We start from the raw sequence: 50,672 nt of genomic DNA, 5'->3' as shown, positions 1-50,672 counted from the left end.
GCCGCCGCGGCGGCGGCAGCGGCCGCGGCGTTGCGGTGGCCGGCCCGCCGGGCCTCGATCATCGCGACGGCCCGCTCGGGCAGCCACGCCGAGGCGGTACCGCTCTCGTCTCCGCCCTCGAAGAGGTGCGGGGCGAGCTGCGCCTGCAGGTCGGCCGGGGTCGGCCGCTGCGTGGCGTCCATCTGCATGCAGGAGTCGATCAGCGGGCGGAGCTCGTCGGGGAGCCCCTCCAGGTTCGGTCCCTCGCGCAGCAGCATGAAGACCGTCTCCACCGGGTTCGCCCCGTGGTACGGCGGGTGCCCGGTGGCGGCGAAGACCAGCGTGGAGCCGAGCGAGAACACGTCGCTGGCGCCCTTGACGCTGCGCGAGTCCTTCGCCTGCTCCGGCGACATGTACGCGGGGGTGCCGACGGCGACGTTCGTCATGGTCAGGCGGGTGTTGGACACCCCGCTGGCGATGCCGAAGTCGATCACGCGCGGGCCGTCCTCGACGACGAGCACGTTGGAGGGCTTCAGGTCGCGGTGGACCAGGCCCGCCCCGTGGATGGACTGCAGCGCCTCGGCGATGCCGGCGGCGAGCCACCGTACGGCCTGGGCGGGCATGGGCCCGCACTCGTGGACGATCTCCTCCAGGGAGGGCGCCGGTACGTACGCGGTGGCCAGCCACGGCACGGCCGCGCGCGGGTCGGCGTCGACGACCGCCGCGGTGTAGAAGCCGGACACCGCACGGGCCGCCTCCACTTCACGGGTGAAGCGGACGCGGAACAGCTGGTCCTCGGCGAGCTCGGTGCGCACCGTCTTGATCGCCACCCGGCGTCCGGACGCCGACCGGGCGAGATAGACCAGCCCCATGCCGCCGGCGCCGAGCCGGCCCAGCACCTCGAAGGGGCCGATCCGTCTCGGGTCGTGCTGCGTCAGCTGCTCCACCACTCGCCTCCACACCCATCCCCGTACGGGGTCCGTCGCGGTCCCCGCTCTTCCAGCCGTCGCCGGCGCCGTCGCCTGCACGTCACCGGATGCGCGCGAGCCGCCGCGGGGCCCTGCCCCGTGCAGCGTCTCACCCCCGGGGGCCGCCCGGGTCGCGCACCCCCGATTCTGTCAGGCCCGCGCCTGGTCCGGCCCCGGCACGGCGGTCGGCTGCGCACGCGTGCGGGGAACCGCGTACCACCGCAGGGCGATTTCGTGGGTCCAGCCACCGGATCAACTCGTCGGCAGCCGGGGTAGACATGCGTCACCGCTTGACGCCGTGCACGTCTGCTCCCGCCCCTACGGAGGCCCCGCGGGCGGGGCCGACCGGTGCGTGTCGGCCGGTCGGCCCCGCCCGCGGGGGAACGCGTACAACCCCTTGGGGGTGTCGCGGGTCTAGTCCCCGTTCAGCTCGTCAAGATCCGGGGGGATCCGTGCGTCACCGTGTGACCTCAGCCGTCGTCGTCGCCACAGCAGTGCTCGGGGGCCTGGCCGTGCCGGGGTCGGTGCATGCCGCATCCGTGCCGGAGCCGGCGCAGGCCGTGTCCGGCACGTGCCCGCCGGACATGTACGCCAAGCAGGACGGATCCCTCAGCGTCCACAGCGCGCAGGACGGGACGGGTGTGCCCGAGGGCCTCGTCGTCCACCTGCGGGACAAGAAGACGGGTCTGCGCGTCGCCACCGTCGACACGTTCCGCAAGATGACCGACCCGGACGGCGTCTTCCCCGACTTCCAGCTGGTCTCGGAGCCGCTCGAGCTGGCCGCACTGGGGATGTACACGCTCGAACTCGGCTCCGACACCGCACCCGTCGCCTGCGGGGACTTCGACTACCGGCTGCGTGCGGTGGTCACCGAGGTCGACGCGGCGGACGGGGTGTCCCTCGACAACCTCAGGACCACCGTGTCGGCAAAGGTCGCCACTCTCGACCCGCGGACGGGGGCGAGCGCCCCGCTCAGGAACACCACGGTCCGCCTCTCCGGTGAGCGCACCTCGCAGGAGGCGACCACGGACGCGCGGGGCCACCTGTCCTCTCCGTTCACCTTCCGGGGGACGGAGGACCACACCGACGTGCGCGTCGACGTCCTGGACACCCCGGACATCAGCGCGGGGAGCAGCAGCGAAACCGCGCGCGCGGTCCGCCAGAAGGCCGAGATCGTCCTCGACCCCGAGTCCCGGAAGATCAAGGCCCGCTACGGATCGACGTCCAGGATCACGGGCCAGGCCGTGAGGATCGCCGCGGACGGCACGCGCAAGCCCGTCCCCGAGGGCACGCCGATGCTCGCGGATCTCACCGGCGAGCCCACGACGCGGGCGGACGGCCGGTTCGAGCGGCAGCTGCTGATGTCCCGTGGCGGCCCGGTGAAGACCACGTGGGCGGGCGGCAGGTCCCCGTGGCTCCAGTACGTGATCGCCGCCACGAAGGCCGAGGTCGTCGAGGTCAGCTACTTCACGGACGTCAAGGCCACCATCGGCGCCGCCGGCGTGACGTTCACCGGGGGCCTCGCCCACAAGCCCCTCAGCCAGACTCCCGCCCTCGTCGAGGTGCAGTACTCGGCCGACGGCAAGACGGCCTGGACGACGCGCACCGTGCTCTCCGTGGACTTCGCCACCGCCCGGTTCGACCAGACGGTGCCGGCCGAGGGGGACGGCTACTGGCGGCTCCGGTACGCCGCCGCGCCCCGCATTCAGGGCTCCGTCACCGAGCCGGTCCGGCTGACGCGGACGGCGACGGAGTTCACGAAGTTCAACGCGGCGCCGGAGCCGCTGCGCAAGGGCGAGACCTTCTTCATCAAGGGCGTCCTCCGCCACGAGACCCCGGCGAAGGCCTACGGCGGCCAGACGGTGCTGTTCTACTTCCAGCCCGCCGGCAGCCAGGACTACGTCTACAAGGGCCATTCGAAGACCACCGCGACGGGCGCCTTCGTCCACAAGTTCACGGGCGAAGGCACCGGCGCCTGGCTCGCCCGCTACCGCGACGCGGACGGCAAGCACCTCAACGCCGAGAGCCGCCGGGACGACGTCACCGTGAATCCGTAGGCCGCCGGGCCGGCAGGCCACCAGCCCGCCGGCCCGCTAGCCGCCCGTCCTCGTGCGCGGCTCCGAGAGGAGCCCGAAGACGGCGCCCTGGTTGTCCGCGACCACCGCGATGCGCCCGTACGGGGTGTCGAAGGGGTCGGCGGTGACCCGGCCGCCGAGGCGCTGCACCATCGCCACGGACTGGTCGCAGTCCGGGACGGCGAAGTACGCGAGGAAGTGCGCGGGCATGATCTCCGGGAAGGCGTCGGTGATCAGGCTGCGGCCGAGGACGGCGGTCTCCGAGCCGGGCGCCTTGCCGGGCGGGGACCAGACGCGGTACTCGATGCCCGACTCGTCGTCGTTCTGGTCCTCGGGGACGTAGCCGAAGACCTTGGCGTAGAAGACGTCCACGGCGTCGCGGGCCCGGGTGTACACCTCGGACCAGCAGTACGTGTAGGGCTCGTTCTGGGCGTCGAAGCCGTGGTGGGTGCCGGGCTGCCACAGGCCGAAGACGGCCCCGCCGGGGTCGGCGGCCATCGCGGCGGTCCCGTAGGGGCCGACCGGCATCGGATCCATCACCATCTGGCCGCCGGCGGCGCGGATGCGCTGGGCGCAGGCGTACGCGTCGGTCGTGTAGAGGTAGATCCCCCAGACGGTCGGCATCCGGCCGTCGGGCTTGGGGGCGAGGGCGGCGACGTTGCGGCCGCGGCTGTAGGCCTGGGTGTAGTGGCCGTACTCGGGTCCCGCGCCCTCGGAGAAGGTCCACCCGAAGAGCTCACCGTAGAAGCGCTTGCCGGCTTCCACGTCCGGCAGGGAGGCGTCGACCCAGCAGGGCGAGCCTTCTGCGAATGCGGCCATGAGCCCGGTTCCTTCCGTTGTGCGGGGGTGTGCAAGGGTGTGCACCCTCCGCGCACGTTCTGCCTCGCTCGCCCAGCCATGTCCTCCGGATCATGATGTGCCCGAAAACTTGTCCACAGCCTGTTGATAAGACTATTCGGGGGATACGCTTCGAACCCGGACGGCGCGCCCGGGCCGCCCGCCCGGCCGGAATCCGTCGCGACGAGGGGCCGGGAGGGGCTTACGCCCAGGCCAGGCGTCCCGTCACCCCATTTGCAGGCGGCCGAATCGCGCCCCGATCACCCCTCGGTAAGCTGACGGCATGACAGGACAAGTACGCACCGTCGACGGCCGCGTTGCCGGCCGGCGCGGTCAGGCGACGAGGCAGAAGCTGCTCGACTGCCTCAGCGAGATGCTCAGCTCCTCGCCGTACCGCGACGTCAAAGTGATCGACGTCGCCCGCAAGGCCGGCACCTCCCCCGCGACCTTCTACCAGTACTTCCCGGACGTCGAAGGCGCCGTCCTGGAGATCGCGGAGCGCATGGCCAACGAGGGTGCGCAGCTGACCTCGCTGGTCGAGGGGCGCGCGTGGGTCGGCAAGGCGGGCTGGGCTGCGGCCGAGGAACTCGTCGATGGATTCCTGGAGTTCTGGCGGCGCAACGACGCGATCCTGCGGGTCGTCGACCTCGGCGCGGCCGAGGGCGACAAGCGGTTCTACAAGATCCGCATGAAGATCCTCAACTCCGTCACCAACTCCCTCACGGAGTCGATGAAGGAGCTCCAGGCCAAGGGCAAGGTCGACAAGGACGTGAGCCCGGCGGCGATGGCCGGTTCGCTGGTCGCCATGCTCGCGGCGGTCGCCTCGCACCAGAAGGGCTTCCAGACCTGGGGCGTCAAGCAGGCGGAACTGAAGCCCAATTTGGCGCTCCTGGTCCACCTGGGCATCACGGGCAAGAAGCCCACGAAGTGAGCGGCGGACCCCCACCGGGTCCGCCGCGCCTTCGGCGGCCACCTGCGCCGCCACCCCTCCGGGACTTCCGCTACGGGACTTCCACTACGGGGACTTCCGCCGCGATCAGCGACGCTCCAGGCGGAACAACCGGATCTCGCGCTCGATGCGCGCCTGGTACGCCGCGTACGGCGGCCAGAACTTCAGCACCGCCTGCCACGCCGCCGCGCGTTCCTCACCCGCCAGCAGGCGGGCGCGTACGGCGATGTCCTGACCCTTCCAGCTCACCTCCGCGTCGGGGTTCTTGAGCAGGTTCCCGGTCCATGCCGGGTGTCCGGGGCGGCCGAAGTTCGAGCCGATCAGCACCCAGCTCGCTCCGTCCTGCTCCGGCATGCACGCGAGCGGGGTGGTGCGCGGCGCGCCGGTCTTGGCCCCCTTGGCGGTGAGGATCACGCCGGGGAGCATCTGTGCGCTGAGGATGACCTTGCCGCGGGTCAGCTTGTGCACCGCCTTGTCCATGGCGGGGATGAAGTGCGGCGCGATCTTGGCGAACAGCATGGTCGAGGAGACCTTCTGCATCAGCTTGACTCCGGGCGCCATCAGACGGCCACCTTCTCGTTCTGCGGGGCGGGGGTGGGGGCGGGCGTGGATGCGGGTGCGGATGCCGCTGCGGCCGCGGGGGTGGCGGCGCGGGCCGCGGGGGCGAACAGTCCGGCGGCTTCCGCGGCGTGGGCGCGCAGCCGGTGGACGGGGCCGAAGAGCAGTTCGTCGGCGGCCGCCCGCTTGAAGTACAGGTGCGCGTCGTGCTCCCAGGTGAAGCCGATGCCGCCGTGCAGTTGGATGGCCTCGCCGGCGGTGATCCGCAGCGCTTCCAGTGCCTGGGCCAGGGCGAGTCCGCCCTGCTGCGGGTCCCAGGCGGCGTAGTAGGCGGCGGAGCGGGCCGCCTGGACCTGTACGTAGAGGTCGGCGAGGCGGTGTTTGACCGCCTGGAACGAGCCGATGACCCGGCCGAACTGCTCGCGCTGCTGGACGTACTCCACGGTGCGGGCGAGCGCCTGCCCGGCCGCGCCGACCGCCTCGGCGGCCAGGACGGCGGCGGCGCCGCGTCCGGTGGCGGCGAGGGCTCCGGCCACGTCGGCGCCGTCGCCTCCCAGCAACTCGGCCGGTACGTCGCGCAGTTGGATCCGCCCTTGCGGGCGGGTCTCGTCCAGGGTGGTCTGCCGGGCCCGTACGAGTCCGGGTGCGTCCTCCCGTACGAGGAACAGCAGGGTGCGGCTGCGGGCGAAGCCTCCCGCGTGCGCGGCGACCAGCAGCAGCGAGGCGCCGTGCCCGTCGAGCACCTGGGCCACCTCCCCGTACAGCCGCCAGCCGCCGTCCACGGCGCGGGCCTGCACGCCGCCGGCGCGGCCGCCGCCGGCCCATTCGCCCGGGGCGTTGTCCCCGGTCAGGGCGAGGGCGGTGGCCAGGGCGGGGCCGGGTACGGCGAGTGCGGCGGTGAGTGCGCCCGCCGCGAGTGGCGGGAGCAGGGCGGAGCGCTGGGCGCCGGTCCCCAGCGCGGTGATCAGCGGCACGGCGAGTACGGCGGTGGCCAACAGCGGCGAGGGCAGCAGCACCCGCCCGGTCTCCTCGCAGGCCAGGGCCAGGTCGGCGGGGGCGCAGCCGACGCCTCCGTACTCCTCGGCCACGGCGATGCCCGGCAGTCCGAGCTGCCGGGCGAGCTGCTGCCACAGCTCGTGGTCGTATCCGGCGGCGGTGCGGACGGCGGCCTTGACCTCGTCCGGGCCGCAGCGTTTGCCCAGGATCTCGCGCAGGGTACGCCGTATCTCGTCCTGCTCCGCGGTGAAGGCGGCATCCATCGTCGGGCTCCTCCCCGTATCTGACGGGCCGTCATGTTAGGGCGGGCGGCGCCATAAGCACAGGGGGCGGACCTCCCGAAGCGGCCGAAGGGGCCCCTCTAGCATCTGACGGTACGTCAGTTGTACCGTCGCTCCATGCCTGCCACGCCTGGACCCCTCTCCGCCTCCGCCTCCGAGACCGCCGGCCCTCAGGCCCGGCCCCGCCGCCGGGTCGCCGTCGTCGGCGTCGCCCTCTCGGACTGCGGCCGGGTGGACGGCCCCACCCCGTACGCCCTGCACGCGCAGGCCGCCCGCCGGGCCCTGGCCGACTCCGGCCTCGACCGGTCGGTGATCGACGGCTTCGCCTCCGCCGGCCTCGGCATCCTGGCGCCCGTGGAGGTCGCCGAGTACCTGGGCCTGCGCCCCACCTGGGTCGACTCCACCTCGGTGGGCGGCTCCACCTGGGAGGTCATGGCCGCCCACGCCGCCGACGCCATCGCGGCCGGCCACGCCAACGCGGTCCTCCTCGTCTACGGATCCACCGCGCGCGCCGACATCAAGGCCCGCCGCCGGACCTCCAACCTCTCCTTCGGGGCGCGGGGACCGCTGCAGTTCGAGGTCCCGTACGGCCACACGCTGGTCTCCAAGTACGCGATGGCGGCACGCCGCCACATGCACGAGTACGGCACGACGCTGGAGCAGCTCGCCGAGGTGGCGGTGCAGGCGCGGACCAACGCCGCCACCAACCCGGACGCGATGTTCCGCGACCCCATCACGGTCGACGACGTGCTGTCCTCCGGGATGATCGCGGACCCCTTCACGAAGCTGAACTGCTGCATCCGCTCGGACGGCGGCTGCGCGGTCCTGCTGGCCGCGGAGGACTACGTACCGGACACGGCCAAGGAGCCCGTCTGGATCCTCGGCTCCGGCACCGCCGTCTCGCACACCACGATGTCGGAGTGGGAGGACTTCACCGTCTCCCCCGCCGCCGTCTCGGGCCGCCGGGCCTTCGACCGCGCGGGGCTCACCCCGGCGGATGTGGATCTGGCCGAAATCTACGACGCCTTCACCTACATGACACTGGTCACCCTGGAGGACCTCGGCTTCTGCGCGAAGGGCGAGGGCGGCGCATTCGTGGAGAAGGGCCGCCTGTTGAGGGACGGCGGGTTCCCGGTGAATACGGACGGCGGTGGACTCTCCGCCTGCCATCCCGGCATGCGCGGACTGTTCCTGCTGGTCGAGGCGGTGCGCCAACTCCGCGGCGAGGCAGGCGCGGGCCAAGTACGCAAACGCGGCGGAGCCCTTCCCCGGGTGGCGGTCGCCTCGGGCACCGGCGGCTGGTTCTGCTCCTCGGGGACCCTCGTTCTCGGGCGGGATTGATCTCCCCGCGGGTCCTGCTGCGTAAGCTCCCGGAGGGGCCGGCACCTCGGTGCCCACGGCCCCTACGGGGAATCTCCAGCCATCACGGGACCTGACTTGATATCGAACCTCCTGCGGCGTTCGCGCGCCGCTCTCGCCGTCACCGTCGCCACCGGCGCCCTCATCGCGGTCGGCTCGCCGGCCCAGGCCGCCGTGTCCGGACCGCCGACCACCGCCACCTCCGCCTTCCTGATGGACGGCACCACGGGGGCCACGCTCTCCAGCAAGCTCGGTGACACCAAGCGCGAGGTCGCCAGCACCACGAAGATCATGACGGCCTATGTCGTCCTCACCTCGCCGGGCCTCGACCTCAACAAGCGGGTCACGGTCCAGCAGGAGCACCTGGACTACGTCTACCGGGAGGGCGGCAGCTCGGCCGGCCTGAAGGCCGGCGCCACCCCCACCGTCCGCCGACTGCTGTACGGGATGATGCTGCCCTCGGGCTGCGACGCGGCCTACGCGCTGGCCGACACCTTCGGCTCGGGCACCACCAGGGCGGCCCGCGTCCAGTCCTTCATCGCGAAGATGAACGCCAAGGCGAAGACCCTCGGCATGACCAACACCACCTACGACAGCTTCGACGGCATCTCGCCGACCGGTGCCAACCTCACCACCGCGCGCGACCTCGCCAAGCTCACCCGCGCCGCGATGAAGGGCACCACCTTCAAGGCGATCGTGAAGACCCCCTCGTACAGCAGTGACGGAACGTCCACCTATGCCACGTGGTCGAACACCAACCTGCTGATCAAGCCCGGGAACGGCTACCAGACCCCGGGCGCCATCGGCGTCAAGACGGGGAGCGGCACCGCCGCGGGCCAGTGCCTCGTCTTCTCCGTGACCCGCAACGGCAAGACGGTCATCGGCGTCCTGCTGAAGGCCACGGACCGCTACCCGGACGCGATCAAGCTCACCGACTGGGCCCTCGGCCCGGCCGCCGGCACGACGCTCAAGCGCAGCACCACCGAGCCGATCCCGGACGTCCTCGACTGACGTCGTGACGTCGTGACGTCGTGACGTCGTGATGCCCAGACGTCCCGCCGGCACGTCCTGCTGACACATCCGGACGTCCACGGGGGCGCTCCGCCCGACCGAACAGGTCGGCCGGGGCGCCCCCGTTCGTCATCCCCCGCGGCGCGGCCGGCGGCGCGGCTCAGGTGCGCAAACGCGGCGGAACCCGCCCACAGGGAGCCATAGCCTCGGGCACGGGCGGCTGTTCCGCTCCACGGGCACCCTCATTATCGGACGGGACCGATCTCCTTGTCGGTCAGGCTGCGTAAGCTCCCGGAGGGGCCGGCACCTCGGTGCCCACACCCCCCTCGGGGAATCTCCAGCCATCACGGGAACTGACTTGATATCGAACCTGCTGCGGCGCTCCCGCGCCGCTCTCGCCATCACCGTCGCCACGGGCGCCCTCATCGCGGTCGGCGCACCGGCCGAGGCCGCCTCCGCACCCGCGACCACAGCTGCTTCGCACTTCGTCATGGACAGCGTCACGGGGAGCACGCTCTCCTCCAAGTACGGCGACACCAAGCGTCAGAGCGCCAGCACGACGAAGATCATGACGGCCTACGTCGTCCTCACCTCGTCGGGCATCGACCTGAACAAGAAGGTCACCGTCCAGCAGGCCTACCTGGACTACGTCTACCGGGAGGGCGCGAGCTCGGCCTACCTGAAGGCGGGCGCCACCCCGACCGTCCGCCAGCTGCTGTACGCGCTGATGCTGCCCTCGGGCTGCGACGCCGCCTACGCGCTGGCCGACACCTTCGGCTCGGGCACCACCAGGGCGGCCCGCGTCCAGTCCTTCATCGCCAAGATGAACGCCAAGGCGAAGGTCCTCGGCATGACCAACACCACCTACGACACCTTCGACGGCATCTCGCCGACCGGTGCCAACCTCACCACCGCGCGCGACCTCGCCAAGCTCACCCGCGCAGCGATGAAGGGCACCACCTTCAAGGCGCTCGTCAAGGCCACCTCGTACAGCAGTGGCGGTACCTCCACCGTCGCCACGTGGAAGAACACCAACCTGCTGATCCAGCCCAGCCCCACCGGGTACGGGGTCCCCGGCGCCATCGGCGTCAAGACCGGCACCGGCACGGCCGCGGGCAAGTGCATCGTCTTCTCCGCGACCCGCAACGGCAAGACGGTCATCGGCGTCCTGCTGAAGGACGAGGAGCGCTACGCGGACGCGATCAAGCTCATCGACTGGGCCGCCGGCCCGGCCACCACGTCGACGCTCCAGCGCAGCGCCACCGAGCCCATCCCGGACGTCCTCGACTGATGCCGTGACGCCCAGACGTCCTGCTGACACGTCGTACTGACTCGTCCGGACGTCCACGGGGGCGCCCCGCCCGACCGAACAGGTCGGCCGGGGCGCCCCCGTTCGTCATCCCTGAGCAGCCGCTGCCGCCGACTCGGGCGGATAGAGGTCGAGCACGATGTCGAGTCCCAGCGCCCCGACCTGCGCCAACAAGCCTGCCGGCAGGACGCAGCCTCCCTGGCCGTTCTCGCTGCCGAAGCCGAGAAGCAGCTCCAGGCAGCAGTCGGCGGACAGGCGCGCCAGCTCCTCGCGGCACCCGTCGACGAGTCCGACCAGCGCTCGGACGTGATCCGCGAGCTCGCTGGCGTCGCCCAGTCCGCTCCGTCGGATCCAGACACTGCTCTCCCGCCGCGCACCGGACGGATGACGAGGACTCATCGGGCTGCCCCGCTCGAACTGCTCGTCCGGCGCGATCCCCAGGCGCGCCGAGATCCCTCCGGCGCCGACCACTCGGCTGGTGATCCGAATCGATCCGGCCGACCACCTCGTGACCGGCCGGGCTAGCTGCATCGTCATGTCCTCTGTCACGTGGCCACGGTCGCAGGCCCGCCCTCGGTACGCGAACCCGTTCCGGGCGGACCGCTGTTCCTTCCTACGCCTCCCCGCCCTCCCCCCTCACGTGAAGCACGGAGAACGCGCACCTCGCCGTGACGGGACGGCCGTGTGGTGTTCGATGGGGCAATGACGAGCGACGTGAGCGACTTCCACACCACCTTGCACTCCCTGCGCGTCTGGGACGGCCCGCTGCCCTCCTTCGACACGTCCGCCGCACCGGCCGAGCCGCTCGAACTGTTCCGGGAGTGGTTCACGCACGCCGCCAAGGCGGGGCAGCCCGAGCCGCACACGATGAGCCTGGCGACGGTGGACGCGGACGGGCTGCCCGACGTACGGACGCTCATGCTGCACGACGCCGACGAGCGCGGCCTGCACTTCGCCTCGCACTCCACGAGCACGAAGGGCCGGCAGCTGGCCGCGCAGCCGGCGGCGGCGCTGGGCTTCTACTGGCCGGCGGTGGCGCGCCAGATCCGCATCCGGGGACGGGTCACAGCCTGCGACGCGGTGGAGAGCCGGGCCGACCTGGCGGCCCGCACGCGCGGGGCGCTGGCGGCTGCCCTGACGGGCCGGCAGAGCGAGGTGCTGACCTCCCGGGAGGAGCTGGCCGCCGCCGCGGCGGAGTCCTGGGAACGGGCCGGCGCGGAGCCGGACGCCCCGGTGCCGACGTGGACCCGGTACGTCCTGTCCCCCACGGAGATCGAGTTCTTCCAGGGAGACGCGTCCCGCCTCCACACCCGCCTCCAGTACACCCGCACCCCCACCACCCCCTGGACCCACCACCTCCTGTGGCCCTGACCAAGCCCCCCAGCCACCCGTCCCTCAAGCCGTCCGGCGCCCGGGGTCCCAAGGGCCCCGAGCACAGCCCGGCACCCCTCCCCAGCCCGTCCGGCGCTTGAGGACCGGGTCCAGGGGCGGAACCCCAGGGAGTCCGAGCACAGCCCGGCACCCCTCCCCAGCCCGTCCGGCGCTTGAGGACCGGGTCCGGGGGCGGAACCCCAGGGAGTCCGAGCACAACCCGGCACCCCTCCCCAGCCCGTCCGGCGCTTGAGGACCGGGTCCGGGCAGCGCCCGGGGAACGGGCGAAGGGCGGGTAGGGGACTCCGCCCCGCAGGGCCAAACCACCCGCAGCCGTCCCCGCCCCCGCCCCCGCCCCCGCGGGCACGGGACAGGCACGGGACGGGAACACGAGCGTGGCACTGGCACGGCACGGCAGGGCACGGCAGGGCGACGGCAGGGCCACGGCAGAAGCACCGCACAAGGCACCGCATGGCAGGCGGGCGCCCCCACCCCCACTCAGACCGCGCTGGGCGCGAAGACCGCCACCCAGACCCCCTCCGCCGCCTCCCGGAAGGCCACCACCAGGTCCATGCCCACCCGCAGCTCCGCCCCCTCCGCGCCGACGACCTCGGTCATCATCCGCGGCCCTTCCGCGAGGTCCACCACCGCCGCCACGTACGGCACCCGCTCCCCGAAGGGCGGCAGGTCGTTGCGGTGGATCACCGACCAGGTGTAGAGCGTGGCCCGCCCGCTCGCCGTCTCCCACGTCACCCGGTCCTCCCCCGCCCAGCAGGCCGGGCAGAACTCCCGCGGGTAGTGGTGCGCCTTGCCGCACTCCCCGCAGCGGCGCAGCAACAGCCGCCCCTCCGCCGCCCCGTCCCAGTAGGGCCGCGTGAAGTCGTCGATCTCCGGCAGGTCGAACCGCGCAGCCATACCGGCTCCAGTACTCACGACACCACTCCTCCGAGGCGCATCACCCATCTGACGTCCCGTCAGTTCACCGGATCCCACCCCATCCCACAAGCCCCCGCCCCCCAACGCTCCACCCACGACGCCCCGCCCACGACGCCCCGCCCGCCGCGACAGCCCACCCCACCTCCCACCACTCCCCGTAATCGATCCGCAACCGATTCCCTCCTCGTCCGAGACCCACCGCCCCCGTACGGCGATACGCTCACACCTCATGCCCGCAGTCCCCGCAGCACCCGACCTGTCCACCGAGCCCCGCCCGGTCTACGTGATCGGCGCCGGCCCCGGCGGCCTCGCCGTCGCCGCCGCGCTGCGCGCCCGCGGGGTCCGCGCGGTGGTCGTGGAGAAGTCGGAGGCGGTCGGCGCTTCGTGGCGGCGCCACTACGACCGCCTCCACCTGCACACCACGCGCCGGCTGTCCGCCCTCCCGGGGCTGGCCATGCCGCGCCGCTTCGGCCGGTGGGTGGCGCGCGAGAACGTGGTGCGCTACCTGGAGAAGTACGCCGAGTTCCACGAGCTGGAGATCGCCACCGGCATCGAGGTGACCCGCGTCGAGCCCTCCGCGGACTCCCTCCCCGACGCCCCCGGCTGGACCCTGCACGCCACCGGCGGCCGCGTGATGGCGGCCCGTGCGGTCGTGGTCGCGACCGGGTTCAACCACACTCCCCTCCTCCCCGACTGGCCGGGCCTGGACACCTATCCCAACCCCCTCGCCCACGCCGCCGAGTACCGCAACCCCGCCCCGTACGCCGGACAGGACGTCCTCGTCGTCGGCGTCGGCAACACCGGCGCCGAGATAGCGGTCGACCTCGCCGAAGGCGGCGCCGCCCGGGTCCGGCTCGCGGTGCGCACGGCCCCGCACATCCTGCGCCGCTCCACCGCCGGCTGGCCCGCGCAGCGGACCGGGATCCTGGTCCGGCGCCTGCCCGTCCGGCTCGTCGACCGGCTCGGTGCGATCGTCGGCAAGGCCTCCGTCCCGGACCTGTCCGCGTACGGACTCCCGCGCCCCACGACCGGCCTGTACAGCAGGGTCAAGCAGGGGGCGATCCCGCTCCAGGACGTCGGCCTGATCGACGCGGTCCGCACGGGCCGGGTGAAGCCCGTGGCCGCCGTCGCGTCCTTCGACGGGGCCGAGGTGGTCCTCGCGGACGGCTCGCGGATCACCCCGGACGCGGTGATCGCGGCCACCGGCTACCGCCGCGCCCTGGAGGGCCTGGTCGGCGACCTCGACGTCCTGGACGACCGGGGCCGCCCCCGTACGCACGGCGCCCACACCCCGCCCCACGCCCCGGGCCTCTATTTCACCGGGTTCACCAACCCCATCAGCGGCAACATCCGCGAACTGGCCCTGGACGCGGAGAAGATCGCCAAATCCATCGCCCGCACGGCCGGCCCGTAAGCCCCCTCCCGCCCTCTTTCCCCCCACCCCCCCACCCCCGCACCAGGCCCGTTGTCAGTGGCCTGGTGCAGCATCGGTACGTCGAACCGTCGACGGAAACCTGGGGGATCATCATGTCGATCGCGAACCGGCACGTGGCAGCCCGCTCCTTCCTGAAGCCGCTCTACGGGGACGCGTACTACCCCGATCACGTCCTCGACAAGGGCCGGGCCATCCTGCTCCGCCTGTGCGCGCGCATCGAGGCCGAGCAGCCCTCGGACCTGGCCGCGCTGTACGCGCTGACGGGGGCGGCGACCGAGGAGTTCAACCTGCTGGAGGCGGATTTCGAGGCCGCGGGGAGCGAAATCGAGACCGTGGCGCGCGAGGAAATAGCCGAGGACTTCGCGTTCGTGGCCTCGGCGTACGGATTCGCGGACGCGGACGTCGAGGCGCTCATCGCCCCCCGGGAGTGGTGAGCGGCACCTGGAGCGGCGGGGCCGGACGGCCGGCGGCGACCGCCGCCACCCGGCCACCCCAGACCCCCTGACCTCGGCCGAATACTGGTCTGGACCGGCTCCCGGCGATCTGCGACCGTTCCCTGGACGACACCGGAGCCACGCCGGACACCACGCCGGACGTCATGGCGAAAGGCCGCCCGGAACCCACCCGGGACCCTTCCGGGGTGTTCCCGGAAGCCGGGCCGCGGGCGTTCCACACATCACCTCCACCAGCTTTCCTGTGCATCCCTGTTCCTGACGGCACGTCAGTTCAGTAATCTGACTACGCGTCAGTTATTGAGATTCGTCGAGGTTCATCGAGCAGGAGCGGGCGGAACGATGCTTGGATCTACTCACGGCACCCTCACCACCGACTTCCGCGCACGTGTCGAGGCCTGCGGGGAGACCCCCAGGACGGCCGTCCACTCCACAGCGGCTCCGTCCGCCGAGGACACGGTCGCACTGGACGTCAGCGGTCGGCCCCTGCACGCCGACGCCCCCGACCTGGACCGGTTCTTCCGGCCCGAGTCCGTGGCGGTCATCGGCGCCTCGGACGCCGACGGCAGACCGAACACCGGCATCACCCGCCAGCTCATCGCCTGGGCGGAACGCGTGGGTGCCCGGCTGCACCCCGTACACCCCACCCGGGCCACGGTCTTCGGGCTGCCGTGCCACGCCTCCGTGGCCGATCTGCCCGAGCAGGTGGACCTGGCCGTCCTCCTCGTGGCCGATCCGCTGCCCGTCGTGGAGCAGCTCGCCGAGGCCAAGGTGAAGTTCGCCGTCGCCTTCGCCTCCGGCTTCGCCGAGACCGGAGACGAGGGCGCCGCCGCGCAGGCCCGCCTCGGCGCCGCCGTACGGCAGTCGGGGCTGCGCCTGCTGGGCCCCAACACGAACCTCAACGCCTTCGAGAAGTTCCGCGAGGACCTCGACGGCCCGGCCATCGCGCTGATCACCCAGTCCGGCCACCAGGGCCGGCCGGTCTACACCCTCCAGGAGCTGGGCATCCGCCTCTCCCACTGGGCGCCCACCGGCAACGAGGCCGACCTCGAAACCTCCGACTTCATCTCCTACTTCGCCGAGCAGCCCGAGGTCGGGGCCATCGCCTGCTACGTGGAGGGCCTCAAGGACGGCCGGCAGTTCCTCCTCGCCGCCGACCGGGCCGCCCGCAACGGCGTGCCCGTCGTCGCCGTCAAGGTCGGCCGCACGGAGACCGGCGCCCGCATGGCCGCCTCGCACACCGGGAAGCTGACCGGCGCGGACACCGTCGTGGACGCCGCCATGCGGCAGTTCGGCGTCATCCGGGTCGACGGACTGGACGAACTCCAGGACACCGCGGCCCTCCTCGCCCGGGCCCGCAAGCCGCTCGCCGACGGGGTCGTCGTCTACTCCATCTCCGGCGGCACCGGCGCCCACTTCTCCGACCTGGCGACCGAGGCGGGGCTCAGCATCCCCACCCTCTCCCAGGCCAAGCAGGACGAGCTGCACCAGTGGATCCCGGAGTACCTGGGCGTCTCCAACCCCGTGGACAACGGCGGCCACCCCGTCGGCGACTGGCGCGGCCGCAAGATCATCGACGCGATCCTCGCGGACCCCTCCGTAGGCGTCCTGATCTGTCCGATCACGGGCCCCTTCCCTCCCATGAGCGACAAGCTCGCGCAGGACCTGGTGGACGCGGCCGAGCAGACCGACAAGCTGGTCTGCGTGATCTGGGGCTCCCCGGTCGGCACGGAGGAGGCCTACCGCACCACGCTCCTCGGCTCCTCCCGGGTCGCGACCTTCCGCACCTTCGGCAACTGCATCACCGCCGTCCGCGCGTACCTCGGCCACCACCGCTTCACCACCGCCTACCGCTCCCCCTTCGAGGACGCCCCCCGCACCACCTCGCCCTCCTTCCGCAAAGCCCAGGCCCTCATGCGCCCGGGCCAGCAGCTCAGCGAACACGCGGCGAAGCAGCTCCTGCGCGCCTACGGGATACGGGTGCCCAGGGAGCAGCTCGTGACCAGCGCGGCCGCGGCGGTACGGGCGGCCGGGCTGGTCGGCTACCCGGTGGTCATGAAGGCCTCGGGCCCGCAGCTCGCGCACAAGACCGAGCTGGGACTGGTGAAGATCGGCCTGACCTCGGCCAGCCAGATCCGCGACGCCTACCGCGAGCTGACGGACATCGCACGCTACGAGAACGTCCCGCTGGACGGGATCCTCGTCTGCCAGATGGTGGAGCGCGGCGTCGAGATGGTCGTCGGAGTCACCCAGGACGAGCTCTTCGGCCCCACGGTGACGGTGGGGCTGGGCGGGGTCCTGGTGGAGGTGCTGCACGACGTGGCCGTACGGGTGCCGCCGTTCGGCGAGGACCAGGCGCGGGCGATGCTGGGGGAACTCCGCGGGTACGCACTGCTGGAGGGCGTACGGGGAGCGCCCCCCGCCGACGTCGACGCGCTGGTGGAGGTCATCCTCCGGGTCCAGCGGATGGCGATGGAACTGGGCGACGATCTCGCCGAGCTGGACATCAACCCGCTGATGGTCCTCCCCCGGGGCCAGGGAGCAGTGGCGCTGGATGCCCTCGCCATCTGCCGCTGACCCCGCCCACCGCGCGGGCCGTACCCGGCCCCGGGTCCCGTCCCCCGGTACACCGCTGCGCGGGCCGGAATCCCCTACCCGCCCTTCCACCGTTCCCCGGGCCGGCCCGGACCCGGTCCTCACGCCGGACCGGCTCGAAGAGGGGGCCCCGTGCCCCGCAGCCCCGCACCCCTCCCGCCCCCTCCCCTCCCACCCCACCCCACCCCACGAACGGGAGCCCCCATGCCCCTCACCCCCGAGGACGAAGTCCTCCACCGCTTCGAGAGCGGCGTCTCCTGGATCACGCTCAACCGGCCGGAGGCCATGAACGCCGTCACCTGGGACCAGCGCGAGCGCGTCATCGCACTGCTCGCCGAAGCCTCCGCCGACCCCGACGTGCGGGCCGTCGTCATCACCGCCACCGGCAAGGGCTTCTGCGCGGGCGCCGACCTGCGCGGGGCTCCGGCCGCCCCGGCGGAGCGGGTCGCCGGGGACGTGGCCCGCATGATCCGGCTCGGCGCGCAGCGCCTGATCACGGCCGTGCTCGACTGCGAGAAGCCGGTCCTCGCCGCCGTGAACGGCACCGCAGCCGGCATCGGCGCACACCTCGCGCTCGCCTGCGACCTGGTCATCGCCGCCGAACCGGCCCGTTTCATCGAGGTGTTCGTCCGGCGCGGCCTGGTCCCCGACGGCGCAGGCGCGTACCTGCTCCCCCGCCTCCTCGGTCCGCAGAAGGCGAAGGAGCTGATGTTCTTCGGGGACGCCGTCCCCGCCGCCGAGGCCGAGCGGCTCGGCCTGGTGAACAAGGTGGTGCCCGCCGAGGCCCTGGAGGAGACCGCCCGGGAGTGGGCGGAGCGCCTCGCGCAGGGCCCCACCCGCGCCCTGGCCCTGACGAAGCAGCTGGTCAACGCCTCCCTGGACAGTGACCGGGCGACGGCGCTCGCCGCCGAAGCCACCGCCCAGGAGCTCAACATGACCACGGCCGACGCGAACGAGGGGGTCGCCAGCTTCGTGGAGCGCCGCACCCCGAAGTACCTCGGCCGGTAGCCACACCACCCGCACCTACATCCGCGGGTCCGGAGTGAGCAGGGCGAACACCGCTCCCGTCGGGTCCGCGGTCCACGCCATCCGGCCGACCTCCGGGACGTCGGCGGCGGGCATGAGGACCGAGCCCCCGCCGCCCCGGACGGCGGCTACGGTCGCATCCACGTCGGCGACGTTGAAGTACGGCACCCAGCGCGGTACTTCGTTCGCCCCGGCGCCCTGGCCGGCGCCGTCGCCCTGCGGTGCGACTCCGCCGAAGGAGCCGTCCTCCTGGTCCCCGTCGGCGATGCTCAGCACCCGGTAGGTCATCCCGGGTGCTTCCATCTCGGCGGAGCGCCACCCGAAGACGCCGGCGTAGAACTCGACGGCCGCGACCGGGTCGGGGGCGTGCAGTTCCGCCCAGACCAGGCTGTTCACTGCGGAGGTCAGCCCCAGCCCCGGGGTCTTCCCCGGCTGCCAGCACGCGAACTCCGCACCCTGCGGGTCGGTGAACTGCGCCAGCCAGCCCTCGCCCATGACGTCCCCGGGCTCCATGCGCACGACTCCGCCACCCGCCTTGACGGCGGCGGTCGTCTCCTGGATGTCCGGGGTGTTGAAGTGCAGCATCCACGCCGGGGTGGCGCCCTCCTCGGTGAGCGGCCCCAGCGCGGCGACGGTCTTGCCGTCGACCTGGAAGAAGCCGTAGCCGCCCGTTTCCGGGCCGAGGGAGACGTACTCCCAGCCGAAGACGCCGGTGTAGAACGAGACGGCCCCGTCGGTGTCGGGGCTCCCGAGGTCGAGCCAGTTGGGCGATCCCTTGCGGAAATCGGTGCCGAGCATGAGGTTCCTCCTGTGCGTGCGCCGCTGCGGGGCGGTTCCTGCCTCCGGTCCCCCGCCACGATGCCGAGCCGGTCCGCGGCCCGCGCCCCAGGGGGCTCCGCACGGCGGCGGATTCACCCGTACGGCCGCGCCAGACACCACCACCGGCCACCACCGGCCACCGGCCCTACCGCGCCCGCTTCCGCAGGATGCGCACGTCCCCACCGTCCGGGTCGCCGACCAGCACGAACAGCTGCGGCTCCTCCGCCGTGCCCGCCACCCGCCAGTACAGCGAGGCGTCCTCGCACTCCGCGACGGACAGGCTCACGCCCGCCCCCTGACCACCGGCCCCCCTGGCCTCCTCCCAGGTCCCGCGCCCCGAGCAGCGCCCCGTTTCGCCGAACCCGTCGTCCACCGGCAGGTCCGCCGCCGCGGCCCCGCCGTGCGCGTCGAGTTCCAGGCGGATGCCGCTGCCGGTCCACACGCCGGCGTAGTCGGAGCTCTCCAGGACCGGAGGCTGGTACGGAGGCATGAGGAGGCCCGCGACGAAGGCGGCGGGTACCGCGATCACGGTCACCGCCAGCGTCCACAGCCGCACCCGGGTCTTCGTCCGCTGCCGCATCCGCGCGTACACCGCGACCCCTGCGGGGAGCACCCCTGTGGCCGCGATCCAGCCCCACGTGGCGGCGTACGAGCTGCGGGTCAGCAGGGCCACCGGCACTGCGTACGCGCCCGCGAGGAGGACCAGTACCGGCAGGGCCCACCGGGGCGCGGAGATCCGGGTGCGCACGCCCACGGTGTTCGAGAGCGCCATCAGGGGGGTGGTGAAGAGCGTGCCGTGCACCCAGCCCGCCGCGAACGCCAGCGGCGGGAGGAAGACGCATCCGAAGGCCACCTCGAGGATGAGGCCGAGGGCGAACGTCCCGTAGCCCACGCCGTACGCGTCGCTCTCGCCCGGAGCGACCCACCAGAACAGCACCCCGACGAGGAACTGCGCCCCGGCGACGGTTCCCGCACCGGGCGCGATGCCGCCCCAGGAGCGTCCGCTCCGCGGCGCGACGGCCACGTGGTTCGACATGCCGAGCCCCCGTCCCCACTCTATTGAACACGTTCAATTGATGTGGACCCTACACTCCCCTTCCCATCTGACGAACCGTCAGCTTCAATCGCTGATGTGATGGGACACGCAGGGATGGCGGCCACCGTCGTCCGATACCTCAGATCAGTCGGCTCCCTCCCCTCCGCCGCCGCGGAGCCCGGGACCGAGCCCGTCGAAGCACTGCCCCGCCCCGATCTGCGGGCCGTCGGCGAAGACGAGCGCGCGCCCGTCAGCCCCGCCGAATTCCGCAACGTACTGGGGAACTTCGCCAGCGGGGTCACGATCATCACGTCCCCGCCCGGCGAGGACGAGGACGGGCCGGCGGGCTTCGCCTGCCAGTCCTTCGCCTCGCTCTCCCTCGACCCGCCGCTGGTGACCTTCATGGTGGCCCGCACGTCGACCACCTGGCCCCGCATCGCGCGCACCGGGGTGTTCTGCGTGAACATCCTCGGCGCCGAACAGGGCGAGCTGTGCCGGGCCTTCGCCGTCAGCGGCGCCGACAAGTTCGCCGGGGTCGCCCACACCCCGGCCCCCGCCACGGGATCGCCGCAGCTCGACGCGGTGCCCGCCTGGATCGACTGCCGGATCCACGCCGTGCACACCGGCGGCGATCACCTCATCGTGGTGGGGAAGGTCGAGGCCATGGGCGCGGCCGGCGAGGGCGAGCCCCTCCTCTTCCACAAGGGCCGCTTCGGCCGCTTCACCGGCTGACGGCCGCCGCACCGGAGCGCACGCCCCCGCCGCTATCCTGCGGATCTCGAACGGGCGGGGGGCCATGAAAGACGTGTACGAGCCGGGTCGCAGCCGGTGGACCGGCATCACGGGCTGGCTGATGGTGGCCAGTGCGATCGGCGCGATCGCCTGCGCTCTGACCCCGGTGTCCCCGTACCCGCCGCTGACCGCCGAGCTGGCCTTCGCCGGAGCCTCCGCCGTCTTCGCGTGCTGCTGGGTCGTGGCCTCGTACCGGGCCCGGGTCGGCTGGTTGGACAAGCCGTCGCCGCCGGCCGGCCCCGAGCGCGGGGCCCGCGTCCTGCCCTGGATCTTCGCCATCGGCGTGCCGCTCGCGGTCGCGGGCGCCCTCGTGGTGCTGTGCACCGGCTCCAGCGAGTACGGCAAGAGGATCGAGCGGCTGGAGCGGGCCGGGTACGACGAGCGCACGGTGGAGATCGTCCGGCTGAACGGTGAACCGGTGCGCACGCCGCCCTCCGAGGACAGCGACGGCTGGTACGAGACGGACCTGGTCGTCCGCGTCCCCTTCGAGAGCGGGCCCCGGGACGTCGTCCTGGAGCGGTACGACACCACCCGCTTCCCGGAACCCGGAATGCGGGTGGACGCCTACTTCGCCCCCGCCCACCCCGAGGAGGGCGTGGCCGAATACACCGACATGGGCCAGGCCTGGTTCCTCGTCGGCGGCTTCGTGATGGTCTTCGCCGTGCCCTTCTTCGGCATCGCGTGCGCCGTCACCAAGTCGTACATGGACGTCTCGGACCTCCGGTACCTGCGCCGCTTCCGCCCGGGCCTCCACCTGCCGGCCCTCGCGATCCTGCTGTGCGGGCTGCTCCTGCTGCTGCCGGTCGCCCTCGAATTCGAGGTCGACGGCTACAACCGGCTGCCCGCCTTCCTCGCCGGCCTGACGCCGGTACTGGCCCTGACCTGGGTGGTGAATCGGCGGTACTGACACACACCGTGGCCGGCCCCGCTCAGGGTGAGGAGGGGCCGGCCGCGGGTGCAGCGGGTCGAGCGGGCCCAGCTGGGGCAGCACGCCCAGTGGGCCCGGCGCCTCAGAACGTGAGGACCCCGCGCGCCACCCGCCCGTGGTGGGCGTCGTCCACGGCCTTGGCGAAGTCCTCGACCGGGTAGACCTCCGTCACCAGCTCGTCGAGCAGCAGCCTGCCCTGCCGGTAGAGCTCCGCGTAGAGCGCGATGTCCCGCTGCGGGCGCGAGGACCCGTACCGGCAGCCCATGATCGTCTTGTCCAGGTACATGGACGAGACCTGGAAGGCGGCCTCCTCCGTGAAGCCGGGCACGCCGAGCAGGACCGCCTGTCCGTGCCGGTCCAGCAGGTCGATCGCCTGGCGGATCAGCTTGACGTTGCCCACGCACTCGAAGGCGTGGTCCGCGCCCGTCGGCAGGATCTCCTTCACGGCCGCCGAGGAGTCCGCCACCGCCGAGGCGTCGATGAAGTGCGTGGCGCCGAACTGCCGGGCCACCGCCTCCTTCGCCGGGTTCGCGTCGACCGCCACGATGGTGGTGGCGCCCGCGATCCGCGCGCCCTGGAGCACGTTCAGCCCGATGCCGCCGGTGCCGATGACCAGCACCGTCTCACCCCGGTCCACCTTGGCCCGGTTCAGTACGGCGCCCACGCCCGTCAGGACCCCGCAGCCGATCAGTGCGGCCGAGGTCAGCGGGATGTCCCGGGGGATCTTCACGGCCTGCACGGCCTTGACGATGGTCCGTTCCGCGAAGGCCGAGTTGGACGCGAACTGGTAGAGCGGCTTGCCGGCCCGCGAGAACGGCTGCCCCGGCATCCCGATCGCCTTGCGGCACATCGTCGGCCGGCCGCGGTCGCAGTCCGCGCACGCCCCGCAGTTGGCGAGCGTGGACAGCGAGACGTGGTCGCCGGGCACCACGTGCGTGACCCCGGACCCGACCGCCTCCACGACGCCCGCGCCCTCGTGCCCGAGGACCACCGGCGGCGGGAACGGGATGGTCCCGTCGATCACCGACAGATCGCTGTGGCACAGCCCGGCCGCCGCTATCGCGACCAGCACCTCCCCCGGCCCCGGGTCCCGGATCTCCAGATCGTCGACCACCTGGGCCTGCTTGCCGTCGAATACGACGCCTCTCACCTGGACTCCTTAGGCAGGCCGAGCACGCGCTCGGCGATGATGTTGCGCTGGATCTCGTCCGAGCCGCCGTAGATCGTGTCGGCACGGGTGAACAGGAACAGCCGCTGCTCCTCGTCGAGTCCGCGTTCGTACGGGATCCCCTGCGACCAGTGCCCCGGCCCGGCCGTGGCCACCGCGCCCCGGACCTCCACCGCCAGCTCGCCGAGCCGCCGGTGCCAGCCGCCCCACAGCAGCTTGGCCACGCTGGGCGCGCCCGGGTCCCCGCCGGCGGCGCCCAGGGTCCGCAGCGCGTTCCACCGCATCGTGCGCAGCTCGGCCCACTGCCGTACGAGGCGTTCGCGCAGGACGGGGTCGCCGGAGCCCGCGGCCACGTACGCCCGGACCACCCGCTCCAGTTCGGCCGCGAAGCCGATCTGCTGGACGAGCGTGGACACCCCGCGCTCCAGCGCGAGCAGTCCCATGGCCACGGACCAGCCGTTGCCCTCCCCGCCCACGATCTCGGCGGCGACCGCACCGTCGAAGAACACCTCGTTGAACTCGGAGGTCCCCGACATCTGCCGGATCGGGCGGACCTCGACCCTGCCCGGCTGGTCCATGCGGACCAGGAGGAAGGACAGCCCGCGGTGCCGCTCGGACCCGGCCACGGTGCGCGCCAGGACGAAGCACCAGTCGGCGTCCTGGGCGAGCGAGGTCCAGATCTTCTGCCCGGTGACCCGGTACGGCCCGGTCCCGCCTCCGCCCGCGTCCCGTACCGCCGTCGTACGGATTCCCGCGAGGTCGGAACCGGCGCCCGGTTCGGAGTACCCCTGGCACCAGAGCTCCTCGCCGCGGGCGATGCCGGGGAGGAAGCGGGCCCGCTGCTCCGGGGAGCCGTAGGCGATCAGCGTCGGCGCGAGGAGGTTCTCGCCGATGTGGCCGACCCGGGCGGGGGCGCGCGCGGCTGCGTACTCCTCGGCCCACACCACCTGCCCGGTGAGGGAGAGGCGCCGGTTGCCGTAGGCGTCGTCCTCCCCCGTCTCCCAGCCCTGGCCGATCCAGCCGGCGCGGCCCAGCTCGCGCTCCCAGGCCCGCCGGACCTCGACGCCCTCGTGCTCGCTGCCGGGGCCACCGAGGCCGATGGCCTCCTCGTACGGCCCCGTGAGGTGCTCCGCCAGCCACTCCCGGGCGTGGCCGCGCAGCGCCTCGTCCTCCTCGTCGAAGCCGAAGTCCATGGTCAGTGCCCCCTCGGGTCCTGTCCGGCCGCTGGGCCGTCTCTTCCGCCGCGGCATGCGCACACGGCGATCCACCCTGAACGCCCGGCCGCGGCCTACGCGTTGGGCCGGTCCTTGGCGGCCGCCGCCTTGGCCATGGCTTCGAGCTGGGCGAGCATCGGCATCGGGTCGGTGCCGACGGTCCCGGGCAGGAAGTCGGCGATCTTCCCGGGGGTCCAGGAGCCCTCGGCGTAGCCGGCGCGCAGTTCGCGGGGCTGGGCCCAGACGGCGATCTTCGGGCCGGCGATCGTGTAGACCTGCCCGGTGATCTTCTCGCCTCCGACGGCCACGGCCTTGTCGGAGAGCAGGTAGGTGACGAGCGCCGCCACGTCCTCGGGCTCGCCGATCTCCTTGAGCTCCATGGGCACGTTGGCGGACATCCGGGTCCGCGCGACGGGTGCGACGGCGTTGGCGGTGACCCCGTACTTGGCCAGGCCCAGCGCGGCGGAGCGGACGAGCGAGATGATCCCGCCCTTGGCGGCGCTGTAGTTGGCCTGGGCCACCGAGCCCTGGTGGTTGCCGCTGGTGAAGCCGATCAGCGTGCCGGTGCCCTGGCGGCGCATGACGGCGGAGGCGGCGCGGAAGACGGTGAAGGTGCCCTTGAGGTGGGTGGCGACCACCGGGTCCCACTCCTCCTCGGACATGTTGAACAGCATCCGCTCGCGCAGGATGCCGGCGACGCACACGACTCCGTCGATGCGTCCGTACTGGGCGAGCGCGGTGTCGACTATGCGCTGGCCGCCCGCCATGGTCGAGATGTCGTCGGCGACGGCGACGGCCTCGCCGCCCGCGGCGACGATCTCTTTCACCACCGCTTCGGCGATCTCGCTGGTGGGCTCGTTGCCCTCCATCCCCACGCCGTAGTCGTTGACGACGACCTTGGCACCCTCGGCGGCCGCGGCGAGTGCCACGGCCCGCCCGATGCCCCGGCCGGCGCCGGTGACGGCGACGACTTTGCCTGCCAAGAAGTTCCCCACGTCCGGCCCCTTCCCGCGTTTTCTGACGGTCCGTTAGATTCTATGGGCAGTCGGATGCGCCAGCACAAGCCCCAGTTCGCCACCGCAGTTCATTTCGCTACGAGGAGCTGATGAGATCCATGGCCATGCCCGCCGAGTTCCACGACATCGCCAAGCGCGTCAACAACTGGGGCCGGTGGGGCGCCGAGGACGAGATCGGCACGCTCAACCTCATCACCGACGAGGTGGTCCGCGCGGCGGCGGCCGAGATCCGCACCGGGCGCCGCATCCCGCTGGCCCTCCCCCTCAAGGAGGACGGCGTGCAGTCCGGCATGATCCCCGGCCGGATCAACCCGCTGCACACGATGGTGCAGATCAACCAGGAGCTCTTCGGGCCGGGCACGGTGGCGTGCAGCGACGACGCGGTGACCTTCGGACTCCAGGCCGGCACGCACTGGGACGCGCTCACGCACGTCTCGCACTCGGGGAAGATCTACAACGGCCGCCCGGCGGCCACCATCACGGCGCACGGCCGCGCCGAGTTCAGCGGCATCGACAAGGCCGGGCACATCGTCTCGCGCGGGGTCCTGCTGGACGTGGCCCGCGCCAAGGGCCTGGACCGGCTCCCCGGCGGCCACGCGGTCACCCCGGAGGACCTGGAGCAGGCCGAGGAGTTCGGCGGGCTCACCGTCCGCGCGGGCGACATCGTCCTGGTCCGCACCGGCCAGGTGCAGGTCTACCTGGCGGGCGACAAGCACGGCTACGGCTACCCGTCGCCCGGCCTGTCCGTCCGTACGCCCGAGTGGTTCCACGCGCGGGACGTGGCGGCCGTCGCGAACGACACCCTGACCTTCGAGATCTTCCCGCCGGAGCTGGAGAACCTGTGGCTGCCGGTGCACGCGCTGGACCTGGTCGAGATGGGCATGCACCAGGGCCAGAACTGGAACCTCGAAAAGTTGTCCACAGCCTGTGCGGAAGAATCCCGCTACTCCTTCCTCCTCTCGGCCATGCCGGAACCCTTCGTCGGCGCGGTGGGCACCCCGGTGGCCCCGATCGCCATCCTCTGACCCGCCCACCGGCCCCCCGGCCCGGGCCCTGAACCCCCGCAGGCATACGACCTTGTCCGGCTCACGGGAGGGCGAGGACCGCCTCGATCGCGGTGCGGAGTGCCTCGGCCACCGAGTTGTCCTGCGAGGTGGGCACCCCCGTGACCCACCTCGCCGACTCCGAACCGAGCCGGACCCCACCTCTCAGCGGCAGGGCTCCGGTTCGACCGCCAGCGGGCGGAAGGTGACCGCGAGGTCCGGGGCGTGGCGGACGAAGCGGGCCTCGACCGCCGAGACGAGCACCATCGTGCCCGCCGTGTACGGGTTCTCCCTGACGGCCGCGTCCAGGGCCTCCTCGGGCACCTCCGGTTCGGCGCGCCACCAGCGGCCGCCGAACTTCGTGTACCGGATCCCGCAGTGCACGTACAGCTCGTGCGGGTACGGGACCCCGAGCGCGGCGCCGGTCGGATCAGCCGGTACGGGCGGTACGGACGGCCCGCCCGTCGGGGCGGCGGACGCGGCGGGCAGCGTCCCGTCCCGGGATCCGTCGGCCGACGGCCACGGCGCGACGAGGACGGCCAGCACCGCGACGGCCGTCGCCAGCCCGGCGCCCGCCACCCGCCTGCGCCGGCGGACCCGGGCCGCCCGGACGACGGCGTGCGGTGCCGGCGCCGGGACCGGTACCGCCGGGCGGTCCGCCAGCGCGTGCAGGGCGCGGCGCAGTTCTTCTTCGGGGAACCCGTTCACCGGACCTCCGCCTCCCTCGTACCGTCGCCCGGCCAGAGGTCGGGATGGGACCGCAAGCGGGCCAGCGCCCGCGCGGCCAGGCTCGTCACCGTGCCGTTCGGGCAGCCGAGGAGCTCCGCCGTCTGCTCGACGGTGAGGTCCTGGTAGTAGCGCAGCACCAGGACGGCCCGCTGGCGTCGCGGCAGGCTGAGCAGGGCGCGTTCGAGCAGGTCGGCGGCCGCGACCGCCTCGGCCGCTTCGCCACCGGACCCACCGGATCCGCCGGGTCCGGCGGTATCGGGCAGGGTCGCGTGCGGAAGCTCGTGGTGCCAGCGTCTTCGGCGCCAGGTGCAGTAGGTCGTGACCATGACCTTGTGCGCGTAGCCGATCGGTGCGTCGTACCGGCCCGCGCGGGCCCAGCGGTCGTACACCTTGGCCAGGGTCACCTGAACCAGGTCCTGCCCCAGATGCCAGTCCCCCGTCAGCAGCCGCGCGGTGCGGAGCAACGGGAGTCCCGCCGCCGCGACGAACTCCGCAAAGGTCTCTTCGGATGGCTCCACCCGGCCACACCCCCTCACCCTCCAAGACGACCCGGCGGGCCCATCGCATTGCAGGGCGGCGGGGTCGACTCGGCCGACGTCACGGCCGGGGCGGCGAAGGGGTTCTGCGGGTGGCGGCGGCGCGTATGCACGCCCCGAGCGCGGCACGGCGGCCGCCACCCCACGACCCGCACTCGTCAAGGTAGGACAGACCCTTGGCGTCCCCTCGCGACGAATCGTTCAACACAAGAGTGATCAACAGGTGACGAACCGTCAACACCTCGTTAGAGGTACACGCGCGGTTCCCGGATCGCTCCCTGAATTTCCGGACCGTCCGCGGCGTCGTCCGCGATCCCCTCCGCGATCTTCTCCGCGCGGTCGATCTCGCACCAGATCTGCTTCCCGGCACCCTCGCGCTGCCAGCCCCAGCGGTCCGCCAGTCCGTCCACCAGCTCCAGCCCGCGGCCGCCCGTGTCGTCCCCGGCGGCCTGCCGCGGGGACGGCGCCCGGTCGCTCGCGTCCGCGACCTCCACCCGCACCCCCGGCTCCCCGAAGAGCATGCGCAGCACGGCCGGACAGCCGGTGTGCACGACGGCATTGGTGACCAGCTCGGAGATCAGCAGGATCAGCGTCTCGGCGAGCGGCTCGTCGTCCCCTATGCCGCAGCCCGCGAGCCGGGAGCGGGCCCATCGGCGGGCCCGGCCGACCTCGGCGGGGTCCGGTCCTACCTCCAGCTGAACCTGAAGCACCTGCACCGCTCACACCATCCGAACCGGCGGACACTTCGCCTCGCGACAGGACGGGGTCACCGAGTGTGACCCCCTTGCGGAGCAGCATGGTTGACATACAGTCACCACAACAAGCGCTTCGGGCATATTCCAGCGCGAAGGAGTAGGCGTGGTGCATACTGTGCGGCGCTCGCGCCGCTCAACCGCTCGCATTCCCGGGAGCGTACCGGAGCGGCCCCCCGGCTCCGGGCCGCAATGACTCGGGCGAAGGACACAAACCGATATCAACTCTCTGTAATCGGACATGCGTCCCGTGCCGTCCCTCCCGCACCCCTCCGTCACAGCGAGCGAACGCACGGCCGGGGCGGCCCGCCTACTCCACCGCCGACAGCAGCTCCGCCGCCAGCGCCTCCTCCGCCTGGGCCGCGGTACGCCACTGCTCCGCCCGCACCCACGCCCGCTTCAGGTGCAGGTGCACGTCCGCCTCCCAGGTGAAGCCCATCCCGCCGTGCACCTGCAGACAGTCCCGGGCGTTGCGCACGGCGGCCTCGTCGGCCAGCAGCTTGGCCGCGGCCACCTCCGCCGGATCGGCCGTCACGGCGGCCGCGTAGACCGCCGTGCGGGCCACCTCCGCCCGCACCAGCATCTGCGCGCACAGGTGCTTGACCGCCTGGAACGCCCCGATCGGCTGCCCGAACTGCTCGCGCTCCTTGGCGTACTGCACCGCCAGCTCCACCGTGCGCAGTGCGCTGCCGAGCTGCAGCGCCGCCGTCAGCAGGGCTCCCGCGTCCCGGTACGCGCCGGCCGTCACCGGCTCCCTGGGCAGCAGCACCCGCGCCAGCGGGGTCAGCGGGTCCGCGGAGCGCACCGGGTCCCCCGCGTACACCTCCACGGGCTCCCCGTCCGCGCCGAGCACCGCGTCCGCCTCGCCGAGGTGGGCCACCAGCGGACCCTCCAGGTCGAAGGCCGTCACCACCGCCTCCCCCTCCGCGGCCCCCGCGACCAGCCCGGCGGCCAGGTGGGTGGCGACCAGCGGTCCCGGCAGCAGCGCCCGCCCGGCCTCCTCGAAGACGAGCACGGCCTCCGGCAGGCCGAGCCCGACCCCGCCCTCGTCCTCCGGGAGCCGCAGCGAGAAGAACCCGGCCGCGCCGAGCTCCCGCCACAGTTCACGGTCCACGGACCGGCCGGTGGCGGCCGCCCGGTCGACCGAGGCCCGCAGCTCCTCGCGCCCGTACCGGCCCGCCAGGAGGTCACGTACGCCTGTCCGCAGGTCCCGCTGGTCCTGAGTCGGCTGGAAGTCCACGGAACGCTCACCTGCCCTTCGGAAGGCCGAGGATCCGCTCGGCCACGATGTTCTGCTGGATCTGGGAGGTGCCCGCCGCGATCGTGTACGAGAGCGAGGAGAGCCGGTCCAGGGTCCACTCCTCGTCCAGCGAGAGGGCCTGCGCCCCCAGGACGTCGGCGGCCGTGTCGTACAGATCCTGGCGCGCGTGCGAGTACGCCAGCTTGAAGACGCTGCCGCCGATGCCGGGGACCCCGCCCGAGCGCTCGGACTCGCTGACGTTCCACTGCGTGAGCCGCCACAGGGCGCCGAACTCCCCGTACAGGCGGCCGAGCCGGCGCCGCAGCACCGGGTCGTCCCAGCGGCCGTTCGCCTTCGCGGTGCGAGCCAGTTCGCCCAGGGTGCGCCGGCAGGCGACGACCTCGCCGACGAAGGCGGTGCCGCGCTCGAAGGACAGGGTCACCATCGTGACCCGCCAGCCGTCGTTCTCCGCGCCGACCCGGTTGGCGACCGGGACCCGTACCTCGTCGAGGAACATCTCCGCGAACTCGGTGGACCCCGCGAGGGTGCGCAGCGGCCGGATCGTCACGCCAGGTGCGTCCATCGGCATGGCCAGCCAGGAGATCCCGCGGTGCTTGGGGGCCGCTGCGCTGATGGGATCCGTCCTGACCAGCAGCTCGCACCAGTCGGCGACCTCCGCGTGCGAGGTCCATATCTTCGAGCCGGTGATCACGTACTCGTCGCCGTCGCGGACCGCGCGGGTGCGCAGCGAGGCCAGGTCGGAGCCCGCGTCCGGCTCGCTGAAGCCCTGGCACCACACCTCGTCGCCGCGCAGGACGGGCGGCAGCCAGCGCGCGCGCTGCTCCGCGGTGCCCTCGGCGGCGATGGTCGGTCCTGCGTGCAGCAGCCCGACGAAGTTCGCGCCGACGTACGGGGCTCCCGCGCGCTCGGTCTCCTCCAGGAAGATCAGGTGCTGCGTGGGGGTGGCCCCGCGGCCGCCCGCGTCCACCGGCCAGTGCAGTCCGGCGTACCCGGCGTCGTACAGCCTGCGCTGCCAGCCCGCGTCGTAGGCGCGGCGGCCCGGCCAGTCGTCGGGCGAGGGTTTGGGGGGCAGCCCGGGAAGCTCCTTGGCGAGCCAGGCCCGCAGCCGGGCCCGGAACTCCCGTTCCTCCTCTGTGTAGGTGAGGTCCACTGCGCCTACCGTCCCGTCCGCCGGTCCTTGTCGAAGTCAAGACCGAGCATACGGATGGCATTTCCGCGCATGAGCTTGTAGACGGTTTCTTCGTCGAGACCCTTGACGTGGTCGAGGGCGACTTCCTTGGTGTGCGGGAAGGTCGAGTCCACGTGCGGGTAGTCGGTTTCGAAGGTGGCGTTGTCGCGGCCGACGACGTCCAGCGAGGCGATTCCGTGCTTGTCGCGGAAGAAGCAGCAGAACATCTGCCGGTAGTAGTACGTGGACGGCGGCTCGGGGATCAAGTCCTTGACCCCGCCCCAGGCGCGGTGCTCCTGCCACACGTCGTCGGCGCGCTCCAGGGCGTACGGGATCCAGCCCATCTGGCCCTCGCTGTAGGCCAGTTTCAGCGTCGGGAACTTGACCAGCACCCCGCTGAACAGGAAGTCCATCATCGAGGCCATGGCGTTGTTGAAGCTGAGCGCGGCCTGCACGGCGGGCGGGGCGTCGGGTGAGGCGGCGGGCATCTGGGAGCTTGACCCGATGTGCATGTTGACGACGGTGCCGGTCTCCTGGCAGACCGCGAAGAAGGGGTCCCAGTAGCCGGAGTGGATGGACGGCAGGCCGAGGTAGGTGGGGATCTCGGAGAAGGTCACGGCCCGCACCCCGCGCGCGGCGTTGCGGCGGATCTCGGCGACGGCCAGGCCGATGTCCCAGAGCGGGATGATGCAGAGCGGGATGAGCCGGCCTCCACTGTCCCCGCACCATTCCTCGACCATCCAGTCGTTGTAGGCGCGCACGCAGGCCAGGGCGACCTCCTTGTCCTTCGCCTCGGCGAAGGTCTGTCCGCAGAAGCGCGGGAAGGTCGGGAAGCACAGGGAGGCCTCGACGTGGTTGAGGTCCATGTCGAGCAGCCGCGCCTTGGGGTCCCAGCAGCCGCGCCGCATCTCCTCGCGGGTGATGCCCTCCAGGGTCATCTCGTCCCGGTCGAAGCCGACGGCGGCGATGTTGCGCTTGTACGGGAACTTGAGGTCCTCGTAGATCCACCAGTCGGTGGGCGGGCCGTCGGGGTCCATGGTGATCACGTACTTGCCGCCGGTGTAGGCGAGCTCGCCGATGCCCGCCGTGAGCGCCTTGGGTCCGCGGTCGCGGTACTTGGCGGGCAGCCAGACGTCGAAGAGGTGGGCCGGTTCGATGACGTGGTCGTCGACGCTGATGATCCGAGGCAGTTCCATGGTGTCCCCTCGCCGCATGCCGAATGGCTCCGTCGCCCCGATCCGCCGCTCCGAGCAAGCGAATCTGATGGAGCGTCAGAAATCTGGAACCAAGCTAGCTCCCCGCCTCTGGACCGACAAGCGTCCGCGCCCTACGCTCTGCGCTTGATCTGACTATCCGTCAGGTCATGTCGGCCAGGGGAGGTCGGTCCGGGATGACGGACAGCACCGCAGTCGAACTCAGCCGGTCCCGCACGCTCTGGGACCTGATCACCCGCCGGGCCGCCATGACCCCCGATGCCCCCGTCCTCATCGAGGCCGCGGACGGCCCCTCCGCCAACCGCGCCACCGACCGCCGGCTGACCTTCGCCGAGCTGCGCGACCGCTCCGAGCAGGTCGCGGCCGGCCTGTACGGCATGGGCGTGCGCCCCGGCACGGTCGTCGCCTGGCAGCTCCCCACCCGCATCGAGACCGTGCTGCTCTCGGTCGCCCTCGCCCGCATCGGCGCCGTCCAGACGCCCGTCATCCCCTTCTACCGGGACCGCGAGGTCGGCTTCGCGCTGCGCGAGTCGAAGGCCGAGTTCTTCGCCGTCCCCGGCGTCTGGCGCGGCTTCGACCACACGGCGATGGCGCACCGCCTCGGCGCGCACGGCGTCTTCGAGGCCTACGAATCCCTCCCCACCGGTGACCCGGCGGTGCTCCCCCCGCCCCCCGAGGAGGGGGTCGCGGTCCGGTGGATCTACTGGACCTCGGGCACCACCTCGGACCCCAAGGGCGTCCTGCACACGGACCGCTCCCTCATCGCGGGCGGCTCCTGCCTGGCCCACGCCCTGCACCTGTCACCGGACGACGTCGGCTCGATGGCCTTCCCGTTCGCCCACATCGCCGGCCCCGACTACACGGTGATGCTGCTGCTCTACGGGTTCCCGGCGGTCCTCTTCGAGAAGTTCGCGATGCCCGACGCCCTGGACGGCTACCGCCGCCACGGGGTCACGGTGGCCGGCGGCTCCACGGCCTTCTACTCGATGTTCCTCACCGAACAGCGCAAGGACCCGGGCAGGAGGCTCATCCCCACCCTCCGCCTCCTCGCGGGCGGCGGCGCCCCGAAGCCCCCGGAGATCTACCACGCGGTCGTCCGCGAGCTGGGCTGCCAGCTCACCCACGGCTACGGCATGACCGAGGTCCCCATGATCACGATGGGCGCCCCGGACGACACCGCGGAGAACCTCGCCACCACGGAGGGCCGTCCCCCGGCGGGCATGTCCATCCGCATCACGACGCCGGAAGGCGTGCTCCTCCCGCCGGACACCGACGGCGAGGTCCGGCTGCGCGGCGAGGCGGTCTGCCAGGGCTATCTCGACCGGGACCAGAACACCGGAGTCTTCGACGCCGACGGCTACCTGATCACCGGCGACCTCGGCCACCTCACGAAGGACGGCTACCTGGTCCTGACGGGCCGCAGCAAGGACGTCATCATCCGCAAGGGCGAGAACATCTCGGCGAAGGAGATCGAGGACCTGCTCCACCAGCTCCCCGCCGTGGCCGACGTGGCCGTCATAGGCCTGCCGGACCCGGAACGCGGCGAACGCGTCTGCGCGGTCGTCGAACAGCCCCCGGGCGCGGCCCCGCTGACCCTGGCCGACGTGACCTCGTACCTCCGCACGGAGGGCCTCTCCCCCCACAAGCTCCCGGAACAACTGGAGCTGGTCGAGGCCCTGCCCCGCAACGACGCCCTGCGCAAGGTCCTCAAGTACAAGCTCCGCGAGCGCTTCGCCTAGCGGCCGGGCGGCGGGCGCACGACCGGCGCGGGACGGCGGGACCGCGGTCCCGTCCCGCCTCGGCTCGTACGCTCTCCCGTTCCCGTTCCCGTTCCCGTTCCCGTTCCCGCTCCCGCGACGGAGTCCGGGCCCGGGGCTCCGGCCCCGCGCCCCCCGCCTCCGTCCCGCCCGGCCAGGGCCTACGCGTCCGGCGCCGCCACCCCGCAGTAGCCGGCGAAGGCCGCCAGGATCTCGTCCTCGGTGATCCGGCCGTCGCCGTCCGCGTCCAGGGCCGCCGCGACCGGGCCCGCCAGTTCCTCCGGGGTGCCCAGCACGCGCAGGACGCGTGCCGTCGCCTCCGGGGTCGCGTCGCGGGCGGTCTCGTCGGCGGGGTTGGCCGCCGCGATCACGGCCCGCAGGAACGGCCGCGCGATCTCCGCGAACCGGTGCGGGTTGTCCCGCAGCCGCTTCGCCGCCCCGGTGACGAACTCCTCGCGGGACACCCGCTGGTCCCCGTCCACGTCCGCGATGCCGGCCATGCCCTGCCAGAAGGCCTCCGCGCCCGCGAACACGGCCTGACCCTTGGCGGACCGGGCCGCCACGGCGAATTCGGCCAGCACGGCCTTGGCCGCCGTGCTGAAGTCCTCCCGGTCGATATACCCGGACCCGTCCTGGTCGAAGGTGGCGAATCGGGCGGCGATCTTGCGCTCGTATTCTGCGCTGTCCATGTTCGGCGTTCCGCCTTCACGTGTGCGGTGGGGTCAGTTCAAGACAGGACAGGAGCGTAAGGCCTACGTGGCCTGCGCGTTAAGCGAAGCGGGCAAGGAGGTGGCCGCATCGAACCAGCGCACGAGGAGCGCGACGGGGCGCGTACGCCTGTACCCATGTGCCGGGCCGCACCTCCCCGTTCACACCGCGCGACGCGCCTATCACGCAGAGCGCACTTCCTGGAAGATGTTCCGGCAGAACGGGCGCGGACCGCTCGATGCCCACTACATTCGACTGGTCGACACACGGCTGCGAAACCGGGAATCCGGCTGGGGGCACGATGCCGAAGGACGCACCACCGCGTTGGGACCGCCGCATGCAACAACGCCTGGCCCGCGGCGAGGCCGCCGCGCTCGGTGAGCTGTACGACCGCTTCGCCTCGCTCGTGCACAGCCTCGCCCACCGGGTCCTCGGCGACGAGAAGGCCGCCGACCGGGTCACCCGCGAGGTCTTCGGCTACATCTGGGAGAACCCGGACGCCTACGACCCCAAACAGGGCTCCATGCGCTCCTGGGTCGCCCGCATCACCCAGGGACAGGCCGTCGCCCGCCTGCGCCAGGCCGAACTGGGCAACGGCTCCCGCGAGGAACTGGAACAGAAGGTGCGCAGCGCCAACGCGGCGGCTCGCGCGGACTTCATCGTCACCTCGATGCCCGCGCCCCTGCGGGCCGCGCTCGAACTCGCCTACTTCAAACGCCGCGACTACCGCCAGGCCGCCGCCGACCTGCAGATCAGCGAGGACGAGGCCCGGCGCCGGCTGCGCCTGGGCCTTCAACTCCTCTCCACGGCCAACGCCGTGCCGCGCGACGACACGGTCCCGCCCGGATACGGCCCCTCCGGATTTGGAACCACCCGATGACGATGCCGCCGAGCCCCTTCGGTGAAGAAGACGGCGAAGAGTACGAGCCGCGCCCGAGCCCGGGCGGCCCGGCGCGCATACCGGGCCCGCGCGGGGCGGCCGACGACCTGGACCACCTGCACGACTTGGACGACCTGGTCGGGTCGGGCGACTCGACGTACACGGGGTACCCGGAGACCACCGGCCACCCCGCCGTACCGGCGCCCGCCGACCCCGACCTCGAGCCCGGCCCGGTCGTGCCCCCGCCGACCCACGCCGTACTGAAGTCCCTGCTCGGCGCATGGGCCCTCGCGGCCTGCTCCGCGGAGGAGACCCAGGCCGTCGAGGACCACCTCACCGAGTGCGCGCGCTGCGCCGAGGAGGCGCTGCGGCTGCGCGACGCCGTGGGGCTGCTGCACCCGGACGAGACCCTCGACCTCAAGCCGCTGCTGCGCTCGCGCGTGCTGGAGGACTGTCTCGGCAAGCGCCCGGCCCGCATCCCGGTCCCCTTGTGGGCGAGCCCGTACGACACCGAGACGGCCCGGCTCGACGCGCTGCTACGGGACTTCGGGGACTCGGAGTGGCACACCCCGGTCCGGCTGAAGTGGTTCGAGGAGGAGCGCCGCCAGACGCGCCGGACCACGGTGGCCGGGGTCATCGGGCACCTGTTGGCGGTGGACGGCCTCGTGGCGGCCGCGCTGGGCCTGGACGACCCGCTGGGCCGGGACGCGGCTGCGGACACCCCGTCCGAGCGCACGGAGCGGTTCTGGGAGGACTCCCCGTACCCGACCACCCGCCGGGTCCGCGAGCCGTGGCGGGAGCAGGGTCACACGCTGGTCCGCACGGTGTCCTTCGCGGGCCGCGGCGTGGCCGAACTGGACGTGGAGTACGGCGCCTTCGCCCTGCCCCTCGGGGACGCCTTCCTGGAACGGGCCTTCGAGTGCTGGGTCCACGCCGTGGACATCGCGGAGGCGGTGGACTACCCGTACGAGCCTCCGTCCGCACCCCACCTGAACCGGATGATCGACCTGGCTGCCCGGCTCCTGCCGGCGGCCCTGGCCGGGCGCCGGCGGGCGGGGCTGGCGGCGCCGCCGCGCGGGCTGGTCGCCGCGGGGGCGCCGGGCCGGACCCTGCACCTGGAGATCGAGGGCGCGGGAGGCGGCGGCTGGGACATCGCCCTGGACTCCCCCGCGGCGAAACCCTCACCGGACCACACGGTGGCCCGGATCGCCCTGGACGGCGCCGAATTCTGCCAGCTCGCCGCGGGCCGCATCTCCCCGGAGGAGGCCGCCGTCGGGCAGGACGGCGACCGCGAGGCCATCCGCGACGTCCTCTTCGCGGCCGCCTCGCTCAGCCGCATGTAGGCCGGGGGGCACGGAAACCTGGCCGGGGCTACGTGAAGACGACCGTCCGGGTCCCGTTCAGCAGGACCCGGTGCTCGCTGTGCCACTTCACGGCCCGCGCCAGCGCCTGGCACTCCACGTCCCGCCCGATCGCCACGAGCTGGTCGGGGGTGACCTCGTGCCCCACCCGCTCGACCTCCTGCTCGATGATCGGGCCCTCGTCGAGATCCGCCGTCACGTAGTGCGCGGTCGCACCGATCAGCTTCACGCCCCGCGCGTGCGCCTGGTGGTACGGCTTCGCGCCCTTGAAGCTCGGCAGGAACGAGTGGTGGATGTTGATGATCCGCCCGCTCAGCTCCTTGCACAGGGTGTCGGACAGGACCTGCATGTAGCGCGCGAGGACCACGAGGTCGACGTCCTCGGCCCGCACCAGCTCCAGCAGCCTGGCCTCCGCCGCCGCCTTCGTGTCCTTCGTCACCGGGATGTGCACGAACGGGATCCCGTAGGAGCCGACCAGTTCCTCGAAGTCGGTGTGGTTCGACACCACCGCCGCGATCTCCACCGGGAGCGCGCCGATCCGGTGGCGGAACAGCAGGTCGTTGAGGCAGTGCCCGAACTTCGACACCATCAGCACGATCCGCATGCGCTCGTCGGAGCGGTGGATCTGCCAGTCCATCCGGAAGCTGTCGCCGATCGCGGTGAAGCTGGCCCGCAGCTTCTCCACGGTCACCGGGGCGTCGGCGGAGAAGTGGACCCGCATGAAGAAGAGGCCGGTGTCGCGGTCGCCGAACTGCTGGCTGTCCTCGATGTTGCACCCGGTCATGAACAGATAACTGGACACGGCGTGCACGATGCCCTGCTTGTCGGGGCAGGAGAGGGTCAGTACGTACTGCTGCTGCGTGGCCTGGGGCTGCGGGTCTTCGCTCATGACCCCACAGCCTTCCACATCACACCGCGCGCGTGAGGATCCGCAGGACGTCCAGCGAGCGCGGCCGCGCGTCCGGGTCGTCCCCGTCCGCCGTCGCCAGCCGTACGTGGGCTTCGCGCGCGGCCCGTACCGCCTCCGGCCACGCGTGGTGCTCCAGGTATCCGGACACCGGGGCGTCGGGGCCTATCTGGTGCATGATCCGCAGGACGCGCAGCACAGCGAGGTCCACCAGGGCCGCCTCCTGCGAGTCGCGGAAGATCGTGCCGACGTACTTCTCGGCGGACCAGCTGTCGAGCCAGGTGTCCTCGACGAGCCGGTACACGGCATCAGTGACGTCCCCGTACCCCTCGGCGCCGGCCAGCCAGGTGTCCTCTTGGAACGCGGGGTCGGAAAGCATGTGCAGCGCCGAGCGCACGTTGCTGCGCCAGCGCCACCACGGCATGTCGTTGAGGGGCATGCCGCCCATGGTGGAGGAGCGGCCGCCGCGGCGGGAAGAGTTCTTCGAACCTTGGGCGAATGTCACGCTTTCGATCGTACGTTCCTGCTCAGCGTGATCTTGAGGCGCCCGGGCCCGGGGAGCCGGACCCGCCCGGCGCTCACTCAGCGTGTGGGTGACACCCGTAATTCACCTCGCCGTCACCCCATGTTGTGCACACCTCACACCTCAGTTACCCCGGGCGCGGAATGGTGCATGCACATGACCACCCGGCGACGCGCAGCAGCACTCTCCCGCACCTTTCTGGCCCGGACCGCGGCCATGGCGACGGGCGCGTGTCTCGTCGCCGGCTGCGGGGTGCTCCCCGGGGGCTCGGGGGGCCCCGGGGACGCCGGCACCCTCACGGTCATGACCTTCGCTCCGGAGGACTCCAAGGCGACCAACATGCCGGGCATGCCGGGCATGGCCAAGGCCTACGAGCGCTGGGTCAACTCCAAGGGCGGCATCAACGGGCGCAAGCTCCGCGTCCTGACCTGCAACGAGCGCAACACGCCCACCGGCGCGGCCGACTGCGCCCGCAAGGCGGTCGCCGAGAAGGCCGTCGCCGTCGTCGGCTCCTACAGCCAGCACGGACGCGCCTTCCTGGCCCCGCTCGAAGCCGAGGGCATCCCCTTCATCGGCGGGTACGGAGTCTCAGCCGAGGAGTTCCAGTCCCCGCTCTCCTTCCCCGTCAACGGCGGCCAGCCCGTCCTGGTGGCCGGCGCCGGCCACCAGCTGGGGCGCACCTGCGCCAAGGTCGCCCTGGTCCGCCCCGACACCCTCGCGGGCGATTCCCTGCCCCTCCAGCTCAACGCCGGCCTCAAGGCCGACCAGATGCCCGAGGCCAGCGACATCCGGGCCGCCGAAGACGCCGCGGACCTCTCCGTCCAGGCCAACGAGGCACTGGCGGCCTCCTCCTCCGGGACCACCGGGAAGGGCGGCGCCTCCTCCGTGAAGGACGGGAAGAACGGCAAGGACAAGGGCTGCGTGGCCGCCGTACTCGGCGCCCGCACCGAGACCTTCTTCGACGCCTTCCGCCGCGCCGACTCCCAGAACCGCAAACCGCAGGTCTCCTCGGTGCTGGGCTCGGTCAGCCAGGCCCTGGTCGACCGCACCGGCGGCAAGGAGAGCCCCTTCGAGGGCGCGTACGTCACGAGCTGGTACCCGGTCGCCACCGATCCCCTGTGGACGCAGATGCGCAACGTCATCTCCGACCACGCCTTCGGCGACAACGCCGTGGAGCCCGACGACAGCGGCGCCCAGACCACCTGGATCGCGTACACGGTGTTCAGCGAGATGGTGAAGCGGTTCAAGGAGGACGAGACCCTCACCGGGCGCACCCTCACGCGCAAGCTCAACCAGTCCGACCCCGTCAAGACCGGCGGCCTGACCCCCGATCTCAGCTGGCGCTACCAGGACATGCGCGCCGTCGCCGGCTTCCCCCGCATGGTCAACGGCCGGGTCACCTTCCAGGTCGTCCAGCAGGGCCGCCTGGTGGCCCAGCCGGGCGGCGAGCAGTCCCTGGACATGACCAAGACCCTGGAGCAGGCCCCCCGTTCGAGCTAGGCCGACTCTTTCGGATCTTGCCGGTCAGGCCCGCGTCGGACGCGTGTCAGAGCTGGCTCTTGTCACGCTTGGTGAGGTCGTACTTGGCGGCGATGGAGTTCCACAGGCCCGCCGCGGTCTCCTTCGCCCTGGTGGCTTCGCCGCTCGCCTTGTTGCCCTCCGAGGCGTTGCGGGTCGTCCTGGCCTTGCCGTTCTTGCACTTTTCGCCGTCGGACTTGACGTCGTCCGCCCAGGCCGCGTAGCTGTTGTCGGCCTCGGCGGAGGACTTCCACGCCTTGGTGAGGGCCGCCGTCAGCTTCGCGTCGTTCGGGAGCTGGTCCACCTTGAGCTCCTGGAGCCGGGTCACCAGCCCCTCGCGCTGCCGGGCCGCGTCGCGCAGGTCGGTGGCCGCCTGGTCCAGGTTGCTGCAGCCCTTGATGTCCTCGACGGCCTTGATCACCGCGGCCCGGCTGTCGTTGCTGTCCGCGAGGAGCTTGTCGAGCTGGACGGCCTGCGGCTGCGCGGGATCCAGGGGAGCCTCGCCCTTGTCCGCGGCGGAGCTGCCGGGCGTGGGGGTGGCCGCCACGGCGGCCGGGTCGTTGTTCTGCGCCTTGCCGTCACCGAGCAGCGCACCGACCCCGAGCCCGACGACGGCCAGGCCGATGACGACGGCGGCGATGATCGCGGGCGACACCCTGCGGGGGGCGGGGGCGAGCGGCTGCTCCTGGTAGTGCGGCGGCTGCTGCTGATACTGCGGCGGCGGCGCGTACTGCTGGTGCTGCGGCTGCTGCGCGTAGGACTGGTGCTGTTGTTGCGGGTGCTGCTGCTGCGGATGGGGGCGGCGCGGCTGCTGGTGGAGCACCGGTTCCTCGATGGGGGGCAGGAGCTGCGTGTCCCCCCGGAACATCCCGTCGAACCCTGCGGCCGGATCGGCGGGCTCGGCCGGAACCGGCGCGATGTACTGCGTCGCGGCCTCGTCGTACGAGGGCGCGGCCGGGACCGGCGCGATGTACTGGGTGGCGGCCTCGTCGTACGAGGGCGCGGCGGGGACCGGCGGTATGTACTGGGTGGCCGCCTCGTCGTACGAGGGGGCCGCCGGGATCGGCGCGATGTACTGCGTCGCCGCCTCCTCGTGCGCGGGGGCGGGCACCGGCGCGACGTAGGGGGCGGGTGCCTGCGGCAGCGGCGGGTAGCCGTAGCCGGACGGGTCGCCGGAGCCCTCGTAGCCGGGGCCGACCACGTGGCCCTGCGGGTAGCCGTAGGCGGGGCCGCCGGGTGCGGGGTAGCCGTAGGAGGGGCCGCCGTGCAGGTGGTCCGGATCCCCGCCGGGCTGCACGGGCGGCTCCGTCGGCGGCTGTGCGGGCACGGGCGGGCCCCACGGCGCGCCTCCCTGCGGGCTGCCGCCCTGTCCGCTCTCGGTCACCGGGACTCCCTCTCCGACCTGTCCGCGTCTACGGAACCGTCGGCTCACGCTACCGGTCCCCGTCGAGTTTGCCAGTGTCGGCCTCATCCCCACGGGCCTGGCCGGGCCCCCGGCGTCCGGTACCGGGTAAGGGTGCCGGGTCCGTACAACCCCCGGGGCCGGTCGGTCGTCCAACCCGTGCAGTCGATCACACGTGACGCGCGGGGGATTCCGGTGAACAGTTTCAAGAGGACCATGACGGCCGTCGGTACGGCGGTCGTACTCGCGGCCGCGGGCGCGCTGGTGGCCCCTGTCGCCCACGCGGCCGGCGCCGGCAGCCCGGGGGCCTCCTCCCTGTCGGCCCTGCCGGCCGAGGCGCGGGCGTCGCGGACGGCGGTCCCCGGGACGAAGGCCGAGGAGAACCCGGTGGCGGATGCCACCGCCTATCCGAACGCCGAGAACGAGTTCATCGTCTCCGTCGGCGACCGATGGGAGACGCACCCCGTCCGGGTCGAGGTGCGCCGGGCGGGGACCGACAAGGTCGTCGCCGTGGTGGACCGCCTCACGAAGTACTCCGAGGAATCCGGCGACTCGCTCGAGCCGGACCGCTCGTGGTTCCAGGGTGACGACCAGCCGCTCGTCCTCGACACCATGACGGACTACGAACTGGACGTGTACGCCGAGGACCGGGACGGCAAGGAGCTGAGCCGCCGCAATGCGGGACGGTTCACCCACGCGCTCGACGCCAGGTTCGAGGCACGGACCAGCCAGCAGGAGTTCTCGCTGGACGACCTCGACACCCAGGTCACCGGCTCGGTCACCGCGGTCCACCCGCGCACCGGGGAGCGGTCACCGCTGGCGGGTGCGCGGGTCCGTACCCGCCTCGGTGACGGTCAGGCCGATGTGGTGTCCGACGCCCAGGGGAAGTTCGCCACCTCCGTGGCCGCCGTGGGCAACGAGAACGAGCTGGCCCAGTGGGTCTACCTGGCACGCGGGGAGACCGAGGTGTCCGTGAAGCACCCGGCCCGGATCCGCGCCCAGAAATCCACCCTGACGCTGTCCTCGACGGCGCCCCTCACCGCCCGGTACGGGACCGGGGTACCCGTGCGCGGCACGCTCACCCGCCGGGCGGACGACGGCACGCTCAAGCCCGCGGCCGGGCGGGGCGTCGCCGCCTCGGAGCAGCCCGCGGCGGGAGCCGAGACCGCGTACGCCTTCGCGGGTGCCGACGGCAGCTACATCCTCTCGCCCCGGGTCTTGCGGACCGGTTCCTGGAACGTGTCCGTCAGGGACAGCTGGCTGCTGGGCGACGGCACGCGTACGGCGACCGTCGGGAAGGTGACGCACACGACCAAGGTCGTGGAGGAGAAGCTGGTCGCCGGCGACAAGTACGGCAAGCTGACCATCAGCGGCAAGGTCGTGGTCGACGGATACACCACCCAGCAGGCACCGATCGAGATCCAGTACCTGACGGTGTTCGGCACCTGGAGCACCCGTCAGTCCTTCGTGGTGCCCTACAACAAGACGTTCACCGTGACGGTCGGCACGCCGACCAAGTCGACGGCCAAGGCGTGGCGGGTACACACCCCGGGCACCACCAACATCGGCCCCAGCACGGGCACCAAGGCGATCCACAACACGCGCGCCCAGACCCAGGTCACCGACGAGCGGTTCGGACCGCGCCCCGTGGCCACGGGCCAGCAGCTGTTCGTCGTCGGAACCCTGAAGACCTACACCCCCGACAGGGGCTTCGTGGCCTACCCCGGCCAGAAGGTCCGCTTCTCCTTCCGGCCCGACGGTTCCACCGTGTGGAAGGAGATGGGCACCGCCGTCACCCGGGACACCGGAGGCGTCGGCAAGAAGTTCACCGCGCAGACCAGCGGCTACTGGCGCATCCGCTTCGTCGACGCCGATGCCGCCCACCTCACCTCGACCGGCATGGAAGGCCGCATCGAAGTCACCGGCTGAACCGGCTGAACCGGCGGCCCCGTCACCCGGAACCTCCGGGCAGCGGGGTCAGCCGACCGGCTCCAGGCGGGCCGTGAACTCCCGGGCCGCCGGCTCCTCCCGGTACGGGTCCAGGCGGGTGCGGAAGTCCTCCAGGTACACCGCCCCGCGGTGGGAGCGGATGCCCGACAGGACCTCCGCCGCCTGCGTCGCCGTCTGGCAGGCGGCTTCCACCTCGCGCTGCTGCACCCGCGCCGCCGCCAGCAGGAGCAGTCCGATCGCCCGGCGCCGCGCCTTGGCCGCCGGGAGGTCCCGCAGGGACTCCTCCGCGCGTTTGGCCGCCGCGTCGGCCTGGCCCAGGTCCCGGTGGCAGTGCGCCAGTTCGTCCGCGAGGTACGCCCCGTCGAAGTGCCGGATCCACTCCGGATCGTCCCCCGACTCCGGCTCCGCCCGCTCCAGCGCGGTGACCGCCCGCGAGGACAGCACCGCCGTCGACCGCGCGTCGCCGAGGAGCGCGTGCCCGCGCGCCTCCGCCGCGTAGAACATCGCCTCCACCCGGGGGGTGACCTGGCCCCGCGTGCCCTCCTGTGCCGCTCTCGCCAGCTGCGCGATCTCCCTCGGGTTGCCCAGCTCCGCCGCCAGGTGGCTCATCGACGCCGCCAGGACGTAGCCCCCGTACGCCCGGTCGCCCGCCGCCTGCGCGAGCCGTAGGGCCTGGATGTAGTAGCGCTGGGCGAGGCCCGGCTGGCCGGTGTCCACCGCCATGTAGCCCGCCAGCTCCGTGAGGCGGGCGACCGCCGCGAACAGGGCCCGGCCGACCGGCTCCCGGTACGAGCCGCCGATCAGGCCGGAGACCACCGAGTTGAGGTAGTGCACGACCACCGGCCGCACGTGGCCGCTGCCGAAGCGGTGGTCGAGGTCCTTCAGCGCCTGCGTGGTGGCCCGTACCGCCTCCACGTCCGACATCCCGACCCGTGAGCCGCCGCTGCGCGCGACCTGCGCGTCGGCCCCGGTGATCAGCCAGTCACGGCTCGGCTCGACGAGCGCCGAGGAGGCCACGCTCGACCCCGACAGGAAGTCACGCCGGCCCACATCGCTCCGCCACAACTCGCTGACCTGCTCGATCGCCCCGATGACGGTCGGGGAGAACTGCAGGCCGACACCGGAGGCGAGGTTCTTGCCATTGGCCATGCCGATCTCGTCGATGGTGACGGTCCGGCCGAGCTTGCGGCCCAGTGCCTCGGCGATGATCCCGGGGGCCCGGCCGCGCGGCTGCTGGCCGCGCAGCCAACGGGCCACGGAGGTCTTGTCGTAGCGGAGGTCGAGGCCGTGCTCGGCCCCGCACATGTTGACGCGCCGGGCGAGCCCGGCATTGGAGCACCCGGCTTCCTGGATGAGCGCCTGCAGCCGTTCGTTCGGCTGGCGGGCGACGAGAGGCCTGGCTGCCATGAAAACCCCCAGTGGCCGCGGGTGATCGTTCGAATGATCACTTCCCGCCTGATGTGCGGGGAATCTTCCCCATTGCGTGCCATCGCTACCCACCTCCGGCGCCCCGGCCTCCTACGCGCCCCCCGCGATGCACCGATGCGCCCCGCATGCAGGATCGATGCTCCGCAGCCCGGCCGGTTTACGCCCGTAACCCCCGGTGACCGCAAGAGTTGTGTTGCACGTGGAAGAGACCATCGGAGTCACGGAGACCGCGCCCATCCCCCTGCAGCGCAGTGAGCCGCTGCTGGACCATGCCGTGCGGTACACGGAAGAACGGCACTGGGATGTCTTCGCCGGCACCTGGCTGGAGTCCGGCGACGGGCGGGAGCAGTGCTCGTGCGGGGCCGCGGAGTGCCCGGCGCCCGGCGCGCACGCGGCCGGGAAGGACTGGGCCTCGCAGGCGTCGGGCAGCGCCGTCCAGGTCAGGCGGCTCTGGGGCAAGAACCCGAAGGCCGCCATCCTGCTGCCCACCGGCCGGACCTTCGACGCCCTCGACGTCCCGGACGCCGCCGGTTTCCTGGCGCTGGCCCGGCTCCAGCGCATGCAGCGCGCCCTCGGCCCGGTGATCGCCAACCCGGCGGGGCGGATGCTGTTCTTCGTCCTGCCCGGCGCCGGGGCGAAGGTGCCCGACCTGCTGCGCAAGATCGGCTGGCAGCCGGCCCAACTCGACCTGGCCGCGCGCGGCGAGGGCGAGTACGTGGCCGCGCCCCCGACCCGGATCGGCGGACGCGGTTCGGTGCAGTGGGCCCAGCCGCCCACGGCCGCGAACCGGTGGCTGCCGGACGTGGAGGAGCTGATCGACGCCCTGGCCTACGCGTGCGGACGCGAGGCGGCGGCGGATCGGGCCCGGCGCACCTCGTGACCCTGCCGGGCCGGAGCTGATCCCGCTCCGGTCCGCTCCGATCCGCCCCGATCCCCTCCGGTCCGCCCCGATCCCCTCCGGCCGCCCCGATCACCTCCCTCCCGCCCGCCCTGATCCCCTCCGACTGGCCCTGACCAGCGGAGATTTCACCTGGGAAACTCATGACATAAGTAACTGCTCCGCCTCTCCCCCTCCTCCTATGGTGAGAAAAGCAGGACACGGGGAACAGAACGAGAGGCAGGCGCATGCCGGACCAGGGCGTTGCGACGGGCGGGGCGGACGGAACGGGTGGCGGTGCGCGATCCGCGCAGGCCGCCGCGCCCGCCGTGCGGGTCGAGGGTTTGTGGAAGCGGTTCGGCGAGCAGGTGGCCGTCTCCGGGATCGATCTGGAGCTGCCGGCCGGGCAGTTCGTCGGCCTGGTCGGACCGAACGGCGCGGGCAAGACGACCACGCTGTCGATGGTCACCGGACTGCTGCGCCCGGACATGGGCCGGGTGATCGTCGCCGGCCACGACGTGTGGGCGGACCCGGTGGAGGTGAAGTCCCGGATCGGCGTGCTCCCTGAGGGGCTGCGGCTCTTCGAGCGGCTCTCCGGCCGGGAACTGCTCGGCTACATGGGACGGTTGCGCGGGCTGCCGGGCCGGGAGACGGACAGCCGGGCCACCCAGCTGCTGGAGATCCTGGACCTGGCCGGTTCCCAGAACAAGCTGATCGTCGACTACTCGACGGGCATGCGGAAGAAGATCGGCCTGGCGGCCGCCCTGCTCCACAACCCCGAAGTGCTGTTCCTGGACGAGCCGTTCGAGGGCGTGGACCCGGTGTCCGCACAGACCATCCGCGGAGTGCTGGAACGCTACACCTCCTCCGGTGCCACGGTCGTCTTCTCCTCCCACGTCATGGAGCTCGTCGAGTCGCTGTGCGACTGGGTGGCCGTCATGGCCGCCGGCCGGATCCGGGCCGCGGGCCCGCTGGCCGACGTACGGGGCGACGCGCCCTCGCTGCAGGCCGCGTTCCTGGAGCTGGTCGGGGCGCAGGGCCGGGCCACGGGCGAGTCCCTGGACTGGCTCGGCGGCGGGGCCGCGTCCAACGGCGGGAGTAACGGGGCGGGCGTCCGATGAGCACGCCCACGCCCACGCCGACGCCCACGCGGGCTCCGGCGACCGCATCCGGGTCTGCCGCCTCCGCTGCCGCGGCCGCGTCCGTCAGCGTCACCCCGATCTTCGTCCGCCTCAAGCTGTCCCTCCTGCGCAACGGGCTCAAGGGCTCCTCGAAGCGCAAGGCCGCCTACTTCGGCGCGCTCGCCTTCGCCCTTCTCATCGCCTTCTTCGCCACGCTCGGCCTCAGCGTGCTGCGCGGCAATGCGCACGCCGGTGCGGTCGTCGTCCTGCTGGCGGCGGTCATGGCCCTCTGCTGGACGTTCGTCCCGCTGTTCTTCCCCACCGGCGACGAAACGCTCGACCCGACCCGGCTGGTCATGCTGCCGCTGCGTCCGCGTCCGCTCGTACGGGCCCTGCTGGCCTCCTCGCTCGTCGGCATCGGGCCGCTGTTCACGCTGTGCCTGGCCGTCGGCTCGGTCATCGCCGTCGCCCGGGGCGCGGCGGGCGTGGTGGCCGCCGTCCTGGCCGTGCCGCTGCTGCTGGTCGGCTGCGTCGCGCTGGCCCGGGCGGTGGCCACGGCCAACGTCCGGCTGCTGACCAGCCGCAAGGGGCGCGACCTCGCGCTGCTCAGCGGCCTGCTGATCGCGATCGGCGCGCAGGCGGCGAACTTCGCCGCCCAGCGGCTGTTCGAGACCGGCGGCCTGGAGCGGCTGGAGCCGGCCGGGGCGGTCGTGCGCTGGCTGCCGCCCGCGACGGCCCTCGGGATGGTGGACTCCGCGAGCGAGGGCTCGTACGGGATCGCGGCTGCCCAGCTCCTCATCACGGTCGCGGCCCTCGGCCTGCTGCTCTGGTTCTGGGAGCGCAGTCTGACCAAGCTGATGGTCACCCCGGACGGTTCGACGATCGCGGCGGCCAAGGAGAAGAAGAAGCCGGTGAGCGGCGCGGCCCGGGGCGGCTGGTCGTTCCTGCCGGACGACCGTACGGGCGCGGCCGTCCAGCGCGCGCTGCGCTACAGCGTGCGTGACCCGAAGACCAAGTCGGCGTTCGTGTCGGCCCTGGCGATCGGTCTGATCATCCCGGTCGTCAACGCCGTCCAGGGCAGCGGCTCGGTGTACCTGGCCTGCTTCGCCTCGGGCATGATCGGCCTCCAGATGTACAACCAGTTCGGGCAGGACACCTCGGCGTTCTGGATGGTCGCGCAGACCATTTCGAGCACCCGGGACGCGTACGTGGAACTGCGCGCCCGCTCCCTGGCCCTCGCGCTGGTCACCGTGCCCTTCACGGTGGTGGTCGCGGCGGTCACGGCCGGCCTGCTCGGCGACTGGGCCGGTCTCCCCGGCGCCGTGGGCCTGGGCCTGGCCCTGCTCGGTTCGATGCTGTGCACGGGAGCCCTGTCGTCCGCCTTCTTCGCGTACTCGATCCCGACCGACGGCGCCTTCAAGAACGTCGCCCCGGGCCAGGGAGCCCTGGCGTGGGGGAGCCTCTTCGCCGGCATGCTCGCCTCGGCGCTGATCAGCTCCCCGATGATCGCCCTGGCCGTCTACTTCAGCGCCACGGACCAGAAGACCATGGCCTGGATCCTGCTCCCCCTGGGCGTGGCCTGGGGCACGCTGGCCACGTGGGCCGGCCTGCGCCTCGCCGCCCCGGCGGTCGCGCGCAAGCTCCCGGAGATCCTGCTGGCGGTCAGCAAGGGCTGACCGTCCGGGCCAGGGCGGTGTCGGCCTCGGCGAGGGCCGACCCGCCCGCGCTCAGGGAGTCGTAGACGAAGTGGACGGTGGCCCCCTCGATGCCGCAGTACTCGGAGATCCCGACGCGCAGCAGGCGGTCCACCGGCTCGTCCCAGCCCAGCTCCTCGAACTTCGCCTCGGGGTAGCTCACCAGCGGGATCCACACCATCCGCTTGCCCTTCAGGAGCGGGCGGCGGCGGCCGTAGGCGAAGCCGTTGTTCCAGACCCGGTCGATCCAGCCCTTCAGGATCGCCGGCAGGCCGAACCACCAGAGCGGGAAGACCACCACGAGGATCTCTGCGGCGGCGATCCGGTTCATGTGGGCCCGGGTCTCGGCGGAGTACTCCTTGTCGGGGTCCGACCAGTCCGGCTCGTCCTCGGGTCCCATCCGCGGGTCGAAGCCCTCGGCGTGCAGATCGAGTACGTCGACCGTGTGGCCGTCGGCCTCCAGCCGGGCCGCGGCGCGGCGGGCCAGCTGGGCGGTCAGGGAATCGCCGCGGGGGTGGGCCAGGACGACCAGGGCGGCGCTCATCGGGCATCGGTGGCGGTGGACGCGGTGGCGGTGGGCGCGGAGGCGGTGGGCGCGGAGGCGGTGGGCGCCGCTGTGGCGGCTTCCGGGGAGAGGCGGACCAGCATCTTGCCGGTGTTCGCGCCGCGCATCATGCCGAGGAAGGCCTCCGGGGCGTGCTCGATGCCCTCGACGACGGTCTCCTCCGTACGCAGGCTGCCGTCCGCCAGCCATCCGGCAGCCCGGTCGATCCACTCCGGGAACAGGTCGAAGTGGCTGGAGACGAGCATCCCGCGCAGGGTCACCTCGCGGGCCGCGGCCTGGAAGAGGTTGTCCGGTCCCACCGCCGGAGCGGTGGCGTCGTAGCCGCTGATCGCGCCGACCAGGGCGATCCGTCCGCCCTGGCGCATCGCGCCGATGGCCGCCTGGAGGTGGTCGCCGCCGACCGCGTCGAGGTAGACGTCGATGCCCTCGGGGGCCGCCTCGGCGAGCTGGCCGGCCAGGTCGCCCTGGCGGTAGTCCACGGCCGCGTCGTAGCCGAAGCGGTCCAGCAGCTTCCTCGTCTTCAGCGGGCCGCCCGCCGAGCCGATCACCCGGGAGGCGCCCAGGCGCCGCGCCAGCTGCCCGGCGACGCTTCCGACCGCGCCGGCCGCGGCGGAGACGAAGACGACGTCGCCTTCCTCGACCGGGGCGGTGCGGGTCAGCGCCGCGTACGCCGTCAGGCCCGTGGTGCCGAGCGGGCCGAGGTACGCGGACGGCGAGGCGACCGCGGGATCCACGACGGTGGCGGCGGCCGCGTCGAGGACGGCGTACTCACGCCAGCCGAGGAAGTGCGTCACCGTCGCCCCGACCGGCACCGACGCGGAGCGGGAGGCGACGACCTCGCCGATCGCGCTGCCTTCGAGGGCCGCGCCGAGGGCGAAGGGCGGGATGTAGGAGGGGGCGTCGTCCATCCGGCCCCGCATGTACGGGTCCACGGACATCCAGGTGTTGCGGACGAGGATCTGGCCGTCGGCGGGCTCCGGCACCTCGGTGGCGACCAGGTCGAAGTGGTGCGGGCCCGGTGCGCCGACGGGGCGGGCGGCGAGGCGGACCTCTCGGGAGAGGGTGCTCGTGGTCGTGGTCATCCGACTCTTCCTTCCGGCGTGCTGCCTGTTCCCGTGACCGCTCGGTCGCGGTCACGGGAACACCATGTCCGGGACCGCGCACGGGCCGCGCACGCGTCACGCACGGGAGCACGCACGGCCGTACGCACGCGGTCTGACGGGCGAGAAGTAACGTTGCGACATGCGTTTCGAGGTGCTGGGGCCCCTGACCGTCCGCACGGATGACGGGACTCCCGTGCCCGTTCCCGAGGCGAAGGTGCGGGCCCTGCTCGCGGCCCTCCTCGTGCGCGACGGCCGGCCCGTGCCGGTGGACCGGCTGATCGACGACCTGTGGGGCGAGGCGGGCGACGCCGCCCCCGGCAATCCGGGGAACACCCTGCAGACCAAGGTCTCCCAGCTCCGCCGGACCCTCGCCCGGGCCGAGGACGGAGCACGCGCCCTGGTCGCGTACGGTCCGGCGGGCTACGCCCTGCGCGCTCCGGCGCGGGCCGTGGACGCGGACCTCTTCGCGCAGCTGGCGGCGGCCGCGCGCAAGGAGGCGGAGCCGCGGGCCAGGGCGGAGCTGCTGGCGCGGGCGCTCGGGCTCTGGCAGGGAGAGGCCTACGCCGACTTCCGGGACGCCGACTTCACGCAGACGGCGATCGCCCGGCTGGAGGAGCAGCGGATCACCGCGTACGAGGACCTGGCCGAGGCCCGCCTCGCACTCGGCGAACACCGGACGCTCGCAGACGAGTTGGCCGGCCCCGCCGCGGCCCACCCGCTGCGCCAGCGGCTGCGCGGCAGCCAGATGCGGGCGCTGTACCGCGCGGGGCGGCAGGGCGAGGCACTCGCCGTCTACGCGCACCTGCGCGGGCTCTTCGCCGAGGAACTCGGCATCGACCCCGGTCCGGAGCTCTCGGCCCTGTACGAGGCGATCCTGCGCCAGGACCCGGAACTGACGGGGCCGGTGGGGCCGGTGGGGCCTGCCAGTCCGGCGGAGCCTGCGGGTCCGGGCCGGGCGGCGGGTCCGGCCGCGCACAAGGGCCCGGACGCGCCTGCGGGCCCCGCCGCTCCGGCCGGCCCGGTCGCACCCCCGGGGCGGGCGGGGGGCGAGGGCCCGGGGGGCTC

Annotated in this window: 46 protein-coding genes; 22 read left to right on the top strand and 24 right to left on the bottom strand. The window is 72.6% G+C overall.

The window, feature by feature from the left end:
• A partial coding sequence (locus ABZY57_RS14840) for a serine/threonine-protein kinase (protein ID WP_356511790.1) occupies window positions 1-929 on the bottom strand: 929 nt, incomplete at its 3' end.
• Between the two features lie 482 nt (window positions 930-1,411).
• Here ABZY57_RS14840 and ABZY57_RS14835 point away from each other — a divergent pair.
• The gene (locus ABZY57_RS14835) at window positions 1,412-3,004 is read left to right on the top strand and encodes a hypothetical protein (protein WP_356511788.1); all 1,593 of its coding nucleotides are present in this window, start codon (window positions 1,412-1,414) and stop codon (window positions 3,002-3,004) included.
• Between the two features lie 36 nt (window positions 3,005-3,040).
• Here the strand turns inward: ABZY57_RS14835 and ABZY57_RS14830 are convergent, their stop codons facing one another.
• Entirely contained in the window at window positions 3,041-3,841 is an 801-nt protein-coding gene (locus ABZY57_RS14830) for a VOC family protein (RefSeq protein WP_356511787.1), read from the bottom strand.
• A gap of 301 nt (window positions 3,842-4,142) precedes the next feature.
• On the opposite strand from ABZY57_RS14830, the gene ABZY57_RS14825 reads away from it, so the two are divergent.
• Window positions 4,143-4,790 carry a TetR family transcriptional regulator gene (locus tag ABZY57_RS14825; protein ID WP_250742709.1) on the top strand — a complete coding sequence of 216 codons (648 nt, stop codon included), beginning with the start codon at window positions 4,143-4,145 and terminating at the stop codon, window positions 4,788-4,790.
• 105 nt (window positions 4,791-4,895) lie between these two features.
• Here the strand turns inward: ABZY57_RS14825 and ABZY57_RS14820 are convergent, their stop codons facing one another.
• Both ABZY57_RS14820 and ABZY57_RS14815 read right to left on the bottom strand, forming a co-directional pair.
• A complete protein-coding gene (locus ABZY57_RS14820; RefSeq protein ID WP_356511784.1) occupies window positions 4,896-5,369 on the bottom strand; it encodes a nitroreductase family deazaflavin-dependent oxidoreductase in 474 nt (157 codons plus the stop codon).
• A complete protein-coding gene (locus ABZY57_RS14815; protein ID WP_356511782.1) occupies window positions 5,369-6,625 on the bottom strand; it encodes an acyl-CoA dehydrogenase family protein in 1,257 nt (418 codons plus the stop codon). Before ABZY57_RS14815 ends, ABZY57_RS14820 begins: the two co-directional genes overlap by 1 nt.
• A gap of 135 nt (window positions 6,626-6,760) precedes the next feature.
• Here ABZY57_RS14815 and ABZY57_RS14810 point away from each other — a divergent pair, with 135 nt between their 5' ends.
• The 3 genes from ABZY57_RS14810 (at window position 6,761) to ABZY57_RS14800 (ending at window position 10,304) form a co-directional block, all read left to right on the top strand.
• Window positions 6,761-7,984: an acetyl-CoA acetyltransferase gene (locus ABZY57_RS14810; RefSeq protein ID WP_356511780.1), complete on the top strand. Its 1,224-nt coding sequence runs from the start codon at window positions 6,761-6,763 to the stop codon at window positions 7,982-7,984.
• Between the two features lie 96 nt (window positions 7,985-8,080).
• Window positions 8,081-9,013: a serine hydrolase gene (locus ABZY57_RS14805; RefSeq protein ID WP_356511778.1), complete on the top strand. Its 933-nt coding sequence runs from the start codon at window positions 8,081-8,083 to the stop codon at window positions 9,011-9,013.
• A 358-nt stretch (window positions 9,014-9,371) separates the two neighbouring features.
• Window positions 9,372-10,304: a serine hydrolase gene (locus ABZY57_RS14800; protein WP_356511776.1), complete on the top strand. Its 933-nt coding sequence runs from the start codon at window positions 9,372-9,374 to the stop codon at window positions 10,302-10,304.
• Window positions 10,305-10,409: 105 nt separating this feature from the next.
• Here the strand turns inward: ABZY57_RS14800 and ABZY57_RS14795 are convergent, their stop codons facing one another.
• Window positions 10,410-10,871, bottom strand: coding sequence for a DUF4279 domain-containing protein (locus ABZY57_RS14795; protein ID WP_356511775.1), 462 nt, complete (start codon window positions 10,869-10,871; stop codon window positions 10,410-10,412).
• Window positions 10,872-11,024: 153 nt separating this feature from the next.
• Here ABZY57_RS14795 and ABZY57_RS14790 point away from each other — a divergent pair, with 153 nt between their 5' ends.
• Entirely contained in the window at window positions 11,025-11,693 is a 669-nt protein-coding gene (locus ABZY57_RS14790; RefSeq protein ID WP_356511773.1) for a pyridoxal 5'-phosphate synthase, read from the top strand.
• A gap of 498 nt (window positions 11,694-12,191) precedes the next feature.
• Here ABZY57_RS14790 and ABZY57_RS14785 read toward each other — a convergent pair whose 3' ends face one another.
• Window positions 12,192-12,608 (bottom strand): Zn-ribbon domain-containing OB-fold protein, encoded by a 417-nt coding sequence (locus ABZY57_RS14785; RefSeq protein WP_356511797.1) that lies wholly within the window; start codon window positions 12,606-12,608, stop codon window positions 12,192-12,194.
• A gap of 250 nt (window positions 12,609-12,858) precedes the next feature.
• Between ABZY57_RS14785 and ABZY57_RS14780 the strand changes: the two genes are divergently transcribed.
• The 4 genes from ABZY57_RS14780 (at window position 12,859) to ABZY57_RS14765 (ending at window position 18,119) form a co-directional block, all read left to right on the top strand.
• Window positions 12,859-14,043 (top strand): NAD(P)/FAD-dependent oxidoreductase, encoded by a 1,185-nt coding sequence (locus ABZY57_RS14780; protein ID WP_356511771.1) that lies wholly within the window; start codon window positions 12,859-12,861, stop codon window positions 14,041-14,043.
• Between the two features lie 113 nt (window positions 14,044-14,156).
• Complete coding sequence (locus tag ABZY57_RS14775) at window positions 14,157-14,498, top strand: DUF5713 family protein (protein WP_356511769.1); 342 nt, start codon at window positions 14,157-14,159, stop codon at window positions 14,496-14,498.
• Window positions 14,499-14,858: 360 nt separating this feature from the next.
• Window positions 14,859-17,093 (top strand): acetate--CoA ligase family protein, encoded by a 2,235-nt coding sequence (locus tag ABZY57_RS14770; RefSeq protein WP_356511767.1) that lies wholly within the window; start codon window positions 14,859-14,861, stop codon window positions 17,091-17,093.
• Window positions 17,094-17,315: 222 nt separating this feature from the next.
• Window positions 17,316-18,119: an enoyl-CoA hydratase-related protein gene (locus tag ABZY57_RS14765; RefSeq protein ID WP_356511765.1), complete on the top strand. Its 804-nt coding sequence runs from the start codon at window positions 17,316-17,318 to the stop codon at window positions 18,117-18,119.
• 15 nt (window positions 18,120-18,134) lie between these two features.
• On the opposite strand, the gene ABZY57_RS14760 is transcribed toward ABZY57_RS14765, so the two are convergent.
• Together ABZY57_RS14760 and ABZY57_RS14755 are read right to left on the bottom strand one after the other, a co-directional pair.
• A complete protein-coding gene (locus tag ABZY57_RS14760; protein WP_356511763.1) occupies window positions 18,135-18,935 on the bottom strand; it encodes a VOC family protein in 801 nt (266 codons plus the stop codon).
• 166 nt (window positions 18,936-19,101) lie between these two features.
• Window positions 19,102-19,992 (bottom strand): hypothetical protein, encoded by an 891-nt coding sequence (locus ABZY57_RS14755; protein ID WP_356511761.1) that lies wholly within the window; start codon window positions 19,990-19,992, stop codon window positions 19,102-19,104.
• 114 nt (window positions 19,993-20,106) lie between these two features.
• Between ABZY57_RS14755 and ABZY57_RS14750 the strand changes: the two genes are divergently transcribed.
• Window positions 20,107-20,724 carry a flavin reductase family protein gene (locus ABZY57_RS14750; RefSeq protein WP_356511795.1) on the top strand — a complete coding sequence of 206 codons (618 nt, stop codon included), beginning with the start codon at window positions 20,107-20,109 and terminating at the stop codon, window positions 20,722-20,724.
• Window positions 20,725-20,788: 64 nt separating this feature from the next.
• Window positions 20,789-21,691: a hypothetical protein gene (locus ABZY57_RS14745; RefSeq protein WP_356511759.1), complete on the top strand. Its 903-nt coding sequence runs from the start codon at window positions 20,789-20,791 to the stop codon at window positions 21,689-21,691.
• Window positions 21,692-21,794: 103 nt separating this feature from the next.
• On the opposite strand, the gene ABZY57_RS14740 is transcribed toward ABZY57_RS14745, so the two are convergent.
• From ABZY57_RS14740 to ABZY57_RS14730, 3 genes are all read right to left on the bottom strand, one after another.
• Window positions 21,795-22,862, bottom strand: a complete 1,068-nt coding sequence (locus tag ABZY57_RS14740) for a Zn-dependent alcohol dehydrogenase (protein ID WP_356511757.1) — start codon at window positions 22,860-22,862, stop codon at window positions 21,795-21,797.
• Window positions 22,859-24,073 carry an acyl-CoA dehydrogenase family protein gene (locus ABZY57_RS14735; RefSeq protein WP_356511755.1) on the bottom strand — a complete coding sequence of 405 codons (1,215 nt, stop codon included), beginning with the start codon at window positions 24,071-24,073 and terminating at the stop codon, window positions 22,859-22,861. The genes ABZY57_RS14740 and ABZY57_RS14735 overlap by 4 nt, the downstream gene beginning before the upstream one ends.
• Window positions 24,074-24,168: 95 nt before the next feature.
• On the bottom strand, window positions 24,169-25,089 hold the full coding sequence (locus tag ABZY57_RS14730; protein ID WP_356511753.1) for an SDR family NAD(P)-dependent oxidoreductase: 921 nt from the start codon (window positions 25,087-25,089) through the stop codon (window positions 24,169-24,171).
• A 119-nt stretch (window positions 25,090-25,208) separates the two neighbouring features.
• Between ABZY57_RS14730 and ABZY57_RS14725 the strand changes: the two genes are divergently transcribed.
• Window positions 25,209-26,135: a cyclase family protein gene (locus ABZY57_RS14725; RefSeq protein ID WP_356511794.1), complete on the top strand. Its 927-nt coding sequence runs from the start codon at window positions 25,209-25,211 to the stop codon at window positions 26,133-26,135.
• Between the two features lie 183 nt (window positions 26,136-26,318).
• On the opposite strand, the gene ABZY57_RS14720 is transcribed toward ABZY57_RS14725, so the two are convergent.
• From ABZY57_RS14720 to ABZY57_RS14695, 6 genes are all read right to left on the bottom strand, one after another.
• Window positions 26,319-26,861, bottom strand: coding sequence for a hypothetical protein (locus ABZY57_RS14720; RefSeq protein WP_356511751.1), 543 nt, complete (start codon window positions 26,859-26,861; stop codon window positions 26,319-26,321).
• Window positions 26,858-27,400 carry a SigE family RNA polymerase sigma factor gene (locus ABZY57_RS14715; protein ID WP_356511749.1) on the bottom strand — a complete coding sequence of 181 codons (543 nt, stop codon included), beginning with the start codon at window positions 27,398-27,400 and terminating at the stop codon, window positions 26,858-26,860. The genes ABZY57_RS14720 and ABZY57_RS14715 overlap by 4 nt, the downstream gene beginning before the upstream one ends.
• Before the next feature lie 263 nt (window positions 27,401-27,663).
• Window positions 27,664-28,134, bottom strand: coding sequence for an ATP-binding protein (locus ABZY57_RS14710; protein ID WP_356511747.1), 471 nt, complete (start codon window positions 28,132-28,134; stop codon window positions 27,664-27,666).
• A gap of 346 nt (window positions 28,135-28,480) precedes the next feature.
• The gene (locus tag ABZY57_RS14705) at window positions 28,481-29,410 is read right to left on the bottom strand and encodes an acyl-CoA dehydrogenase family protein (RefSeq protein WP_356511745.1); all 930 of its coding nucleotides are present in this window, start codon (window positions 29,408-29,410) and stop codon (window positions 28,481-28,483) included.
• 7 nt (window positions 29,411-29,417) lie between these two features.
• Complete coding sequence (locus ABZY57_RS14700) at window positions 29,418-30,581, bottom strand: acyl-CoA dehydrogenase (protein WP_356511743.1); 1,164 nt, start codon at window positions 30,579-30,581, stop codon at window positions 29,418-29,420.
• Window positions 30,582-30,586: 5 nt separating this feature from the next.
• Window positions 30,587-31,795, bottom strand: a complete 1,209-nt coding sequence (locus ABZY57_RS14695) for an amidohydrolase family protein (RefSeq protein ID WP_356511741.1) — start codon at window positions 31,793-31,795, stop codon at window positions 30,587-30,589.
• A 194-nt stretch (window positions 31,796-31,989) separates the two neighbouring features.
• Between ABZY57_RS14695 and ABZY57_RS14690 the strand changes: the two genes are divergently transcribed.
• Window positions 31,990-33,552 carry an AMP-binding protein gene (locus ABZY57_RS14690; protein ID WP_356511739.1) on the top strand — a complete coding sequence of 521 codons (1,563 nt, stop codon included), beginning with the start codon at window positions 31,990-31,992 and terminating at the stop codon, window positions 33,550-33,552.
• Between the two features lie 179 nt (window positions 33,553-33,731).
• On the opposite strand, the gene ABZY57_RS14685 is transcribed toward ABZY57_RS14690, so the two are convergent.
• Window positions 33,732-34,259: an EF-hand domain-containing protein gene (locus ABZY57_RS14685; protein WP_356511737.1), complete on the bottom strand. Its 528-nt coding sequence runs from the start codon at window positions 34,257-34,259 to the stop codon at window positions 33,732-33,734.
• 320 nt (window positions 34,260-34,579) lie between these two features.
• Between ABZY57_RS14685 and ABZY57_RS14680 the strand changes: the two genes are divergently transcribed.
• Both ABZY57_RS14680 and ABZY57_RS14675 read left to right on the top strand, forming a co-directional pair.
• Window positions 34,580-35,158, top strand: coding sequence for a sigma-70 family RNA polymerase sigma factor (locus ABZY57_RS14680; protein ID WP_243339356.1), 579 nt, complete (start codon window positions 34,580-34,582; stop codon window positions 35,156-35,158).
• Window positions 35,159-35,160: 2 nt separating this feature from the next.
• Window positions 35,161-36,501, top strand: a complete 1,341-nt coding sequence (locus ABZY57_RS14675) for a maleylpyruvate isomerase N-terminal domain-containing protein (protein WP_356511792.1) — start codon at window positions 35,161-35,163, stop codon at window positions 36,499-36,501.
• A gap of 28 nt (window positions 36,502-36,529) precedes the next feature.
• On the opposite strand, the gene purU is transcribed toward ABZY57_RS14675, so the two are convergent.
• Window positions 36,530-37,408 carry a formyltetrahydrofolate deformylase gene (purU, locus tag ABZY57_RS14670; RefSeq protein WP_356511735.1) on the bottom strand — a complete coding sequence of 293 codons (879 nt, stop codon included), beginning with the start codon at window positions 37,406-37,408 and terminating at the stop codon, window positions 36,530-36,532.
• Window positions 37,409-37,427: 19 nt separating this feature from the next.
• Window positions 37,428-37,874, bottom strand: coding sequence for a hypothetical protein (locus ABZY57_RS14665; protein WP_254387724.1), 447 nt, complete (start codon window positions 37,872-37,874; stop codon window positions 37,428-37,430).
• 231 nt (window positions 37,875-38,105) lie between these two features.
• Between ABZY57_RS14665 and ABZY57_RS14660 the strand changes: the two genes are divergently transcribed.
• Window positions 38,106-39,449 (top strand): ABC transporter substrate-binding protein, encoded by a 1,344-nt coding sequence (locus ABZY57_RS14660; RefSeq protein ID WP_356511733.1) that lies wholly within the window; start codon window positions 38,106-38,108, stop codon window positions 39,447-39,449.
• Between the two features lie 46 nt (window positions 39,450-39,495).
• On the opposite strand, the gene ABZY57_RS14655 is transcribed toward ABZY57_RS14660, so the two are convergent.
• Window positions 39,496-40,851, bottom strand: coding sequence for a hypothetical protein (locus ABZY57_RS14655; protein ID WP_356511731.1), 1,356 nt, complete (start codon window positions 40,849-40,851; stop codon window positions 39,496-39,498).
• A gap of 213 nt (window positions 40,852-41,064) precedes the next feature.
• Here ABZY57_RS14655 and ABZY57_RS14650 point away from each other — a divergent pair, with 213 nt between their 5' ends.
• On the top strand, window positions 41,065-42,798 hold the full coding sequence (locus tag ABZY57_RS14650; RefSeq protein ID WP_356511729.1) for a hypothetical protein: 1,734 nt from the start codon (window positions 41,065-41,067) through the stop codon (window positions 42,796-42,798).
• A gap of 48 nt (window positions 42,799-42,846) precedes the next feature.
• On the opposite strand, the gene ABZY57_RS14645 is transcribed toward ABZY57_RS14650, so the two are convergent.
• Complete coding sequence (locus ABZY57_RS14645; protein WP_356511727.1) at window positions 42,847-44,226, bottom strand: transcriptional regulator; 1,380 nt, start codon at window positions 44,224-44,226, stop codon at window positions 42,847-42,849.
• A gap of 220 nt (window positions 44,227-44,446) precedes the next feature.
• Here ABZY57_RS14645 and ABZY57_RS14640 point away from each other — a divergent pair, with 220 nt between their 5' ends.
• The 3 genes from ABZY57_RS14640 (at window position 44,447) to ABZY57_RS14630 (ending at window position 47,921) form a co-directional block, all read left to right on the top strand.
• Window positions 44,447-45,127 (top strand): bifunctional DNA primase/polymerase, encoded by a 681-nt coding sequence (locus tag ABZY57_RS14640; RefSeq protein WP_356511725.1) that lies wholly within the window; start codon window positions 44,447-44,449, stop codon window positions 45,125-45,127.
• A 245-nt stretch (window positions 45,128-45,372) separates the two neighbouring features.
• Window positions 45,373-46,245, top strand: a complete 873-nt coding sequence (locus ABZY57_RS14635) for an ABC transporter ATP-binding protein (protein ID WP_356511723.1) — start codon at window positions 45,373-45,375, stop codon at window positions 46,243-46,245.
• On the top strand, window positions 46,242-47,921 hold the full coding sequence (locus ABZY57_RS14630; protein WP_356511721.1) for a transporter: 1,680 nt from the start codon (window positions 46,242-46,244) through the stop codon (window positions 47,919-47,921). Before ABZY57_RS14635 ends, ABZY57_RS14630 begins: the two co-directional genes overlap by 4 nt.
• Here the strand turns inward: ABZY57_RS14630 and ABZY57_RS14625 are convergent.
• Window positions 47,908-48,483: an NAD(P)H oxidoreductase gene (locus ABZY57_RS14625; RefSeq protein ID WP_356511719.1), complete on the bottom strand. Its 576-nt coding sequence runs from the start codon at window positions 48,481-48,483 to the stop codon at window positions 47,908-47,910. The two genes, ABZY57_RS14630 and ABZY57_RS14625, sit on opposite strands and share 14 nt — an antisense overlap.
• Complete coding sequence (locus tag ABZY57_RS14620; RefSeq protein ID WP_356511717.1) at window positions 48,480-49,586, bottom strand: NADP-dependent oxidoreductase; 1,107 nt, start codon at window positions 49,584-49,586, stop codon at window positions 48,480-48,482. The genes ABZY57_RS14625 and ABZY57_RS14620 overlap by 4 nt, the downstream gene beginning before the upstream one ends.
• Window positions 49,587-49,746: 160 nt before the next feature.
• Here ABZY57_RS14620 and ABZY57_RS14615 point away from each other — a divergent pair.
• Window positions 49,747-50,672: AfsR/SARP family transcriptional regulator (locus tag ABZY57_RS14615; protein WP_356511715.1), on the top strand; the 926-nt coding region annotated here is incomplete at its 3' end.

Origin of the sequence: Streptomyces sp. NPDC006450 (assembly GCF_040612195.1) — a bacterium.
Taxonomy (GTDB): domain Bacteria; phylum Actinomycetota; class Actinomycetes; order Streptomycetales; family Streptomycetaceae; genus Streptomyces.
The sequence above is the reverse complement of the archived record's forward strand: the minus strand, read 5'-3'. Positions and strand labels throughout refer to the sequence as shown.

Coding starts and splice junctions, on each gene's coding strand:
- ABZY57_RS14735 (WP_356511755.1), bottom strand. CDS start 24,073: ATGGACTTCGGCTTCGACGAGGAGGACGAGGCGCTGCGCGGCCACGCC.
- ABZY57_RS14620 (WP_356511717.1), bottom strand. CDS start 49,586: ATGACCACGACCACGAGCACCCTCTCCCGAGAGGTCCGCCTCGCCGCC.
- ABZY57_RS14745 (WP_356511759.1), top strand. CDS start 20,789: ATGAAAGACGTGTACGAGCCGGGTCGCAGCCGGTGGACCGGCATCACG.
- ABZY57_RS14625 (WP_356511719.1), bottom strand. CDS start 48,483: ATGAGCGCCGCCCTGGTCGTCCTGGCCCACCCCCGCGGCGATTCCCTG.
- purU (WP_356511735.1), bottom strand. CDS start 37,408: ATGAGCGAAGACCCGCAGCCCCAGGCCACGCAGCAGCAGTACGTACTG.
- ABZY57_RS14750 (WP_356511795.1), top strand. CDS start 20,107: ATGGCGGCCACCGTCGTCCGATACCTCAGATCAGTCGGCTCCCTCCCC.
- ABZY57_RS14815 (WP_356511782.1), bottom strand. CDS start 6,625: ATGGATGCCGCCTTCACCGCGGAGCAGGACGAGATACGGCGTACCCTG.
- ABZY57_RS14755 (WP_356511761.1), bottom strand. CDS start 19,992: ATGTCGAACCACGTGGCCGTCGCGCCGCGGAGCGGACGCTCCTGGGGC.
- ABZY57_RS14725 (WP_356511794.1), top strand. CDS start 25,209: ATGGCCATGCCCGCCGAGTTCCACGACATCGCCAAGCGCGTCAACAAC.
- ABZY57_RS14665 (WP_254387724.1), bottom strand. CDS start 37,874: ATGGGCGGCATGCCCCTCAACGACATGCCGTGGTGGCGCTGGCGCAGC.
- ABZY57_RS14785 (WP_356511797.1), bottom strand. CDS start 12,608: ATGGCTGCGCGGTTCGACCTGCCGGAGATCGACGACTTCACGCGGCCC.
- ABZY57_RS14825 (WP_250742709.1), top strand. CDS start 4,143: ATGACAGGACAAGTACGCACCGTCGACGGCCGCGTTGCCGGCCGGCGC.
- ABZY57_RS14695 (WP_356511741.1), bottom strand. CDS start 31,795: ATGGAACTGCCTCGGATCATCAGCGTCGACGACCACGTCATCGAACCG.
- ABZY57_RS14630 (WP_356511721.1), top strand. CDS start 46,242: ATGAGCACGCCCACGCCCACGCCGACGCCCACGCGGGCTCCGGCGACC.
- ABZY57_RS14660 (WP_356511733.1), top strand. CDS start 38,106: ATGACCACCCGGCGACGCGCAGCAGCACTCTCCCGCACCTTTCTGGCC.
- ABZY57_RS14790 (WP_356511773.1), top strand. CDS start 11,025: ATGACGAGCGACGTGAGCGACTTCCACACCACCTTGCACTCCCTGCGC.
- ABZY57_RS14645 (WP_356511727.1), bottom strand. CDS start 44,226: ATGGCAGCCAGGCCTCTCGTCGCCCGCCAGCCGAACGAACGGCTGCAG.
- ABZY57_RS14830 (WP_356511787.1), bottom strand. CDS start 3,841: ATGGCCGCATTCGCAGAAGGCTCGCCCTGCTGGGTCGACGCCTCCCTG.
- ABZY57_RS14780 (WP_356511771.1), top strand. CDS start 12,859: ATGCCCGCAGTCCCCGCAGCACCCGACCTGTCCACCGAGCCCCGCCCG.
- ABZY57_RS14685 (WP_356511737.1), bottom strand. CDS start 34,259: ATGGACAGCGCAGAATACGAGCGCAAGATCGCCGCCCGATTCGCCACC.
- ABZY57_RS14680 (WP_243339356.1), top strand. CDS start 34,580: ATGCCGAAGGACGCACCACCGCGTTGGGACCGCCGCATGCAACAACGC.
- ABZY57_RS14635 (WP_356511723.1), top strand. CDS start 45,373: ATGCCGGACCAGGGCGTTGCGACGGGCGGGGCGGACGGAACGGGTGGC.
- ABZY57_RS14810 (WP_356511780.1), top strand. CDS start 6,761: ATGCCTGCCACGCCTGGACCCCTCTCCGCCTCCGCCTCCGAGACCGCC.
- ABZY57_RS14775 (WP_356511769.1), top strand. CDS start 14,157: ATGTCGATCGCGAACCGGCACGTGGCAGCCCGCTCCTTCCTGAAGCCG.
- ABZY57_RS14675 (WP_356511792.1), top strand. CDS start 35,161: ATGCCGCCGAGCCCCTTCGGTGAAGAAGACGGCGAAGAGTACGAGCCG.
- ABZY57_RS14820 (WP_356511784.1), bottom strand. CDS start 5,369: ATGGCGCCCGGAGTCAAGCTGATGCAGAAGGTCTCCTCGACCATGCTG.
- ABZY57_RS14760 (WP_356511763.1), bottom strand. CDS start 18,935: ATGCTCGGCACCGATTTCCGCAAGGGATCGCCCAACTGGCTCGACCTC.
- ABZY57_RS14770 (WP_356511767.1), top strand. CDS start 14,859: ATGCTTGGATCTACTCACGGCACCCTCACCACCGACTTCCGCGCACGT.
- ABZY57_RS14690 (WP_356511739.1), top strand. CDS start 31,990: ATGACGGACAGCACCGCAGTCGAACTCAGCCGGTCCCGCACGCTCTGG.
- ABZY57_RS14765 (WP_356511765.1), top strand. CDS start 17,316: ATGCCCCTCACCCCCGAGGACGAAGTCCTCCACCGCTTCGAGAGCGGC.